Origin of the sequence: Halorubrum saccharovorum DSM 1137 (genome assembly GCF_000337915.1) — an archaeon.
GTDB lineage: Archaea > Halobacteriota > Halobacteria > Halobacteriales > Haloferacaceae > Halorubrum > Halorubrum saccharovorum.
On the sequence record NZ_AOJE01000013.1, the window covers coordinates 1 to 43,791 of the forward strand.

A 43,791-nucleotide genomic window follows, 5' to 3' on the forward strand; every position below is an offset into this window, starting at 1 on the left:
GGCGACCACGGGGTGATGCCGCTCGGCTCGCAGGAGCCGGAATTTTTCGACGACACCGCGGTACAGCTGGCGCGGGTGCTCGGCGCGAACGTCACCGTCGCGCTCGATCACGCGCAGCGAACGGCCCAGCTCCGCGACCGCGACGCGGAGCTCCAGCGGGAGATCGACCGGTTAGAGAAGTTCGCCGGGCTCGTCTCGCACGACCTCCGGAACCCCCTCAACGTCGCGGCCGGCCGGCTCGAACTCGCGCGAACGACGGTGGACGACGGCGACACGCTCGACGATCTCGATCGGATCGCCGACGCTCACGACCGGATGGAGGAGCTCATCGACGACCTGCTCGCACTGGCGCGACAGGGGCGGACGGTCGACGAGCTGGTGTCCGTCTCGCTCGCCGACGCGGCCGCACGGGCGTGGCGGACGGTCAACACGGCGGACGCGACGCTGGATCTCCCCGAGAAGTCGCTCGCGGTCGACGCCGACCCGGAGCGGCTGCGCACCCTGCTGGAGAACCTGTTCACGAATAGCGTGGAACACGGTTCCACGAACAGCCGGACAGGGTCCGGCGACAGCGTGGCACATGCCGCCGACTCGACGGCGGACGCCGACGGCGTCACGGTCACCGTCGGCGCGCTCACGAACGGCTTCTACGTCGCGGACGACGGCGTCGGCTTCGAGATCGATCCCGACGAGGCGACGGAGTACGGGACGTCGAGCGACCCCACCGGAACGGGGTTCGGGCTCGCGATCGTCCACGAGATCGCGGCCGCGCACGGTTGGACGCTCGACGTGGTCGACGAGGACGGCGCGCGGTTCGAGTTCCGGACCGACGGCTGAGCGGGACCGGGCGACGCGAAGCAGGCGGTATATAAAACGGTCGTGGACGTGCGAGGGTGGCGCACACCCGAGCCACGGTTATGCCCGTTTCGACCGTACGATCCCGGTATGGACGAAGCCACCCGCGAGCTGCTCGAGCCGCTCCCGCCGAGCGCCAAACTGGTCTACTACGTCCTCGACGAGGAGGGCCGGTTCGACCAGACGGGGCTCGCCGAGGAGACCCGTCTCTCGACCCGAACCGTCCGGTTCGCGGTCGAGAAGCTCACCGAGGCCGGGCTCGTCGAGGAGGGGCTCTGCCCCAAGGACGCTCGCCGGTCCGTCTACGCGGCCGTCCCTCAGTCGGAGCGACCGACCGGCTCCGAGCCCGAGGCCGCCTCCGAGCCCGACGCGGAGGCGCCGACGGCGACCGCGGTCGCCGAGGACTGACGCCGACCGACGGGTTCCGTACCGATCCGTCGCGTTTTTGCCCGCGCGACCGGTAGTGAGCCCACTCGATGGCGACGTATCACATCGAAACCTACGGCTGTAGTTCCAACCGGGGCGAGAGCCGGGAGATCGAGCGGGCGCTGCGCGACGGCGGTCACCACCCGGCAGACGGTCCCGAAGACGCTGATGTCGCCATCCTCAACACCTGTACGGTCGTCGAGAAGACGGAGCGAAACATGCTCCGGCGCGCCGAGGAGCTGGAAGACGTGACCGCCGAGCTCGTCGTCACCGGCTGCATGGCGCTCGCGCAGGGCGAGATGTTCGAGGAGGCCGAGGTCGACGCCGAGATCCTCCACTGGGACGAGGTGCCCTCGTACGTGCTCAACGGCGAGTGCCCGACGGTCACCCCCGACGCCGAGCCCGTCTTAGACGGCGTCGTCGGCATCCTCCCCATCGCGCGCGGCTGTATGAGCAACTGCTCGTACTGCATCACGAAGTTCGCGACCGGGCGGGTCGACTCCCCGTCGGTCGAGGAGAACGTCGAGAAGGCCCGCGCGCTCGTCCACGCCGGCGCCAAGGAGATCCGCGTGACCGGACAGGACACCGGCGTCTACGGCTGGGACGACGGCGACCGGAAGCTCCCGGAGCTACTCGACCGGATCTGCGACATCGACGGCGAGTTCCGAGTCCGGCTCGGGATGGCGAACCCCGGCGGGATCCACGGCATCCACGAGGAACTGGCCGAGGTGTTCGCCGACAACGAGGAGCTGTACGACTTCATCCACGCGCCGGTCCAGTCGGGGTCCGACGAGGTGCTCGAAGACATGCGCCGACAGCACCGCGTCGAGAAGTTCCGAGAGATCGTCGACACCTTCGACGACCGGCTCGACCACTGGACGCTCTCGACCGACTTCATCGTCGGCTTCCCCACCGAGACCGACGACGACCACGAACGGTCGATGGACCTCCTCGCCGAGGTCCGCCCCGAGAAGATAAACGTCACCCGCTTCTCGAAGCGTCCCGGCACCGACGCCGCCGAGATGAAGGGGCTCGGCGGGACGATCAAGAAGGAGCGCTCGAAGGCGATGTCGGAGCTGAAGATGGAGGTCGTCGGCGAGGCGTACGAGTCGATGGTCGGCGAGACCTTCGAGGTGCTCGTCGTCGAGGAGGGCACCGGCGACTCCGTGAAGTGCCGCGACGGCGCCTACCGACAGATCATCGTCCAGAACGCCACCGAGCGCGGCGTGGACGTGGGCGACTTCCTCACCATCGAGGTGACCGGCCACAACACGGTCTACGCCTTCGGGGAACCGGTCGCGGCGGCGGATCGCGACTCGATCGACGGCGAGTCCGTCGAACGAGACGACCGCGGGGAATCGTCCGTCACGTCGGCCTGATCTTTCGGAGCGTCCGCGAGCTGTCGCGTCGCCTCGCGTCCCTCAGCTCTCGTCGCCGAAGCCGCCGACCGCCGGGTCGGCGGGCGACTCGGCGCGAGCAGGGAGCGTGATCCTGACGATCGTCCCCCGCGGATCGTTGTCCGCGAACTCGACCGCGCCGCCGGAGCGAGTCACCGCCCAGTATATCAGCCACAGGCCAAGTCCCTCAGTGTGTTCGAGCGGCGTCTCCGCGGCGTTTTCGAGCGCATTTCGCTCGCTCTGGGGAATCCCTCGTCCGGTGTCCGCGATGACGACGCCCGTCGTGCCGTCGTCGCGTCGCCGCACGTCGACGGTGATCTCCACGTCGGAGGGGTTGTGTTCGACCGCGTTCCGGAGCGCCTCGCGCAACGCGAGCGAGAACGCCGGATGCGTCCGCACGAGGCAACTGTCGGGCAAGTCCGTACGGACCGTCGCATCGGGGGCCTCCGTCAGCAGATCGGCCACCTCCTCGTCGACGGCGTCGACGAGGTCGAACGTTTCGAGCCCCTCCGTCCGCCAGATCGACACGATTCGCCGGGTTCGGTCGCTCGTCTCGACGAGCCCCTCCAAGTGGTCCCGCACGATACGCGTCCGCTCCGAGATGTCGGGCGTTTCGGCGGCGTTCCCGCTCGTCGCTCCCGGCGGTTCGATCCCCTCCCGTGCGTCCTCGAACCTCGCTCCCGCGTCTTCGATCTCCTCCAGATGGCCGAGCGCGATAGCGAGCTCGTTTCGGATGTTGTGACGCAGCACGCGGTCGTTGATCGACAGCAACGCGGCGAGCTCCTTTGCCTCGGTGAGCTGCTCGTCTGCCTGCACCGCGTACAGGCTGCCCCGAGAACCGACCGCCGACCCGAGGCTGGTGGCGAACGAGATCAGAAACGAGAGTTCGAACGCGTGGTGTTCGAGCAGCCAGATGAGCCAGACGACGCCGGCGAGCGCAACGAACGATACCGCCGTCCCGACGCTGATCCGCAGGGCGCGCCGCTGGCCGGCAAGAGAAACGTCCCACCGCGGGAGGTCGTACACCGTGTAGAAGACGATGCCGGAGAGGCAAAACACGAGGGCGGCCTCCAGCACCGTCCCAACGACCTCCCCTTCGAGCAGCAAATGTTGACCGCCGAGCCCGGCACAGAGAACACCCAGCGCGGCGAATCCGTTCCGGGGAGCGGTCCAAAAGACCATTGACGGACCTACTCCGTCACGATATATATTGGTTTCCAGATAGTTCACCGCGCCGGTCGTTTTCCTGCTACTCGACGTCGTAGATCAGTTCGACCTCGTCGGCGAAGCGGTCCAGGATGTTGCGCCGCTTCTTCTTCATCGTCGGCGTGAGCAGGTCGTTCTCCTCGGTGAACTCCTCGTCGACGATCCGGAACTGCTTGATCCGCTCGTACGGTTCGAACTCCTCGTTGACGCGGTCGACCTCCTCTTGGATCCGCTCGCGAACTCGGTCGTCGCGACAGATCTCCTTGCGGTCGTCGGGGAGGTCGATCCCCCGCGCGTCGGCCCACGCGTCCACCTTCTCAAAGTTCGGGACGATCAGCGCGGAGACGAACTTCCGGCCGTCGCCGAGCACGACGCACTGCTCGACAAACTCGTTGGCCGCGAACCGGTCCTCGATCGGTCCCGGCGCGACGTTCTTCCCGGTCGAGAGGACGAGCAGCTGCTTGGCGCGCTCGCGGAAGGCGACGTACCCGTCCGGCCTGAGCTGGACGATGTCACCGGTGTGGAACCAAGGCTCGTCCGGGTCGCCGTCGCGTTCGTCGGGGGGTGTGCCGGCGACGACGGCGTCCTCCGGGAGCCGGTCCGGATCGGTGAACGCCTCCGCGGTCGCGTCCGGGCGGTTCCAGTAGCCGTCGGTCACCTGCGGGCCGCGAACGAGCAGCTCGCCGACGTCGCCGGCCAGGTCCGCAGCCTCCTCGCCGACGACGGCGCCGTCGATCGCGACCTCGGTGTCGACCACCGGCGGGCCGATGGTGCCGACCTTCGGTTCCTCCGGCGGGTTGACGCAGATCACCGGGGAGGTCTCCGTGAGCCCGTACCCCTCTAAGATCGGGAGGTCCATCGCGTGGTACAGCGCGCACAGCTCCGCCGACAGCGACCCGCCGCCGGAGATGAAGAAGTCGACGTTGCCGCCGATCGCCTCCCGGACCGACGAGAACACCAGCTTGTCGGCGATCGCGCGCTTGGCGTCGAGCAGGGCGCCCGGCCTGTCGGCCTCGTGGTGGGCACGTCCCACCCCGACTGCCCACTCGAAGATGCGCTCTTTCACGGGCGATTCGCTCGCCTGCTCGCGGATCGCGTCGTACAGCTTCTCGTAGACGCGCGGGACGCTCGTGGTCGTCGTCGGGCGGACGAGCCCGAAGTCCTCGCGGAGGGTGTCGGGGCTCTCGGCGTAGCCGACCGTCGCGCCCGCCGCGAACATCATGTAGTGACCCGCGAGCCGCTCGAAGACGTGCGCGAGGGGGAGGAAGGAGAGCGTCGTCGACTCGGCGCTGATCCCCGGCACGTCGCCGTCGCGGTCCGGGCGGTCCGCGAAGCGCCGGTAACACTGGTTGACGTTCTCCCGGAAGTTCGCGTGGGTGAGCCGGACGCCCTTCGGCTGGCCCGTGGTCCCGGAGGTGTAGATGAGGCTCGCGAGGTCACCCACGTCGATCGCGTCGATCCACGACTGGTAGGCGTCCTCGTCGAACGCGTCGTCGCCGAGGGCGTGGACCTCGCCGAGGGTGTACACGTCGTCGACTGAGAGCCCGGTGTCGCCGTCGGCTCCGCCGCCACCGCCGATATCCGCGTCGAGGTCGGCCGTGTCCACGTCGTCGAACGTCACGAGCGCGTCGAGTTCGTGGTCGAGGGCGTCGGCGACCCCGAGCACCTCGTCGAGCAGTTCGCGGTTCTCCGCGACAACGACGGTCGCGCCGGGGTCCTCGATCAGGTAGCGGACCTGGTTCGGCGAGGAGGAGGCGTACACGGTCGTGACGGTCGCGCCCGCGGCCAGGGCCGCGAAGTCGGTCTGGGCCCACTCCATCCGGGTCTGCGCGTAGAGGGCCACGCGGGTGTCGCCGTCGACGCCGAGTTCGCGGAACCCGGTCGCGAGCCGCCGGACGATCGCGCGCATCTCGGCGTAGGTCACGTCGGCGTACTCGCCCGCCGAAGCGGGGGGGAGCACGCCGCTGGAGACCAGCGAGCGATCGTAGACATCGCCCTTGTACCGCTGGGCGAGCCGGTCCGCGTTGCGCTCGGCGGACCGTTCGAACGTGCGCGGGAGCGTCTCGCGGGCGACGACGTCGTCCGCGAACTCCCGTTCCGCCTCTCGCCAGTTCATACCACGACCTCTCGCCGACCCTCCATAAACAATGCGGTAGTTTCCTGTTTATTTCGGGCGAGAAGTCGCGGTTCCGGGTGAGAGAACCGATCGGCGACGGGCGAGGCGACAGGCAACCGAGGCGACGACAAGCGAGGCGACAGGCAACCGAGGCGACGACAAGCGAGGCGACAGGCAACCGAGGCGACGACAAGCGAGGCGACGGCAAGCGAGGGTTTAATTCCGAGAGCGCGCCAGGGGAAGTCGTGGACCCCGATCGGATCCCCGCCGAATTCCCCGCCCCGAGCTTCCGCGGGGCACAGGAGCGGGCGCTCGCGGACATCCGCGACGCGTTCGCCGCCGGTAACGACGTGGTCTTGGTGCGCGCGCCGACCGGCAGCGGCAAGTCCCTCCTCGCGCGGGCAATCATGGGCGCGTCGGCCACCGTCGACGAGACGGCCCCCAGCGAGGCGACCGGCGCCTACTACACCACCCCGCAGGTGTCGCAGATCGACGACGTGGAGGCCGACGACCTGCTCGACGACCTGGCGGTGATCCGGGGGAAATCGAACTACGACTGCATCCTCCCCGGCGAGCACGACACGCCGGTCAACCGCGCGCCCTGCGTCCGCCAGCAGGGGTTCGACTGCTCCGTGAAACACCGGTGCCCGTACTTCTCCGACCGCGCCATCGCCTCCGGGAACCGCTACGCGGCGATGACCCTCGCCTACTTCATGCGGACCGCCGGCTCGGAGGTGTTCCGCAAGCGCGACGCCGTCGTGATCGACGAGGCGCACGGGCTCGCGGAATGGGCGGAGATGTACGCGACGATCGAGCTCTCGCCCGACCGCGTCCCGGTGTGGGACGACGTGAGCGTCCCGGACGTGGAGGCCGACGCGGGCCCGGAGGAGGACGCGCTCGACCGCACCGCCCGCTTCGTCGCCTCCCTCCGCGATGTCGCGAAGCGCGCGAAAGACGAGCTGACCGGGCGGCCCGAACTCGACCGCGAGGAGGTGGCGCGTCGCGACCGCCTACAGGAACTCATCAGCGAGCTCGGCTGGTTCCTGGAGGACTACCGAGACCCGGAGTCGCCGACGACGTGGGTCGTCGACCAGCCCGACGGCGAGGGGTCGGCGCTCGCGATCAAACCCCTCGATCCGGCCCGCTACCTCCGGCACACCGTGTGGGATCGCGGGAACAAGTTCGCGCTGCTGTCCGCCACCATCCTCTCGAAGGAGGCGTTCTGCCGCGGGGTCGGCCTCGACCCCGCGAACGTCGCCCTCGTCGACGTCGAGCACACCTTCCCGCTCTCGAACCGGCCCCTGTACGACGTGACGCAGGGGTCGATGACCTACGAGCACCGCGACGAGACGGTGCCGAAGATCGCCCGGCTGATCGTCCGCCTGATGGCCGAACACCCGGACGAGAAGGGGCTCATCCACGCGCACTCGTACGACATCGCCGGGCGGCTCACCGAGCTGCTGGGCGAGTTCGGCGTCGCCGCACGGGTCCGGCGACACGACCGCGCGAACCGGGACGCGGAGCTGTCGGCGTGGAAGGCCAGCGACGACCCGGAGGTGTTCGTCTCCGTGAAGATGGAGGAGGCGCTCGACCTGAAAGGCGACCTCTGCCGGTGGCAGGTGGTGTGTAAGGCCCCGTACCGCAACACCAACGACTCGCGGGTCGCCCGCCGGCTCGCCGACGACCAGTGGGCGTGGTACCACCGGACCGCGCTCCGGACCGTCATCCAGGCGTGCGGCCGGGTCGTCCGCGCGCCCGACGACCGCGGCGCGACGTACCTCGCGGACGACTCGCTGCTCGACCTCTTCGACCGCGCGAAGGCCGACACGCCGCCGTGGTTCCGCGATCAGATCGACGCGATGACGACGCCGACGCTGCCCGACTTCGACCCCGACGCCGCGCTCGCCGGGATCGACGCCGATCCGTCCGGCCCGTCGCGGGCGACCCGGCGCGGGGGAACGACTCTCGGCGGGGAGGCGAGCGGAGGAGAGAGCGGAGGCGGGAGCCGCAAAGGCGGCCCGCGAGCGAACGGCTCGGGAGGGTCCGGCGGGACGGAAACGGGAGCGACCGACGGGACGGGCGGTAAAGGCGAAACGACGCGCACGCGCTCGGAGGCGGACGCGGAGCGCCGGGAGGATCACCCCCTTTCCGACGTCTGGGGCGACGGCTGAGGGTCGCCGATAGAAGGCCGGTAGCGGTATCGATCCGACTCGGACCGCGGTCGCGAGACCGGTTGCGTTCGACGCTACAGGAGCGAGACGCCCCACGCGGCCATGGAACTGACCATGAGGAACGCGAAGAACAGCGCGATCAACTGTTGTCTGTCCATGCACCGGCTACGGCCGCAGAGCGTGATAACTCCTGCGGGCGCGGGCCGCCGGACGGGTCAGCGCCGCCGACTCCGGACAGCGCCGGCCGGTCGGGGCGACCCGGAACGTATTATATTACCACGGACTGATCAATCGTCAATATATATCATATAAGGTGTATCAGGAACCTCAGTCAATTAGTAACCTTCATAAACCTTCACGCTACTACCTTAGGTATGGCAACGAAGGGGCTGGCGACCGCGCTGACGCTGTACGGGGCGCGAACACTGACACTCTCTCAGGCCGCCGCGCAGGCCGGGGTCAGCGAGGCTGAGTTCGTCGAGCAGTTGGAGCGCCGCGGGATCGACGTGACGGAATCGGAGCGCGCCGCCGCCCTCGGAGAGGAGCAGACCGCCCGCGCGGACTGATCGGAAGCGACACGCGGATCTACCGGTACTTTTCAGAGCCCGAGAGCGGTGCGGGTGCGACGCCCGCGACGCGTATCGACGCCCGAGAATCCGACCCGACGCCCGAGAATCCGACCCGACGCCCGCGACGGCCTACTCCTCGGGGACGAGGTGGACCTCGCCGCCGTGCTCGAACGCGAGCACCGTGTCGGCGTCGCCGTCGACGAAGTCGGGGTTCGGGACCGTCTTCGCCTCGTAGGTGACCGGGTCGAGCACCTGGATGGCGTTCTCGTCTTCCACGGTCACTACCGTCGTCTCCGCGGCGTCGTCGCGCCGCCCGAGCCGGGTCGCGTCCGGGGCCGCCGCGTCCTCGAACTCGGAGGTGTACTCCGCGCCGGTAGCGAGGCGAACGCCCCGAAGCCGACCGGAGACGCTCGTGACGAGCACGGGCCCGTCGCCGTCCTCGGGGTCGATTATCTCGCCCGCGGCGTAGCGGGGGAGGCGGACCGCGAACGTAACCCGGTACACCTCGTTGCCGTCGCCGTCCTCGGTGACGAGCGTCGGGTACGACTCGAAGCTCCCGCCGAGCGCCTCCGTGATCCGCGTCGCGACGTTCTGCGCGAGCCGGTTCGAGGAGAGCTTGACGTCCGGCCCGTCGTCGGTCTCTTTCACCTCCGTGATGAACGCCTCGCGGTCGCCGTCGGCCTCCTGATCGGCGACGTACGACTCGGCGATGTCGAGCGCCTCGGCGCGCTCCGCGGGCGTCAGGTCGCGCTCGTCCGCGCGGACCTGCACGATCCCGGCGTAGTAGCCGCCGGCGATCCGGCCGCAGCGGTCGCAGGTTCCCCGCGAGATCTTGACCGGGACGGTGACCTCCGCCGAGCGGAGCGTCCCGCGGACCACGCCGGAGAACCGGCAGTGCATCCGGACGTTGTTCTCGTCGACCTGCTCGGGCTCGACGCCCCACTCGACCTCTTCGGCGTCGACGTGGACGCCGAGCGCCTCCGCGACCTCGTCGACGGCGACGTCGGTGTAGTCGCGCGCGCCCACGTCCCGCCACGACTCGCCGCGGCGGACCGCGCCGCAGCCGGAACAGACCAGCACCTCGATCCGGTCGGGCGCGTCGACCAGCTCGAAGTCCTCGAAGTAGCAGTCGTCACACAGCAGCGCGTCCCGCCCTCGGGGGTCGCCGGGAAGCGGCTCGCGCCGCTCCGGGACGGCGTCGCCACACCGGGGACAGAACTCCCGCGACTCGCTCATTACCGGCGGCTACGCCGAGGAGGCGTTTAAGCGGCGCGGACCGCGCTCGATCGGCGCCACCGAACCGGCGTCTCGGGGCCGATCCCTCCGAAATCGTTTTTCGCGCGGACCGAGAACGGGTGGGTATGAGCGAGAACCCCGACGACGAACGGCTCGAAGAGCTGCGAGAGAAGAAGATGGAAGAGCTCCGCGAGCGCCAGCAGGGCGGCGGCGCCGACGCCGAGGCCCAACAGCAGGCGCAGGAGCGCGCCGAGGCCCAACAGGAGGCCGTGCTCAAGCAGTACCTCACGGACGGCGCGCGCCAGCGGCTCAACGCGGTCGCGATGTCGAAACCGGAGTTCGGCGACAAGGTGAAACAGCAGGTCGCGGCGCTCGCGCAGAGCGGCCGGATCCAGGGACAGATCGACGAAGACCAGATGCGCGACCTCCTGAAGGAACTCCAGCCCGACCAGCAGAGCTTCGACATCCAGCGGCGATAGATGGAGCTCGCGCTCCTGTACAGCGGGGGGAAAGACTCCTCGCTCGCCGCTCACCTGCTCGACCGGTTCTACGACGTGCGCTGCGTCACCGGGAGCTTCGGGCTCACGGACGACTGGAAGCACGCCGAGCGCGCGGCCGGCGAGCTCGGCTTCCCCTTCGAGCGCGTCGAACTCGACCGCGAGGTCGCCGAGGAGGCGGCCCGGACGATGATCGACGACGGCTATCCGCGAAACGGGATCCAACGGGTCCACGAACACGCCTTAGAGACGATCGCGAGCCGCGAGGTCGACGCCATCGCCGACGGGACGCGCCGCGACGACCGCGTTCCCACGGTGTCGCGCGCGCAGGCGCAGAGCCTGGAGGACCGCCACGGCAGCGACTACATCTCCCCGCTCTCCGGGTTCGGCCGCCACGCCGTCGACCGGCTCGTCGAAGAGACGTTCGACGTCCAACAGGGGCCGAGCGAGGAGGTCCCCAAGGCCGACTACGAAGACGAACTCCGGACGCTCATCGCCGACGAACACGGCCAGGAGACCGTCGGCGAGGTGTTCCCGGACCACGACCAGACGTACGTTCACGGACGGAGCGACTGAGCGGCTCGGTCGGCGAGAGCACGTGCCGTGCCACCCCGTTTCGATCTCTGTCGCCCCGTCTCGATCCCTGCCGCTCCGTTTCTCGGCGCTCGCGAGCCCCGAGCGGCGACCACAGGTCACCTAAACGGTTCTTTTGACACAGTGTAACGCGTTCTCCCGCCTCCCGAGTATCAATCGCCCGCACCCGATTATTCATCTCGATAACCGGGGGGTGGGGGTTAAAAATCGGAGCTGATTCCGGACGCGTGTGTGTCGTAACAGACCGATACAGGAACGCAACCGTCGCGAGCTGTTGGCCGCGGCGTCGGGGGGCGCCGTGCTCGGGCTCGGCGGCTGCCTCGGATCGAACGCCGAACGCACCGAAGACCGTCGAACGCCCCTCTCGGAGCGCACCCTCCGGTACGGCGGCGTGATGGCCCTCTCGGGCGGACTGGAGTCCGTCGGGACACCGATCGCCGACGCGGTCGAACTCCCGGGAAAACAGCTCGACGCCTCGGCCGTCGAGGCCGACGTCCAGTGGCGGATCGAGGACTCGAAGACGACTGCGCGCGGCGGCATCGACGCGATGCGGACGCTCGTCGACGCCGGGTTCCCGGCGGTCGCCGGGCCGCTCGGCTCCGACGTGACCCTACAGGCGGTCCAGCAGGCCTCCATTCCCGCGGAGGTGGTCAACTGCTCGCCCGCGAGCACGACTCCGACGCTCTCGATCCTCAACGACCGCGGGTTCAGTTTCCGAACCGCGCCGGACGACTCCCTGCAGGCCGTCGTCGCCGCGGGGCTTGCCGCCGACGAGCACGGCGCGTCGTCCGCGGCGACGCTGCACATCGCGGGCGACTACGGCCGGCAGCTCTCCGGCGCCTTCGCCACGTCGTTCGACGGCGAGATACAGCGACAGGTCTCCTTCTCGGACGAGTACGAGGAGCCGCTCGCGACCGCGCTCTCCGGCGATCCCGACCTGCTCTTCGTGATCGGCTACCCGGAGGACGGCGTCGAGATCTTCGGCCACTACTACGACGGCCACGCCGGCGGCGAGACCGTGTTCACCACCGACGGGATGATGGACCCGTCGCTCCCGGAGCAGGTGGGCGAGCCGATGGGGAACGTCTACGGGACGGCGCCGTCCTCGAACGGCCCCGGCTACGACGCGTTCGCGGAGCGCTACGAGTCCGAGTACGGGAGCGCCCCGGGTATCTTCACCGCGAACGGGTACGACGCCGCGGCGGTGCTCCTCCTCGCGAACGCCGCCGCGGGCGAGAACGACGGGGGCGCGATCCGCGAGCAGATGCGGGACGTCGTCTCTGAGGGCGGTACCGAAGTCACGCCGGACTCCCTCGCAGAGGGCGTGCGCCGCGCGGCCGCCGGCGACCCGGTCGAGTATCGGGGCGCGTCGAGCGAGGTCGTCTTCGACGAGAACGGCGACGTCTCCGGGATCGACTACGAGTACTTCCGGTACGACGCCGACGGGATCAGCGTCATCGAGGAGGTCGCTCCGGAGGTGGGGGCGTGAGCGGAACCGACTCCAGCGGAAACGACGACGCCGACGACTCGGTCGTCGGTCGGGTCGCGAGGCGGCTCACGCCGGGCGTGATCCGGCGTAACTACCGGGCGAAGTTCGTCATCTCCATCCTCCTCGTCGTGGTCGTCCTCGCGGCCGTCGGCGGCGTGAACTACGGGAGCGCCGAGGCCACGGTCGAGCGGGACGCCGAACAGCAGCTCACGTCGACGGTGGACATGCACGCCGACTCGATCAACGAGTGGGCGGTCTCGATGGAGACCCACACCCGGTCCGTCTCGTCGACGCAGGCGCTCGCGGGGGCGGACGCCGGGACCGCCGAGGGAGAGCTGATCCAGAAGCAGGCGCAGCTCCCGGTCGACGTGCGGGCGATCCACCTCGTCGACACCGCCGAGGGGAGCGTCGTCACGAGCACGTCGCCCGCGCTCCGCGGCGAGTCCGTCGACGGGATCGCGGCACCGTGGACCGACGTCGAGCCCGGCGTCGACCTCACCTCGTCGAACGACGTATGGAACTCGCCGACCGCCTACGAGTCGAGCGCCATGGGCGACCAGGTCATGGCGTTCGCCAGCCCCGTCGCGGGCGACGAGTCGCGCGTCGTCGTGCTGGTCGGCACGCTGGAGTACCGGGTCGACAACCTCCGGAAGCTCCACGCCGACCAGGAGACGACGATCGTCGGCGCCGACGGCGAGACCATCCTCTCCGGCGGCAACGCCACGCTGAACGCCGACGGCGACATCGTCGCCGAGCTCGGCGCGTCCCGCGACGGGACCGCCTTCGACCGCGGCGACGACGAGGTGGCGGCGTACGCCTCGACCGGCGACAAGGAGTGGGTCGCCGTCACCACCGTCCCGACCGCGCAGGCCTTCGCCGCGAGCGACGCGGTCGGCACCAGCGTCTTGACCGTGATCGGCGCCGGACTGCTCGCGCTCGTCGTCGTCGGGATCGCGTTGAGCCGGCAGACCGTCGGCCCGCTGCGCGACCTCCGCGACCGCGCGGAGCGCATGGAGGCCGGCGACCTCTCGGTCGATCTGGAGACGAACCGGATCGACGAGATCGGTCGGCTGTACGGGTCGTTCGGGGCGATGCGCGACTCCCTCAGCGACAAGATCGACGAGGCGGAGACCGCACAGGAGGCCGCCGAGGCCGAGCGCGAGCGGATGGCGCGGCGCAACGAGCAACTGCAGGCGACCGCCGACGACTACGGCGAGACGATGCGGGAGGCCGCCGACGGCGACCTCACCGCGCGGATGCGGACCGACGCCGACGACGAGGCGATGGCGGCGATCGCCGAGGAGTTCAACGGAATGATCGCGGAGATCGAGCGGACGTACGCCCGGCTCTCCGCGTTCGCGGACGAGGTCGCCTCGGCGTCCGAGCAGGCGACGGCCTCCGCCGAGGAGGTGGCCGAGACGGCCTCCGAGGTCGCGGGCTCGGTCGACGAGATATCGCAGGGAGCCGCCGATCAGAGCGAGTCGCTGACGGAGGTGAGCGACGAGATGAGCGACCTCTCCGCGACGATCGAGGAGGTCGCCTCGTCGTCCGACCAGGTCGCCGATGCCGCCGCGCGGACGGCGGAGGCCGGCGACAGCGGACAGGAGGCCGCCATGGACGCCATCGACGAGATGGAGGCGACCGAGGAGACCGTCGAGGAGGCGGTGGCGGCGATCCACGCGCTCGACGACGAGGTGAGCGAGGTGGACCAGCTCATCGACCGGATCTCGGAGATTGCGGAGCAGACGAACATCCTCGCGCTGAACGCCAACATCGAGGCCGCCCGCTCCGGCGGCGAGGCCGGCCAGGGCTTCGAGGTGGTCGCGGAGGAGATCAAGGCGCTGTCCGACGAGGTGAAGGACGCCGCGGAGAGTGCGGAGTCCCGCATCGACGCCATCCGCGAGCGGATGGACCGGTCGACGGCCGAGGTCGAGTCGACGAGCGAGCAGATCGACGACGCCGCGGAGCGCGTCGAGGCCGCCGTCGACGACCTCGAACACATCGCCGACCTCGCGGACGAGACCAACGACGGGGTCCAGGAGATCTCCGACGTGACCGAAGAGCAGGCCGCCTCCACCGAGGAGGTCGTCTCCATGGCCGACGAGGTGGCGACGATCAGCGAGGAGACCGCCTCCGAGGCGGACACCGTCGCCGCGGCCGCCGAGGAACAGACCACCTCGCTCACGGAGGTCTCGGAGTCCGTCTCCTCGCTCTCCGAGCGCGCCGCCCGGCTCTCGGAGACGCTCGACCGGTTCGAGACCGGCGTGGACGCCGCCTCGGCGGGCGGCGAGGAGGGCTCCCTCGGGGGGCCCGCGTCCGATCCCGGAGCCGCCGACCCCGCCCCGACGGGCGAGGCGAACTCGGACTGACCGGCTCGGGGCGAGTCCGGACCGAGCCGGCGGTCGCCCCCGAAAGGATGCTTTCAAGCGGGCGCTCGCCGAACCGACGCCCATGTACGATGGCCTCAAGGGATTCCGCGACTTCTACCCCGGCGAGCAGTCGGCCCGCCGCGAGGTGACGGACGCGATCGAGGACGCCGCGAGCCGGTACGGCTTCCGCGAGATCGCCACCCCCGCCCTGGAGCGGACGGAGATGTACGTCGACAAGTCCGGCGAGGAGATCGTCGAGGAGCTGTACGCCTTCGACGACAAAGGCGGCCGCGGCGTCTCGATGACGCCCGAACTCACGCCGACCGTCGCCCGGATGGTGGTCGCGAAGGGCCAGGAGCTCTCGAAGCCGATCAAGTGGGTGTCCACCCGGCCGTTCTGGCGCTACGAACAGGTCCAGCAGGGTCGGTTCCGCGAGTTCTACCAGACGAACATCGACGTGTTCGGCTCCTCGGCGCCCGAGGCCGACGCCGAGGTGCTCGCGGTCGCCGCCGACGCGCTCACGAGCCTGGGCCTCACCGGCGACGACTTCGAGTTCCGGGTCTCCCACCGCGACATCCTCGGCGGGCTCGTCCGGGCGCTCGCCGACGACCCGGACGCGGTCGACGCCGAGGCCGCGATCCGCGCGGTCGACAAGCGCGCGAAGGTCGACGACGGCGAGTACCTCGGGCTCCTCTCGGACGCCGGGCTCGACCGCGCGACCGCCCGCGAGTTCGACGACCTCATCACGGGCGTCGACGCCCCCGAGGACCTCGAAGACGTGGCCGAGGCCGGCGGCGAGGAGGTCGAGGCCGCCGTCGAGAACCTCCGGAACGTGCTCGCCGCGGCCGACGACTTCGGTGCGGGCGAGTTCTGCGAGGTGTCGCTGACGACCGCCCGCGGGCTCGACTACTACACCGGCGTCGTCTTCGAGTGCTTCGACTCTACCGGCGAGGTGTCCCGCTCCGTCTTCGGCGGCGGGCGCTACGACGACCTCATCGAGAGCTTCGGCGGCCAGCCCACTCCCGCGGTCGGCGTCGCGCCCGGCCACGCCACGCTCAAGCTCCTCTGTCAGCGCGCCGGCGTCTGGCCCGACGAGGAGCTGACGACCGACTACTACGTGCTCAGCGTCGGCGACACGCGGAGCGAGGCGGCCGCGCTCGCCCGCGACCTCCGCGCGCTCGGCGACGACGTGGTCGTCGAGCAGGACGTCTCCGACCGGTCGTTCGGCGCGCAGCTCGGCTACGCCGACTCGGTCAACGCCGAGACGGTCGTGGTCGTCGGCGAGCGCGACTTGGAGAACGGGGAGTACACCGTGAAAGACATGGCGAGCGGCGACGAGACGACCGTACCGGTCGACGACTTCCCGCCCGAGAACGGGCTGCCGACGTACGAGGACTACGAGTAAGTCCTCACCGACCGACGAAGGAGGAGCTTCCCTCAATGCTTTTCAACTGCGCGCCGGGACCGTGGGGACGATGATCCCCCTTGCGACAGCGATGCCGCCCGGCGAGATCGGCCTCCGCGTGGCGGCCGGCCTCGCCCTCATCCTGATCAACGCGTACTTCGTGGCGATCGAGTTCGGGCTGACCCGCCTGCGGCAGTACCCCGAATCGGAGATGGACACTCCCGGACTGCGGCGCGCGTGGGAGATGACCGATGACCTGGAGTTCTACCTCACCACCTGCCAAGTGTGGATCTCCGGGACGAGCATCGCACTCGGTATCGTCGCGGAGCCGGGGCTCGCCGCGCTGTTCGCGCCGCTGTTCGAGAACACGGCACTCGCGTCCGCCGGCGCGGGGTCGCTGCTGGGCTTTTTCATCATCAACATGGTCCACCTCACCCACGGCGAACAGACACCGACGTACCTCGGCGTCGAGCGCTCGAAGCAGGTCGCCGAGTACGGCGCGCGGCCGCTGTACTGGTTCGCGTGGCTCATCTCGCCGCTGATCAAGGTGGGCGACTGGGTCGCGAAGGCCACCCTCGGGCTGTTCGGCGTCGAGATGACCGGGTCGTGGACCGAGGCCGAAGAGGAGGTGCTGGAGACGCGCGCGCAGCTCCGCAACCGCCTCGGGTCGATGATGGAGGAGGTCGAACTCCCCGAGGAGCGGCGCGAGGAGGTGCTCAACGCCCTCGCCGTCGACGAGGTCGAGGTGACCGAGATCATGACGCCGGTCGGCGAGATCGTCACGCTGTCGACGACCGCGTCGGTCGCGGAGAACTTCGATCGCATTCGGGACACGCCGCACAGCCGCTTCCCGCTGGTGGGCGCGGAGCCGGAGGCGTTCGAGGGGACCGTGTACGCGCCCTCGATCGTCTCCAACTTCGAGGCCCTACAGCGGGGTGACGTGACCTTCGCGGAGATCGCGGCCCCGCCGATGACGGTCTCGGCCGACGCCAACGCGAGCGACGCCTACGACCGGTTCCAGGCGGAGAACCAGGAGCTCGCACTCGTGGTACGGGGCGGCGAGGTCGTCGGACTGCTCACCGCGACCGACGCGCTGGAGGCGGTGATGGGACAGCTCGAAGACCCGCTCGACGAGGGGAATTTATAAGACGGGGAGAACTGGCCGACGCGAGTGTGTCACGTGTATCGGTTCCAGTAGTCGATCGACCGATACGCGAGGAACAGGACGGCGTTGAGCAGCCCCGCCAATGCGACGAGCGCTCCGATTTGCGGACCGAGCGTCTTGAAGAGGCTCCCGGGACCGCCGATCTCGCTCACACCGTACGTGAAAAACGCCGCGATAACGCCCCAAACGAGCAGTATCGCGGCGATACGAGCGCCGTCGGCGATGTATTCTGATATCGAGTGTGTCGATGGGATGGAGGGCGGTGTCGGCACGGGTCCCCGTTTTCCCAACCGATTATTAAAATCCCCGATATGTGACCTACTCGTCTCGACTGATCCGATCTGATCGAATATAGGGAGAATTCTGCGCGGTATCCACATCTCGTACTCACCACGTCCGCCGGAATATGTCAGTACCACGAATGATCCACGGGGCCGATCACCGACGGAGGCGGGTCGATACCCTCACTTGAACGCCTCCCGCAGGAACACCAGCGCCCCGCCCAGCATCGCGAGGTTCCCGAAGAAGGCGAGTCGCTCGCCGCTCTTGTCACCCTCGTCGGCGTTCCAGAAGTCGTGCATCGTCGCCGTCACGACCGTGAGGAAGGCGACGGCGGCGCCGGTCGCGACCCGCGGAAGCCGCCAGAGCGCGATGCCGATCCCGGCGGTGACCATCATCCCGGACGCGAACGGGGCGGCGATGTCGGGGGCGGGCACCCCCGCGGACTCGGCGTACTCGATCGTGTCCTCCATGTCGCGGAAGTCCTCGGAGGCCTGCGCGGCGAGGCCGAGCCCGAGCAGGACGCGGCCGAGCCGCGAGGGCCCATCGCGGTCGCTCCCGTCCGTCTCTGTGGCTTCGTCGTCGGTCATAGCTGGACGAACGGTAGCATCCCACATAAAGAACCGTGCAGCGGGAGCGGGCGTGAGAAAGCGAACGGTCGACGGGAGCACGGTCGGGAGCGCCCTCATACGCGGCGCCGTCGATCGCGTGCTCCGACCGATCGACGGCGAGCCGTTCGGAGACGGACTCGGTTCAACGGATTTGTGGGACCTCACGTATGTCCCATTAGTTAGGTATTTAATATCCCTATATGAGGGTGAATAGACGAATTTGTCTCGATAGTAGGGAATAGTATATATTATATATGTCATAGCGGCGCCTCTCACGAAACAGGGAGAAATCATGTCACAAGACCTCAGCAGGCGGAAGATGGTTGCGGCACTCGGGATCGGAGCGGTCGGCGCCGTCGCGGGCTGTATCGGCGCGCCGGTGAACGCCGAGACGCCGCCGGAGGACGAGACCGAGCGGATCGCCCCCGAACTTGATCCCGCACGCGACGTCGGTGTCGACCGGATCGCGGCCGACCCGACCGACGTGCCGGCGCCGGTGGACTGGGACGAGCCGCGCGAGCACGACGTCACCCTTCGCACGAAGGAGGTCGTCGCGGAGGTCGAGCCCGGAGTCACGTTCAAGTACATGACCTTCGAGGGGCAGGTCCCTGGGCCGATGATCCGCGTCCGCCGGGGCGACACCGTGAACCTCCGGTTCGAGGTGCCGAACGACGACAACAGCGACATCCACAACGTGGACTTCCACGCCGTGTACGGCCCCGGCGGCGGCGCCGTGGACACGACGCTCGTGCCCGGCGACGACGCCGCGGAACTGAGCTTCCGCGCCGAGTTCCCCGGCCTGTTCACCTACCACTGCGCGGTGCCGGCGATGGACCACCACGTCAGCTCGGGGATGTTCGGCGCGATCCTCGTCGAGCCCGAGGCGGGGCTGCCGGCGGTGGACCGCGAGGTCTACCTCGGCCAGCACGAGCTCTACACGACGGGCGACCTCGGCGAGAAGGGCCACCACGCGTTCGACCACGGCGCGATGCTCGCCGAGGACCCGACGTACGTCGTGTTCAACGGCGAACACCACGGCTTCACGAAGGGTCGGCGCGGCGCGATCGGCGCCCGAGTCGGCGAGACCGTCCGCGTGTTCTTCGTGAACGGCGGCCCGAACCAGTCCAGCTCGTGGCACCCGATCGGGAACGTCTGGTCGCGACTGTACCGCGACGGCGACCTCGTCTCCGACCCCGCCCGATACGTCGAGACGACGCCGGTCGCGCCCGGGACGGCGACCGTGGGCGAAATGGAGCTGCCGGTGCCGGGACCGATCAAGGTCGTCGACCACGCGCTCTCGCGGGCCGGACGCCGCGGCGCGCTCGCGGTCGTGAACGTCGACGGCGAACCGAACCCGGACGTGTACGAACCGGGTACCGAACAGTCGGCCTGAACGGCGGCCGACACCGCGAATTCTTTATGAAAAGGCGTTCAGACGCCGCGGCCCTGCAGCTTCTCCTCGTCGGCCATGTCCTCGTTCGACTGCCCCTTCATCCCCTTGCCGATGCCGGAGGCGATGTCGGCGAGCTCGTCGGGGTCGTCCCAGTTGTTGACCGCCTCGACGATCGCGTTCCCCATCTCGACGGGGTCCTCCGCTCCGAAGATACCGGACCCGACGAAGATGCCGTCGCAGCCGTGATACATCATCAGCGCGGCGTCGGCGGGCGTCGCGATGCCGCCGGCCGCGAAGTTGACGACCGGGAGCCGCCCGGCCTCGGCGGTCTCGTGGACCAGGTCGCGGGGCGCGCCGTGCTCGCGGGCCCACTTCTCGCGCTCCTCGTAGTTGAGTCCGGTGAGCGTCCGGATCTGGTTTTTGATCGTGCGCTGGTGCTGGACGGCCTGGTTCACGTCGCCGGTGCCGGCCTCGCCCTTCGTCCGGATCATGGCCGCGCCCTCGCGGATCCGCCGGAGCGCCTCGGGGAGGTTCCGGGCGCCGCAGACGAACGGCGACGCGAAGTCGCGCTTGTCGGTGTGGTACTCGTCGTCGGCGGGCGTGAGCACCTCCGACTCGTCGATCATGTCGACGCCGAGCGACTCCAGTATCTCCGCCTCCTTGCGGTGGCCGATCCGCGATTTCCCCATCACCGGGATCGACACCTCGTCGATGATCTCGGTGACGTTCTGCGGGTCGGGCATCCGGGCGACGCCGCCGCGCTTGCGGATGTCGGCCGGGACGGCCTCCAGCGCCATCACCGCGACCGCGCCGGCGTCCTCCGCGATCCGCGCCTGCTCGCGGGTGACGACGTCCATGATCACGCCGCCCTTCTGCATCCGCGCGAAGCCGCGCTTGACCAGGTCGGTCCCCCGCTTCAGCTCCTCCAGATCCGTGGCCTCTGCCATAGCGGAATGGTGGGTCGCCGGCCACTTAACGGGTCGCTTTGCCGGAAGTTGGGACGCCGATACTGACCCGGACGAGGCGCCCCGACGACGACCGCTTCCCCGGCCGACCGCTTCCCCGGCCGACCGCTTCCCCGGCCGACCGCTTCCCCGGCCGACCGCTTCCCCGGCCGACCGCTTCCCCGACCGACCGCAACCGCGAAGTCCCTCGAGAGAGAGGAGCGACCCGTGACAACCGGAGCCATCCTGGCCGGAGGACGCTCGACGCGCTTCGGCGACCGCGACAAGGCCGTCACGCCGCTCGCAGGCGTGCCGATGATCCGGCGCGTCGCGGACCGACTCGCCGGCGACGGCGACCCCGTCCCGCCGGGCGCCGACCGCGCCGCCGGCGGCGACCCCGTCGTCGACGAGCTCGTGATCAACTGCCGGCCCGATCAGCGAGAGGCGATCGCGGGCGCGCTCGACGGCCTCCCGATTCCCTTCCGCTGGGCGGTCGACGACGAGCCCGATCTGGGGCCGGTCGCGGGCATCCGAAACGCCTGCCGAGTCGCCCCCGACGAGTACGTCGCCGTCGTCGCCTGCGACATGCCGTTCGTCGACCCGTCGTTTCTCGACGGACTCACCGACGACGCGGCCGGGTACGAGGCCGCGCTCCCCCGGCTCAACGACCGCTGGCTCCAGACGACGCAGGCAGTGTACCACGCCGGCGCGATGGCGACCGCCTGCGAGCGCGCCCTCGCCCGCGGCGATCGGAAGGTGCTGGCGCCGATCGACGACCTCGATCGCGTCGTCGTCGGCGACGCGGAGATCCGCGAACGCACCGCGCCGCAGACGTTCACCAACGTCAACACGCAGGCGGAGCTCGCAGAGGCGGAGGCCGCGATCGAGGAGGCGCTCGCCGGGATCGACCGCGACGCTCGGTGATCGGAGCGACGGGAGTGGAGCGAAAAGCCGCGGTTACTTTTTCAACAGCTCGTACGCCTCGTTCAGCTCCTTGAACGCCGCCTCGTCGCCGTCCTCCCCGTCCGGGTGGACCCGCTTCGCCCGCTCCCGGTAGGCCGACCGGATCGCCTCGCCGTCGGCGGTCCGATCGAGCCCGAGCGTCGCGTAGGCCTCGCGTTCGGACATCCCGCTCGTCGATGGGGCACGGTCGCGGGGGTCACCGGCCCCCGTCGCGTCCCGACCGCCGCCACCGCGGGCGCTCCCCGCGGCGCCGCGGCCGAACCCGCCGTCCGTCGCGCCGGCCGAGCGGTACGCCGATCGACGGTGTTCGGCGGCTCTCGCGCGCTGTCGGGCCCGTGCGCGCTCCCCGGGGCCCGCCCGCGCGGCCTCGCGCCGGACGCGGTCGCGGAGCCGACCGCTGGCGTGGTACCAGAGGAAGTACGCGACGGCGGCGAACGGAACGGCGACCGGTAACAGGACCGGAGAGACGACGATCCCGGCGACGAGCAGGAGGGCCGTCAGTCCGATGAACGTCGCTGCCATGCCGACGACGATCGCGCGGTTCGTCACAGGCACTCTCGGGGCTCCAGCGTTGTAAGCGCTCGGGCGAGAGCCGAGCGCTCCCGTCGGATATCGGGCGACAGAGCGTTCGATCGGATGTGTGGCGTTCGGTCAGGCGAGCACGTCGTTCCCCCCGGACCCGCTCCCGGAGTGACGAGCGTACTGGACCGCGATCCCGGCGACGAACACCGCGGCGAACGCGGCGTTCGAGAGGCTCGCCTGCTCGACGAACGCCACGGGCTCGCCCGCGACGACCGCCTGCCAGACGGGGACGGTCGTCGCCACGAGTCCGGCGCCGAGGGCGACGAGCGAGAGCGTGATGATGTAGTCGTAGTGCCGCATCGCCAGGAGTCCGGCGACCGCGCCGACGAGGACCGCGACGAGGAGGAACTGCTGGAACTCGGGCTGGGAGAGCAGCGACGACTCGACCGCCGCGTCGACCGCCACCGCGTCGAGCCCCGACGCCTCGGGATCGTGGAACCGTCGCAGGAGCGACTCGCCGGCGGTCAACACCAACACGGCGAGGGTCGCGAAGACGAACGCCGCGATCGACACCGCGAACCGCGCCGCCAGCGGGATCAGAACGCGGCCGAGCACGGTGCCGACCAACACGGCCGCCCCGGCGAGGACCAACCGTTGGCCGGCGGCCGGGGTGGTCGCGATGAACTCTGGGAGCACCACCCAGCCGACGAACCCGCCGACGATCGCGCCGCCGAGCCAACTGATCCACCCGAGGACGCGGTCTTTGAGGTCGTACGCGCTGACGACCAGTACGGCGCCGACGAGGGTGTTCACCGCGAGCACCGCCAGAGATATCGGATCGGAGGTAATTGACATGCGTTGACAGAAATTACGGGTCGACTTAGTTCTCCGGATTCGGGCGAGTTCGCTTCCGGCCGACGGGCCGGTTCCCTCCGCCCGCCTCCGCACGGTTTATGCACGCGGACGACCGGATCCGTGGTATGCCGACTGCGGACCGCGAGACGGTAACCGGGCTCCCGCCGGGGATCGCCGACGCCCGCGAGGAGCTGACGCCGATGCTCTCGCAGTACGCCGACCTGTGTGCGGCCCACGAGGACGCCCTCGTGCTGTTCCAGGTCGGCGACTTCTACGAGGCGTTCTGCGAGGCGGCCGCGGCGGTCGCCCGCGTCTGTGAAGTGACGCTGACGGAGCGCTCCGACTCGACCGGCGACTACCCGATGGCGGGGATCCCCATCGACAACGCCGCGCCCTACCTCGAGTCGCTGCTCGACGCGGGCTACCGCGTCGCGATTGGCGACCAGGTCGAGGACGCCGAGCAGGCGTCCGGCCTCGTCGACCGGGCCGTCACCGAGGTTATCACCCCCGGAACCGTCGTCGAGGACGAGCTGTTGGAGGCCGGGACGACGAACTACGTGGCGGCGGTGGCGGCCGGGGGCGACGGGAGCGACGGGGGCAGCGGTGAGGGCGCCGACCGCGCCGCCGATCGGACCGTCGGCCTCGCCGCCGTCGACGTCTCCACGGGCGAGTGCCTCGTCACGTCGGGCGACCGCGACGCGGTCGCCGAGGAGCTCGACCGGATCGCGCCCGCGGAGCTGATCGCGGGCCCCGACGCGCCCGACTTCGAGCCGTCGGACGCCGAGCGCGGCTGGGCGACCCACGCGTACGACCCCGACGCCTTCGGGCGCCGGGCCGCGGTCGAGCGGCTGGAGCCGTACCTCCCCGCTCCCGACCGCCGGTTCGACGGCGACGCCGAACTGCGGGCGGCGGGCGCGGTGCTCGCGTACGCCGAGTACACGCAGGGCGACGACGGCCCGCTCTCGTACGTCACTCGGCTCCGTCGGTACGACCCGCGCGACCGGCTCCGGCTCGACGCGGCCGCCCAGCGCAGCCTCGAACTGTTCGAGAACCGCGGACTCGGCGCGAGCGACACCCTGTTCGACGCGCTCGACGAGACGAGCTGCGCGCTCGGCCGCCGGTGTCTGGAGCGCTGGCTCCGGCGCCCCCTCGTCGACGCCGACGCGATCCGGAGCCGTCACGACGCGGTCGGCGAACTGGCCGACCGCACTCTCGTTCGCGAGGGAGTCGCCGACGCGCTCGGGACCGCCTACGACTTGGAACGCCTCGTCGGGCGGATCTCCCGGGGGCGGGCCGACGCGCGCGACCTTCGCTCGCTGCACGCGACGCTCGCGGTCGTGCCGGAGCTGAAGGCGACGCTGGCTGGGACGAACGGCGCGGGAGAGCCGGAAAGCGGCGGCGACGCGGACGCCGACGCGGACGCCGACGCGGACGCCAACTTCCCCCGCACCGACCACCTCCGCGACCTCCGCGACCGCCTCGACGAGCTCACCGAGGTCCGCGAGCTGATCGACGATGCGATCGCCGCGAACCCCCCGCCGGAGATCACCGAGGGCGGCGTGATACGCGAGGGGTTCGACGGCGACCTCGACGACCTCCGCGCCACCGAGCGCGAGGGGCGCGAGTGGGTGGCAGAGCTGGAGGCGAGCGAGCGCGAGCGCACCGGGATCGACTCGCTGTCGGTCGGCCACAACCAGGTCCACGGCTACTACATCGAGGTGACCGACGCCAACCTCGACCGGGTCCCCGACGACTACCGCCGGCGACAGACGCTGAAGAACAGCGAGCGCTACTACACGCCCGAACTCAAGGAGCGCGAGGAGGAGATCGTCGGCGCCGCGGAGCGCGCCGACGCCCTGGAGTACGAGCTGTTCGTCGACGTGCGCGACCGCGTCGCGAGCGAGACGGAGCGGATCCAGGGGCTCGCGGACGCGCTCGCGGAGCTCGACGCGCTCCGCTCGCTGGCGACCGTCGCCGTCGAGGGCGACTACGTCCGCCCGGAGATCGTCGCCGACCCCGCTGCCGCTCCCGAGGCCGGCGTCGAGATCGAGGGCGGACGCCACCCGGTGGTCGAGCGCGCCGAGGAGTCGTTCGTCCCGAACGACGCGGACCTCCCGCGCGGGTCGATCGCGGTGATCACGGGCCCGAACATGAGCGGGAAGTCGACGTACATGCGGTCGGTCGCGCTCGCGGTCGTGCTCGCGCAGACCGGCTCGTTCGTCCCCGCACAGGCCGCCTCGCTGCCCGTCTTCGACCGCCTGTTCACCCGCGTCGGCGCTTCGGACGACATCGCGGGCGGCCAGTCGACGTTCATGCGCGAGATGAGCGAGCTGACCGAGATCCTCCACGACGCGGGGCCGGACTCGCTCGTCCTCCTCGACGAGGTGGGCCGCGGCACCGCCACGACCGACGGGCGCGCCATCGCCCGCGCCGCAGCCGAGTTCATCCACGACGAGCTGGGCGCGACGGCCCTGTTCGCCACCCACTACCACGACCTGACCGATCTCGCGGAGGAGCGCGAGCGCGCCTTCAACCTCCACTTCACGGCGACCCGCGAGGACGGCGACGTGACGTTCCTCCACCGGGTCGTCCCGGGCGCCTCCTCCTCGTCGTACGGGGTCGAGGTCGCCGAGCTCGCGGGGGTTCCGGCGCCCGTCGTGGAGCGATCCCGCGACCTGGTGGCCGCGGAGACGGACGACGCGGAGGCCGTCGGCGCCGAAGGGACCGACACCGAGACGAACGGCGCCGATCCCGCGGCCGACGGCGACGGGAGCGACGACGCCGACGCCTCGCTGCGGGAGTTCCTCGCCGAAGAGGAGGGGACGGAGGGAGGGAGAGAAGACGAGGGCGACGGAGCGTCCTCTCCCGACGCGCCCGACCGCGACGCCCGGACCGACCGGTCGGCCGGTTCCGAGACCGATCTGACCGCCGCCCTCGGCGACCTCGACCTCGCCCGAATGACGCCGATAGAGGCGCTGAACGCCCTCCACGACCTCCAGTCGCGAGTCGACGATGACGGGTGAGGAGCGCGCTCCCGGCGAGCCCGACGCGGGCGAGGCGTCGGCGGGGACGGCCCGCGTCCGCCGGCTCGACCCCGACACCGTCGATCGGATCGCCGCCGGCGAGGTGGTGACCCGCCCCGCTCGGGTCGTCGGCGAGCTGATCGACAACGCGCTCGACGCCGGCGCCTCGCGCGTCGAGGTCGCGGTCGACGGCGACGGCACCGACCGGGTCCGGGTGGCCGACGACGGGCGCGGAATGGGTCGCGAGGACGCCCGGCTCGCCGTCGAGCGCCACGCGACGAGCAAGCTCGCGCCCGACGGCGACCCGGTCGGCGTCGACTCGCTCGGCTTCCGGGGCGAGGCGCTGGCCGCGGTCGCCGAGGCCGCGCGGCTCGAACTCGTCACCAGCGACGGCGACGCGATCGGGACGCGAGTGGTCGTCGACGGGACGGCGTCGGGCGGGGGATCGGGCCGCGAGGGCGATCCGGGCGACTCGACCGTCACCGACGCCGGGCGCGCCCGCGGCACCACCGTCGTCGTCGAGGACCTCTTCGCGACCCGGCCCGCGCGCCGGGAGTCGCTGGCGGGGCCGGCGGCCGAGTTCGCGCGAGTCTCCGCGCTGGTCGCCGACTACGCGCTGGCGAATCCCGATGTCGCGTTCACGCTGGAGCACGACGGATCGCGGACGCTGTCGACGCCCGGCTCCGGGATCACGGAGGCGCTCCTGGGCGTGTACGACCGCGAGACCGCGAGCCGCTCGACCGAGGTCGCGGCGAGCGCCGAGGTCGCGACGGGAGGGGGCGACTCCGTCTCGACGGACATCGCCGGCGCCCTCGCGTACCCCTCGGTGACGCGTTCCTCCCGCGACCACGTCCGGGTCTCGGTGAACGGGCGTCCGGTCCGGAACGACCGGCTGGCGGCCGCGGTCAGGGCCGGATACGGTCGCCTGCTCCCCGACGGCCGCGAGCCGGTGGCGGCCGTGGACGTGTCGCTGCCGCCCGCCCGCGTGGACCCGAACGTCCACCCGGCGAAGCGGGAGGTCGGGCTGCGCGACGCCGACGCGGTCGCGAACGCGGTCGAATCGGCCGTCGCCGACGCGCTCACCGGCGCCGACCTCCGGCGGAAGGCCGAGGTCGAGACGGGGCTCGACGGGGCGCTCGACTCGGTCGGCGGCGACGAGGGGGAGCGCCCGGCGGCGTTCGCGGACGCGGATCCGATCGGGACGTTCCGCGACCTCTACCTCCTCGTCGAGACCGGCGACGAGCTGCTCGTGATCGACGGCCACGCCGCTCACGAGCGCGTGAACTACGAGCGGCTCGCTCGGGCGTTCGACGGCGAGGAAGTGCCGACCGCCCCGCTCGATCCGCCCGCGACCGCGTCGCTGTCGGCCGACGAGGCGGCTGCCGCGGAGGCGCACGCCGACGCCCTCGCCGCGCTCGGATTCGAGACGGAGCCGTTCGGCGGCGGGACCGTCAGGCTCCGGAGCGTCCCGGCGCCGTTCGGGCGGGCGGCAGACGCGGACGCGTTCCGGGACGCGCTCGCGTCCCTCTCGGACGGGGAATCGCCGCGGGATGCGCGGGAGATCCTGCTCGCGGACCTGGCGTGTCACCCGTCGCTGAAGCGCGGCGAGATCGGCGACTTGGGGCCGGCGGAGCAGCGGGCGCTGCTCGACCGGCTCGGCGAGTGCGAGCGCCCGTACGCGTGTCCGCACGGGCGGCCGACAGTGCTCTCAGTGGACGCGGCGACCTTCGCGGCGGGGTTCGGTCGGGACCGGTGAGGGGCGGACCGGTGAGGGGCGGACCGGTGAGGGGCGGACCGGTCGGCGGACGGGTCGCCGCTACGCGGGGCGGTCGCTCGCCCGCCCGTCGCCGCTCCCCTCCGAGCGCCCGTCGTCGTCGAGGCGCTCTACGCGCTCGACGGTCTCGGCCGCCTCCGTCGTCTCCGGCGGGTACGACACGGTCCGCTGCGGGTACGGGATGGAGATCCCGGCGTCCGCGAAGCGGTCCTGAATCAGCTCGACGGCGGTCGCCTTCGAGCGCCACCGCGCCTGCGGGGTGGGCGGCTCGATCCAGAACCGGAGGTCGAGGAGGATCGCGGAGTCGCCGAAGCCGGAGGGGATCACGTACGGCTTCGGGTTGTTGGCGATGGTGTCGATCTCGGTCAGGACCGCCTCGGCGATCTCGCTGGCCTCGTCGGGGTCGTCGTCGTAGCCGATCCCGACCTCCATGTGGATCCGGAGCCGGCCCTCGCGGCTCCGGTTCGTGATCGCCTGGTTGGTGACCAGGTCGTTTGGCACGACGACGTACTCGCCGTCGAAGTTCCGCATGTGGGTGTTCATGATCGTGATCTCGGTGACGAACCCCTCCTCGTTACCGATCTCCACCCAGTCGCCGATCTCGAAGGGGCGCGCGAACATCAGCACGAAGCCGGCGATCAGCGATCCGAGCGTCTGGCGGGCCGCCATCCCGAGCACGATCCCGAGGAAGCCGGCCCCGACGAGCAGGCCGCCGAGGTTCACGCCCCAGATCCCGAGGACGGTTATCCCCGCGATCACCAGCACGCCCACCTGCATGATCCGGCTGAGCAGCTGCTCCTGGTGTGCGGTGATGCGGTCGCTGTCGGCCGAGAGGTCCTCGACGTACTCCTCTAACACGTCGCTCGCGACGTAGGCGGCGCCGAGGAGCAGCAGGGAGAGGAACGCCTGCCCGCCGATCGCGAGCGCGTTCTCCGCGACGGGAAGCACCGCGACGACGACCGCGAACCGGCCCCACAGCGCCAGTATCGCGACGGCGGCGAGCGCGAACAGCGCGAGCTGGAGGACCCCGACGAGGAGCCGCAGCGCGAACGAGACCGGGACGGCCTCTCGCATCGTCTCGATCGAGTTCTCGCCGCGTCCGTCGAGGAACCGTTCCAGCCAGCGCGTCGTGACCCGCTCCGCGGCCCGGACGGCGCGCGGGAGAAGGAGCCAGCCGACGGCGAGCGTCGCGAGCAGGATCCCGGCCGTCACCGCGACGCGGGCCTCCGTGGTGGCGACGCTCCCCATCAGCGCGTCGAGTCGCGTTCCCAGTTGTGCGGTCACTGTTGGACGCTTCTCCCTCGCAGGTAAAAGTGGTCCCCTGTGGTTATCGACCGAGGGAACGGGCTAGGAAGCCGGGGCTGCCGGGTCCGGAGTCAGCGGCCGCGGCGGAGCTCCTCGATCAGCTGTTCGATGAGCGCGGACTGCCTGTCGAGCCGCTCTGACTGCTGTTCGACGGTGTGACGCAGCTCCGCCACCTCGGTCGCGAGATCCTCGCCCTCGACGCCGGCGCTTTCGAACGGCGACCCGTCGAAGGCGTCCTCCTCGGTCGGCTCGGCCGCCTGGGCGTGGTCGTCGGGGGCGGCCTGACCGGCGGGGTCGGCCGGATCGGTCTCGTCCGCCGCCTCGGTCCCCGCGATCTCCTCCGCCGTCGCCTCTCCCGCGGCGTCGCTCGCGAAGCCGGTCTCGGACCGCGCCGCCGAGTCGGCGTCGGCGACGGGGGACGGCTCCGAATTCCCGACCGGGTCGTCGGCGAGCGGATCGTCCGTCAACGGGTCGGTATCGACCGCGTGGCCGGCAATCGGTTCCTCGATGGACTCCGTGTTCGGAGCGTCCGCGGGATCGTCTACGACCGACGAGGTCGCCTCGCCGCCGCGGGTCGAACCCTCACCGGCCGTCGGATCCTCGCCGGGCGTCGACGCTCCGTCGGGCGACGCTTCGCCACCGGACGCCGGATCCGCTTCGGACGCCGGATCCGTTCCGGACGCCGGATCCGTTCCGGCACCCCCCGGTCCGGGTTCGGGCTCCGACGCGGACCCCGTTTCCGGCGTCCCCTCGGAACCCGGCTCCGCTTCCGCCTCCGCGTCGGCGACCGGCGAGGCCGACAGCGGGTCCGGTCCCTCGCCGAAGTCGGTGGTGCCGCCGGCGTCCCCCGCGGTGTCGGCCGCCGCGCCGTCGTCCTCGTCGGCGACGGTCACGCGGAACTCTTCGAGGCTGTCGACGCCGTAGTACGAGCAGACGGCGTCGACGAGCGTCTCCCGGACCGCCCGGGCGGACTCGTTGGGCGCTTTGAACCGCTCTGAGCGCCCGCCGTGGGTCAACACGACCGCGGTCGCGACGGTCCCCTCCTCGAAGTCGAGGTCGGTGATGTCGTCGTAGGCGAACTCCTCGAACTCCTCGTCCCAGACGGCGGAGCCGACGTGTTTGACGACCCGGTCGCTGGTGACGACGAGCGTGAGCTCGGAGAAGCGGAAGGTGCGGACGACGGACTCGCCGGGGTCGGTGACGCCCGTCGCGGAGAGGACGCCCGCAAGGATCGGGTGGAGCACGTCGTCGGCTCGCTTGGCCGGCACCGAGATCGTCTCGTCGCCGTCGAGGCCGTAGCCGAGGGTGAGTTTCGCCTTGCGGCGACCCGTCGAGACCGCGATGCGCTCGACGTCGTGGGAGTACTCCGCGACCGACTCGTCCGACAGCAGGCCGTCGCCGCGGTAGACGAGCGACCGCGTCGGCGTGACCGCGAGTCGGTCGGCTCCCCCGAGCGGGACCTCGGCCACGACCTCCTCGTCGCCGACGGTCCCAGCGAGCAGTTCGGGAAGGCTCATATCCCGGAGATCCGCCCCGTCGGCCATAAATCCGCGGGGTCCGCGCCGGTGATCGCCGCGGGGGACCGAACCGGGCGACCGCGCCGACTCTGTCACGGGTTCGCAACCTCCCGACGGATGGGAAGGTTAAAGGGTTTCATCGCGGTACGGAACAGTGAGGCCGGGTGGCTTAGCTGGACATAGCGCCGCACTCATAGGGTTCGGAGATTCGGTGCGGTGACGCCTTGGAAGCGTCCGCGTCCTTCCCGTGGCTCCGCCGAGCCTCGGACCTGGGACATGCGGAGATCGTGGGTTCGGAGCCCACCCCGGCCACTCAGTTCTACGCCCCGTTCTCCCGGCGAGCCTCGCGTCTCGTCGACGACCGCAGTTCCGCGTTTCCGCCCCTCCGAGCCCGGTCGAAACGCCTACCCATGAGCGACGCGACGGCGACCGTATGCAAGCGCGTGACCTGATGGAGTCCGACGTGAAGACGGTCGCCCCGGACGACGACGTGGCCGACGTGTTCAAGAAGTTCGCTCGGTACGAGTTCAGCGGGTTCCCGGTCGTCGACGAGGAGGACCGAGTGGTCGGCGTCGTCACCGAGTCGGACCTCGTCGACCTGTTCGAACCCGACGACGAGACGCTGTGGATCCCGATCGGGCTCCCGCCGTTCGTTGACACGCTCACCTATCAGGTGAAGCCGCCGTGGGGCGACCTCGATCTGGGCGTCGACATGCTCCGGAACGCCGACCGCCCGATCTCGGAGGTGATGAGCATCGACGTGGCGACGGTTTCCCCCGACACCGACGTGGACGTGGTGCTCGATCTGCTCTCCGGCGACGACCCGAACATCAACCGCGTCCCGGTCGTCGACGACGACGACCGGGTCGTCGGAATCATCGCTCGCCAGGACGTGATACGGGCGTTCCGAGACGAGCGACTGTAGCGAGCCGCGACGCGGTCGCCCGCCGCTACCCGCCGGTCCCGGTCGCCGGACTCACAGCGGAACGAGATGGAAGCCCACGGCCTCAACCGCGGGAGGACTCCGACTCGGTGCTCCGCCACGCGGCGTCCGCGTCGAGCGCTCGCGTCGCCGACCGCATCTCCGATCGGATCGCGCCGTAGAACCGCTCGCGCCCGACGGGCGTCCGCGCCCGCAACACGACCGTCTCGCTCGTCACGTCGAACACGGCGATCTCCCACTGACGGTCCCGGGCGCTCCAGTCGCCGACGAGCGACGCGTCCTCGCCCTCGACCGTCCGGGATCCGAGCTCCCAACTCAACCGAGTGAGGTGCGTCAGGTCGAACGGGACCACGTCGGGGAGCGTGACGGGTTCGCCCGGTCCGTCCGGTCCGCCTCCACACCGGTCGTCACGAGTCGCCATACCAAACCGATCCGGATCGTTCACTAAAAATGCGTCTATTTCGAGCGGGTCAGGGATCGACTCGGACCAGCCACGCCGCGGGGTCGTCGAGCTCGGCGCGCGTCGGGAGGTTCTCGGAGCGCTCCCAGACGGCTCCCGCCGCCTCGATCCCGCGGGCGTCGGCGACCTCTCGGAAGAAGGCGGCGCCCCGCTCGTACTGCCGGCGCTTCAGTCCCAGCCCGAGCAGCCGGCGCGCGAGCCGCCGGACCGGGCCGCCCCCGCCTCGGCGCTCGTCGAGCTTCCGGCGGAGGTCGGCGTACTCGCCGTCGAAGGCGCGGTCCATCAGCACCTCGGCGTACCCCTCGACCGCCGTCATCGCCGCCTGCAGCTCCGCGAACGGCTCGGTGTCGAGGGCGTCGACCGGGAGCCCGCCCGGAGTCAGTCCGCCGCCGGTGCGTCCCCCGCCGCCAGCGAGCCCCTCGATCCCGCGCTCGACCCGCGATTCGAGGTACTCGGGGAGCCACGGCGCCGCGCCGAACTCCGCCGCGTGCGTCACCTCGTGGAAGGCGATCCAGCGCCTGAACCGCGGGAAGTCGACGTCGAGCGACGCCGCGACAGCGACGATGTTCGGGTGGACGAAGTAGAGCCCGTGGTCGGCGTCGGGCTCGTCGGCCAACAGGAGCGGGTCGTACTGGCCGAGCACGTTGCGCGCTAAGAATCCGAGCGTGAACGCCATCGATCCGGTGTTGGCGATCCGCGAGAGGTCCCGCGCGAATCCCCGCGTGAGGTCGCCGGCCGGAGCGCCCACGGGCCCGCCGGCCGGCTCGACGATCCCGCCGGTCGGTTCGGCGACGCCGTCGAGCGACTCGTCGTCGGCCACGCCGGACGACCCCTCGTCGCGCCCGGTCGCGGCCGCCTCGATCGGCGCCATCACGTTCCGGAACGTGCCGACGCTGGCGTCGATCCAGTGGTGGCGGTTCTGCACCTCGATCGCGTCGGGCACGTCGAACTCGATCCCGGCAACCTCCCGGAGCCGGGAGCGCGCGTCGCGCACGTCGGTCGCGTACCCGGCCCGCTCCGCGTCGGTGAGCGCGAGCGATCCGGGGTCGGTGCTCGCCTTCGCGGCCGCCGCGGCCCGGTCCCAGTCGACGACGCCCGGTCCGCTGGCCTCGGAGACGGTCCGGAGGCTTCGGAGGATGTCCATACGAACCGGAGGAGAGCGCGCCTCAAGTCCCTTGTGTCGGCGACAGCGACCTCTCTCGCCCGGCTCCGCCGCCCGGTATCGGCGGTTTCTTGCCGACCGCCGGACAGCCACGCGTATGCGCGACTCACAGAGAGCGTTCCTCGACGACCTGCTCGCGACCGCCAGCCCCTCCGGGTTCGAGACGCCGAGCCAGCGCGTCTGGGCCGACTACGTCCGCGGTTTCGCGGACGAGGTCTCCGTCGACGCCTACGGCAACGCCGTCGCCGTCCACGAGGGCGACCCCGACGCCCCCACCATCGCCCTGACGGGCCACGCCGACGAGATCGGGTTCATCGTCCGCGACGTGCTCGACGAGGGCTTCCTCCGGATCGCCCGGATCGGCGGCTCCGACCGCACCGTCTCGAAGGGACAGCACGTCACCGTGCACGCCGACGAGCCCGTGCAGGGCGTGATCGGACAGACCGCGATCCACCTGCGCGACCCCTCGGAGGACGAGTACGAGGAGATCGCCGAGCAGTTCGTCGACATCGGCGCGACCGACGCCGAGGAGGCCCGCGAGCACGTCGAGATCGGTGACCCCGTCACGTTCTCGACCGAGGTGGAGGAGCTCGTCGGCGACCGGATCGCCGCCCGCGGGATCGACAACCGGACCGGCACGTGGGCGGCCGCGGAGGGGCTCCGCCGCGCGGCCGAGCGCGACGCCGACGCCACCGTCTACGCCGTCTCGACGGTACAGGAGGAGGTCGGGCTCCAGGGCGCTCGGATGGTCGGCGTCGACCTCGACGCGGTGGACGCGTTCGTGGCGGTCGACGTCACCCACGCCACCGACAACCCCGACGTCGACGGCGAGCACCGAGGCCCGATCGAACTCGGCGCCGGTCCCGTGATCGGTCGCGGCAGCGCGAACCACCCCGTCCTTGTCGACCTCGCGCGCGACGCCGCGGCGGACGACGACATCGACGTGCAGCTGCAGGCGGCGGGCTCCCGGACCGGTACCGACGCGGACGCGTTCTACACGGCCCGGGGCGGCGTCCCGTCGCTCAACGTCTCGATCCCGAACCGGTACATGCACACGCCGGTCGAGGTGGTCGACACCGGCGACCTCGACGCGGTCGCAGATCTCCTCGCCGCGATCGCCGACGGCGCGAGCGACGCCGCCCCGTTCGCGGTCGACGTGTGAAACCGAGCCTGGGGCCGACGCGAACGACGCGTTCCACCGGCGACATCGAGACGATCGGCCACGGTAAACCGGGACATGGCGGGGTCGAAACGGAACTGTTTTACAATATCCTGCCGTACCCGTAATTGCGTCGAACGGACGCGCTCTGGTGGTGTAGTCCGGCCAATCATATTGCCCTCTCACGGCAATGACCTGGGTTCGAATCCCAGCCGGAGCATCCTCATTCGACGCCTTCTCCCGATTTTCGCCGTCAGTAACCCACGACTGAAGTCGTGGGCTTCCTCCTCGTTCCTCTGTGACAGGTCGCTCACCCGAGACGGTAGTCGCGAACACGGTCTCGTGCGACGTACATCGAGACGATACCCACGAGACACGCGAAGACAGCCGAAACAAGCGTCCCACTGAGACCGATCGCGAGCCGGTTGACGCCGATGACCGAGGCGAGCGCGTGGCCGGCAATCCCAGAGTGAGCGATAACGGTCGGGAGCGAGACGACGAGCACGGCGACCGAGTAGACCGCGAATGCGAAGGCGCTGGGGACGATCGCTTTCGTGCTTCGAGAGACACTGACGGCCTCGAAACGCGGAAATACGACTCCGATCCCGGTCCCGATCGCTCCCGACGCGGCCGACAAGACGAGCGCTGACACGCCGAGGCTCGCAGCGACCGGCACCGAATGCGGACTCAGAATCCCGGCGATAACGGTCGCCGCGACGGTCACCGGCGCGATCAGGAGGGCTCCGGAGAGGACGTGTCCGATGACCAGCGACCGATCGGGAGCCTCCGAGAGCAGTGTAACGGGGAGCGCTGCGCCCTCCTGACCCACTACGTTGAGCGCGAACAACGACCCGGAAACCCACGTTCCACTGAGCAGAATCCACAACGGGAGCCCGGTTCCGATCTCCCCCGTTTGGACGGCCGTCACGCTCGGGCCGGCGAGGACGATCAGGGGATACAACGCGAACGACAGCGAGATCGGTGACCGGCGGGCACGTTTCCAGTCGACTGCAACGACACCGAAAACTGGCTGTGAGAGGACCTTCGAGAGCCCCTGAAACCGCGACGCTCCGTCGTCCGACCGCTCGGCTTCGTGGGTGATATGAACGCCATCGGCGTACCAGAGCCACGCTGCGAGTCGGTACAGGGACGCGATCGCTACAACGACGAACGCTCCCGTGAACCCCACCGCGCCGATCGCTCTGAGCGGTGACGCCCCGATACCGAGCCCCGACGCGGCGAGATCGCCGAACCAGTCGATCGGCGTCGGGGCGAGCACTCGATAGATCGGTTCCAACACCGACGCGAACGCGTTCGTGAAGATCAGCGCGAAGTATCCGATACCGAGCAGAAAAAGAAACAGCGTTCGGAGACGACTGAGTAGCCGTGATCGAACGCCGGCGTTTCGCACCCCCAGCGCGAGGATGAAGCCGGCCGGGATCCCGGTCGCAAGTAAGAGACACAACGTGAGCAAGAGGGCGGGGATCGTGAGCAGCGAGCCAGCACCGACGGCGAACGCAACCGTGGCGGCGCTTCCGACCGTGAGGAAGAACGCGGACCAGAGCACGAGCTCGGCCAGGACGAGGCCACCGATAACGTCCCGGTGAGAGACCGTCGTCAACAAGCCGTCGAGGTTGTCTGGGCGAAGGGCCACGGCGTACGCGCGATATCCACCGAACCCGACCACGAAGATCCACCCGTAGACGAACGCCATCCGGGCCCATTCGATGAGCGGCTCGGTCTCGCTTCCGGCGATGAACCCCCCAGCGAGGTACGCCCCGAACACTCCGCCAAGCGAGAACGGAAGCAGCATGACGCCAGCGAACGCGAGCGCCAACAGCTGCATCGTGTTCCCCTTCATCGTCCGCCAGCGACGCCGGAGTTCGGTCCGGGCGATGAGCCGCGGCCGTTTCGCTCGCCTCATCGGTCTGCAATCCGTTCGTCGTCCTCGGCTCGTCCGTCTCGTCGTGCCGTAGCGTCTCCGGCGTTCCCGGGAGCCGATTCGGAAGCTGTCGGTCCGCGTTCGGCAGTGACGGAAAGGAACACGTCCTCAAGGGTCGTCCCCTCCTCGGCTTCCATCCGCGCCGTCAGTTCCGCGGGTGAGCCCTCGGTAACGAGGTCGCCCTCGTAGAGGACGCCGACGACGTCCGCGAGTTCCTCGACGACCGAGAGGATGTGCGTCGAGAGGAACACCGTGTGGCCGTGGTCCGTCAGTTCCGCGATGACGTCGAGGACGGTCCGAGCCGCTCGCGGGTCGAGCCCGCTGGTCGGTTCGTCGAGGAAGACGACATCGGGCTCGTGTACCAGCGCCTGAATCAGCCCGATCTTCTGACGCATGCCCTTCGAGTAATCGTCGATCCGCTTGTCGGCGTCGTCGATGAGATCGAATCGGTCCAACCAGTCTTCGATCCGAGTCTCCATCTCGGTAGCGGGAAGGTCACGAAGCCGACCGAAGTACTCGAGCTGTTCGCGGCCGGTGAGTTCGTCGAAGACCGGCGGTTCCTCGGGGAGATAGCCGATCGACGTCCTGATCGAATCACGTTCCGAGACGGGGCGTCCGTCGATCCACGCCTCTCCGTCGGTGGGTCGCGTCAGCGACGTCAACATCCGCATCGTCGTCGTTTTCCCGGCCCCGTTCGGTCCGAGGAAGCCGTACACCGTGCCGTGGTCGACGGTGAGATCGAGTCCGTCGACGGCGATCTCTGTCCCGAACCGCTTCGTCAGTTCACGCGTCTCGATGGCGTTCGTGTCTCGTGTCATTGTGACGGATGGATGGTCAGGTTCGTACCGCAGTCGGTCATAGAGCGATGCCTCCGACTCCGACAGCGACGAACGCCAGCGCGATCACCGTCGGAAACACCGCCCGCCGGAGCCGTGCGAGCGCGAACCGTCTCGGGGACCGATCGGTGATGACGAGATCGCCCGCGAGGACGACCTCGTTCTGCTGGCGTTCCGTGACTCCGGCAATGAGATACTCCTCGCCTAGATCGATCCGCCGTTCGACGTAGCGCCGCGTCCCGAGTCCCGGGATGATCCGTGCCCATCTCGCAACGGGGTCGAGTTCGTCTCGCACGTCGACGAACCGTCGGATGCGCTCGGGCGGCGTTTCACTGGCACCGACGGTGATAACCGTCGAGTCCGTATCGAGCGCGAACCGTTTGGCGGACGGAGCGACGTCGAGAGTCCCGGCCGGACCGTCGAGGGTGAAGGGACGCGTCGCCACGCCGTCGTCGAGATAAGCCTGAAACCACGGGATCCCGATCCCGAACGGTTGCCGTTCGGTGACCACGAACTCGAAGCCGAGGCACCGTGATCCCGTGAACGGAGTCGTAAGGGTCTCGCCTGATTCATTCGCAATGCCGCGGCAGACGACGAATGATCCGACATCCGTCACCTCGCTTGGCTCTCGGACGGTGGTACGGAGGACACTCGGAACGACCGCGAGCGGCCGGGTCCCGTACCAACCGATCGCAAGACCGAGCGCGATGAAGCCGATTCCGACGACCGTGTACAGCATCAAGCGGAGGAGCGGGGAGTGTCGAGCTGATCGGCGGAGCAGTGACCCGGCGATGCGCCTGATCGGGACGGTCCTCCGTCCGTCCCGACGAGCGCTCGGTAGCAGATGACCGATGTCGCTACCAGTAGGGGCAGTTTCGATTGCTCACGGAGGAGGCGCGGGACTTCTCGGGGGGGATTGAGGAGGGCCACACTCTATCTGACAGCGAGACTCACATATAAAATGACGGTATGGTCCGATTCGGAATCGGCGAGAAATGTCGTCCCGCCTGTGCCACAAGCCGCTGTGATCTACCACCAGAAGGGCTAACTATTCGGTTTGACTATCTCCACTCATGCCCCTCCACGCAGTCGAAAACGTCGAGGAAGCGTTCGGCGTCACCCGGGAGTTTCTGACGCCGATCGAGGTACGCCGCTGGCTGAAGCTCGCGCTCGTCGTGTTCTTCGTCGGGAGCGGCGTGAGCTTCCCGACGGCACAGTTCAACACGTCGACGCCGCCCGGAGACGTCTCGACCGGTGAGTTCCCGTTCAGTCTCCCGGTCGACGTGGTCACGCTCGTCGTCGTGCTCGTCGCCGCCGGACTCCTCCTCGGGGGGCTGTTCGCGTTGATCGGCGCGATCATGGAGTTCGTGCTGATCGAATCGCTCCGCACCGGCGAGGTGTCGCTCCGACGGCACTGGCGGCGGCGCTGGCGGCAGGGGCTCCGCCTGTTCGGATTCCGGATCGCGATCGGGCTCCCGATGATCGCGCTGTTCGCCGGGTGGCTCGCACTGCTCATCGTTCCGATTCTGACCGGACGCGACCCCACGATCCCCGCCGCGGCGTTCATAATCGGGATCCCGGTGGTGTTTCTCATCGGCGTCCTGTACGCGTTGGTGTCGGGACTCACGACCGTATTCGTCGTGCCGCTCATGATTCAGGCAGACTCGGGGGTACTCGCGGCGTGGCGTCGCCTCTGGGGATCGATCAAGACCGCGTGGAAGCAGTATCTGGCGTACGTCGTGATCGCGTTCCTGTTGACGGTCGCGGCCGGGATCATCGCCTCGATCGTGGTCGGGATCGTCGCAATCGTGCTTCTCATCCCCGCTCTGATCATCGCCGCGATCGCGCACGTGACGGTCTCGTTGTCGTCGCCGGTCGGGATCGCCGTCCTCGTCTCACTCGCGCTCCTGTTCGGACTCTCGATGCTCGTCGTCTGGACGATCGCGCAGATCCCCGTCGTGACGTATCTTCGGTACTACGCGCTGCTCGTGCTCGGTGACATCGAGGAGACGTTCGACGTCTTATCCGTCCACCCGCCGGCGAGCGAAGAGTCTTGAGCGATTGACGCCCAATGAGGGCGTCCACCGCCCTCTGGCTTTCCCGAACGACTACTCTTCGAGAGAGCCGCGAATCGCCCGGATCTCGTCACGAATTTGCTGCCACTGCGTCAGATCTCCGGGGATACCGGATTCCCGTCGACCGTCGCCACCGAGACCATCGTCGGTCATTGCTGCTCGATCGACGAGCGCCCGGATGGCACGCGGGTCTTCGATCGCCCGGAACGAGAGGTCGTCTCCACCCGCGATTTCGAACGTCACTGAGCCGTACCCGAAGATCGATCCCGTGATGTCCTGCCCAAAGGAGCTGTTCTGGACGGTTTCGAGGTTCGCCTGTGTGACGGACCGGGTCAAAACGCCGCGTTTCACGTAGAGTGCTTCGTCCGTTATCACGTACTGCACGCCTTGGAGGGCGAAATACTTCCAGATCGGGAGCGCCACTCCGAGTGGAACGACCGCGAGGAAGAGCGGGGTTTCTCTAGCAACACTGCCCACGATCCCGGAGACGAGGAGGAAAACGCCGATCACGACTGCCGGAAGGATGGTAGTGATCCGCGGGCGGCCGGACCATTCGACCGATTCGGTGGTGTCGAGCGGGATCGCCGGGTCGATCGACTCCGTCATGGTTGGCTACCGTTCACCATCCGACTCTTCGTCGGCGGGAGAGCTCTCGGCTCTCGAGTTGCTGCTCACGGATCCAGTGTGGCTGGTGTCGCCCTCATCGGTCGATTGTTCATCCGCCGTGTTGGCGGTGGTGGGCGTCGAGGGCGATGTGGTTCCTGTCGTCTCCTGTCGTGCGTCGAGCGTTGAGCGGATCGCTCTGAGTTCGACGAGGATCTCGTCGAGTACGTCGCGCTTGGTTTCGCCCGATCCCGTCGTCGGTTCACCACGGCTGCCCTTCACACGTTTGTTGATGAGCTCCTGAACCTCGCGCGGGTCGGGGACCGACCGGAACTGCATCTCGATGCCGGAGCCGCCAGCGGTCGAGATATCGACGTTTCCGTAGCCGAATCGAGAGCCGAAGAATCCCTGGCTGTAGGAGGTGTTTTGGACCTTTCCGAAATCGATGCGCTGAACGTCACGCGAGAGGATTCCCGTCTTCTTGTACAGCCCATCGGTCGTCACAACGTACCGCGTATTCTCGCGTTGAAGATAGGTTCCGGCGATGATGAACAACCCAATGAGGACGAGTGAGAGAGGCAATCCGACGACAAGCGCTGGGATCAAGCTACTCTCGTGCGGTTTCCCGGACCAAACGATCTCTTCGTCCTCGTCGAGAGTTAGCCAGTCGGCAGTGTCAGGGTCGATAGCAGCGGTCTCGGACATACGAGGGGCTTTGCTAGATGGCCGCATTAAACTCCCGACGGACGATGGCGATCGTTGCTCGGTGAGACGTTCGAACCGTGATGAGTCCACTCCCCCGACGCCGACTCTTAACCTACTCCAGACCGAATGAGCACGTATGCTACGGCAGTTCCTCGGCGCGCTCGGCGTTTTCACGGCGCTCGTTCCGGACCGGATCGTGGACGTATTCGAGGCGATCGCGGTCGAGGGCCCCGGCGAAAACACCGTCCATTCGTGGTTCGGCCTGATGATTCGGGCGGAGGGAGTAGTTATCGCGCTCGCCGCGCTCCGTGACGGCCGCCTCTACGCGTGGCTGATGAACCTCACCGGAATCTTCGGTGCCGTCTTGTGTTTCGTCCCGCGGCTGTACGAGCAAATCGCGGGGCCGCTCGTGTATGAAGACCCGGAATCGGTGGAGTGGAACGAACACCTCACCGACGGCGTCCGCGTGATCGGCGCCGCGTACGTGCTACTCGCGCTTTTCGACCGCCGGCGTCGGAACGGGGAATGACCGACGATCTCTCCGACCGCACGGTCCTTCCCACCGGCGGAACGAGCGGATTCGGACGGGTGGCAGCGATTGACCTCGCAGAGCGAGGTGCGACCGTCGCAGTCGTCGGCCGCGACGAGTCGAAGGGAGCCGCCCTCGTGGAACGGTCCAGTGACCTTGCCGGAACGATCGCGTTCCATCAGGCCGACCTCGCCTCCCAATCGACCGTCCGATCCCTCGCAGCAACCGTGAAACGAGAATACGACCGGATCGACGTACCCGCTCACAACGCCGGACTCTCGGCCGGGTCGCGGCGCGAGAGTCCGGACGGAATCGAGATCACGTCGCGGTGAACCACTTGGCTCCCTACCTCCTAACGCACGAATTATTCGACCATCTCCGTGACGCGCCCGATCCGCGTGTCGTCGTCACCGCCTCGGACATCCATCGGCGGGCGACACTCGATCTGGACGACCTACAGCTGACGGACGGGTACGACTCACTCGACGCGTACGCCCGCTCGAAGCTGGCGAACATCGCGTTCACGGTCGAGCTTGACCACCGACCTTCGGACGACGCCGCGGTCACGGTCAACTGCGTGCATCCGGGGTTCGTTCCGTCGACGGGAACGTAGAATGAATTCGGCTGACAAACAGACCGTCATAACCAAAATAGATATTCCTGTCACTCAAACATATTGTCCACATGCAACGATCGCCGCCACCAACCGAGCCGGAGTCCGACTGGCCCCCGACCTTTCGCGCTGGCTGGTGGGCGGCAGTCGGACTGGTACTGGCGTTCGCTGGCTGGATACTCATCTCGGTAACCGTGTCTGGCTGGCTGTTCGGCGATGATCTCTCAACCATTGAAGAAGGGGTATGGACGATTCCATCCGGTATCGTCCAACTTGGTATCGCTGTGGGCATCCTTCGATACGAGCGTGTCGGCTACCGGGAACTCGGCTTGGCCCCACGGCTAGTGCGTCCGGCACTCGCTGCAACCGGCGTGGTCATTCTCGTGGCGAATGTCGCGGCTGCAGGATTGGGATTGGCCGCGGGTAACGATATCTCATTCGGATTGATGGCATTCTATCTCACACCTCCACCCGATTGGACCGTGCAGGGAGTCCTCATCAGTGCGGTCGCGCTGTATCTGTTCACCGGTCCGGTCGAGGAACTGGCGTTTCGGGGGTATCTCCAGAACAAGATCATTTCGAAAGTGACAGTCGGGTCAGCGACAGTTCAAACGACAATCGGAATACTCACCGCCGCGCTGGCGTTTGCGTTGCTGCATATCCCGGTGTACCTGATCGTCAGAGACGTGTCCACTGGGACGCTTATCGTGACTCTCGTTTTGCTGACGGCCACGGGCATCATGTACGGGGCCATCTACGCGGCCACGCGAAACCTATATCTCGTGATGTTCCTCCACGGTATCGGCAATCTCTGGCCGCTCGTCGTCGACCCCGGGACAGGCGTCTGGCCGAATTACGGCGTTCTGTTGGTGATGTACGTCTTCCTCACCTTGTTTTACCGGCAGTGGGCGACGGATTTGACACTCCCGATACTCGGCCAGAGTGCGACGAACTGACCGTTTGCGTATTCTGGGCGGGGGAGTATACGCTCTCGACCCGAGAGCATTAGTTCCACATCGAAGTGAGCTCTTCGCCGCTACCTTGACCTCGGCTGGGAAGAACCACGACATTTCGAACTCCTTCTCGACGAAACTACCTGGGGAAGCGCCGCCTCGAAGCGATCGTAGCATTCCTCCCCCGACGCCATCATCGGCCTTACATTCGTCGGCGTCTCCACCGCTCGGATAATCGTCAGGTGATGAGGACTAGGTCTCCGACGAGGCGACGGCCCGGACCCGTACCGTTCGTAGATGGAGAGTTTTGCCCTCGTGAACCCCTTCTCAAACACGTTCGACGCTCGTTCCACAGGCCCACCCTCAAGCGCGAGTCGTCAGGCGATCGGTAGGGCGGGGGAGTTCACTGACGGCGGATCGGGAACCGGTCGACAGTCGTCGCTTCGGCTCGCTGAGGCGGGGGGCGAAGCGACGACGCCACAGACGAGTCCAGTCGAACCAAGGGAGAGTCCCATCACGGGGCACGACGGATTGCCGATGCTGACGGTGGCCAGTTCACCCGTATCGACGCAACAGAGAGGGAACAGGTCGCTCTCTGAACGGACCAACAGAACGCTCACTCCGGCTCGGTGTACGCCCACCGCCACAGCAACCAGATCGGCCAGACGAGAAACGGTAGCAGGAAGATGATTTGCACGAGATCACTCGACGATCCCCACGGTCCGACGAGCCACGCGACCGCACCGACAGCGGCTGCGATTCCGGCACCGACCGCGACGGCGGCGGTTCGCCGGTCCATCGGCGGCAGGTCGGTGGATCGAATCGGGAGGTCGAACGCGGAGACGAGCGCCTCTCCGTCGGCGACCGGACCGACGAACCGCTCCGCCTCGTCGTCGCCGACGCCGACGGTCAGTTCGACGGTCCGCGCGCCGAACGCGCGGTCGGGGAGTCGGGTGGGTACCACGCTCGCGTTTCGAAGGCGGTCGACCGAAGCGGTCCACTGCGGCTCGTCGAGCCACGCGTCGTACGCGACCAGCCGATCGCCGTACCGCCGGTACTCGATCGGCGCGTACGTGAGCGCGAACCCCGCGGCGTTCACGGCGAGCGCACCGAGATACAGCGCGAGGGCG

At 69.1% G+C, this 43,791-nt stretch carries 37 protein-coding genes, 2 tRNA genes and 2 pseudogenes; 23 read left to right on the top strand and 18 right to left on the bottom strand.

Annotation, left to right across the window (positions count from 1 at the left end):
• From C471_RS05020 to C471_RS05030, 3 genes are all read left to right on the top strand, one after another.
• Positions 1-837 (top strand): sensor histidine kinase (locus C471_RS05020; RefSeq protein WP_004046962.1); only part of this gene is annotated, 837 nt, incomplete at its 5' end.
• A 108-nt stretch (positions 838-945) separates the two neighbouring features.
• A complete protein-coding gene (locus tag C471_RS05025) occupies positions 946-1,263 on the top strand; it encodes a winged helix-turn-helix transcriptional regulator (RefSeq protein WP_004046963.1) in 318 nt (105 codons plus the stop codon).
• A 68-nt stretch (positions 1,264-1,331) separates the two neighbouring features.
• The gene (locus C471_RS05030) at positions 1,332-2,660 is read left to right on the top strand and encodes a tRNA (N(6)-L-threonylcarbamoyladenosine(37)-C(2))-methylthiotransferase (RefSeq protein ID WP_004046964.1); all 1,329 of its coding nucleotides are present in this window, start codon (positions 1,332-1,334) and stop codon (positions 2,658-2,660) included.
• Positions 2,661-2,702: 42 nt separating this feature from the next.
• On the opposite strand, the gene C471_RS05035 is transcribed toward C471_RS05030, so the two are convergent.
• Both C471_RS05035 and C471_RS05040 read right to left on the bottom strand, forming a co-directional pair.
• A complete protein-coding gene (locus C471_RS05035) occupies positions 2,703-3,860 on the bottom strand; it encodes a sensor histidine kinase (RefSeq protein ID WP_080505534.1) in 1,158 nt (385 codons plus the stop codon).
• A gap of 67 nt (positions 3,861-3,927) precedes the next feature.
• Positions 3,928-6,000, bottom strand: a complete 2,073-nt coding sequence (locus C471_RS05040; protein ID WP_004046966.1) for an AMP-dependent synthetase/ligase — start codon at positions 5,998-6,000, stop codon at positions 3,928-3,930.
• Between the two features lie 245 nt (positions 6,001-6,245).
• Here C471_RS05040 and C471_RS05045 point away from each other — a divergent pair, with 245 nt between their 5' ends.
• Both C471_RS05045 and C471_RS05050 read left to right on the top strand, forming a co-directional pair.
• Positions 6,246-8,171, top strand: a complete 1,926-nt coding sequence (locus tag C471_RS05045) for a helicase C-terminal domain-containing protein (protein ID WP_004046967.1) — start codon at positions 6,246-6,248, stop codon at positions 8,169-8,171.
• Positions 8,172-8,545: 374 nt separating this feature from the next.
• Positions 8,546-8,737: a UPF0175 family protein gene (locus tag C471_RS05050; RefSeq protein ID WP_004046968.1), complete on the top strand. Its 192-nt coding sequence runs from the start codon at positions 8,546-8,548 to the stop codon at positions 8,735-8,737.
• A 132-nt stretch (positions 8,738-8,869) separates the two neighbouring features.
• Here C471_RS05050 and C471_RS05055 read toward each other — a convergent pair whose 3' ends face one another.
• Positions 8,870-9,976, bottom strand: a complete 1,107-nt coding sequence (locus C471_RS05055) for a 60S ribosomal export protein NMD3 (RefSeq protein ID WP_004046969.1) — start codon at positions 9,974-9,976, stop codon at positions 8,870-8,872.
• 125 nt (positions 9,977-10,101) lie between these two features.
• On the opposite strand from C471_RS05055, the gene C471_RS05060 reads away from it, so the two are divergent.
• The 6 genes from C471_RS05060 to C471_RS05085 all read left to right on the top strand — a co-directional run bounded on the left by C471_RS05060 (position 10,102) and on the right by C471_RS05085 (position 17,477).
• Positions 10,102-10,455, top strand: a complete 354-nt coding sequence (locus C471_RS05060; RefSeq protein WP_004046970.1) for a DNA-binding protein — start codon at positions 10,102-10,104, stop codon at positions 10,453-10,455.
• On the top strand, positions 10,456-11,049 hold the full coding sequence (locus C471_RS05065) for a DUF7411 family protein (protein WP_004046971.1): 594 nt from the start codon (positions 10,456-10,458) through the stop codon (positions 11,047-11,049).
• Positions 11,050-11,296: 247 nt separating this feature from the next.
• Positions 11,297-12,556 (top strand): ABC transporter substrate-binding protein, encoded by a 1,260-nt coding sequence (locus C471_RS05070; RefSeq protein ID WP_080505535.1) that lies wholly within the window; start codon positions 11,297-11,299, stop codon positions 12,554-12,556.
• Positions 12,553-14,925: a methyl-accepting chemotaxis protein gene (locus tag C471_RS05075; protein ID WP_004046973.1), complete on the top strand. Its 2,373-nt coding sequence runs from the start codon at positions 12,553-12,555 to the stop codon at positions 14,923-14,925. Before C471_RS05070 ends, C471_RS05075 begins: the two co-directional genes overlap by 4 nt.
• 82 nt (positions 14,926-15,007) lie before the next feature.
• On the top strand, positions 15,008-16,330 hold the full coding sequence (gene hisS / locus C471_RS05080) for a histidine--tRNA ligase (RefSeq protein WP_004046974.1): 1,323 nt from the start codon (positions 15,008-15,010) through the stop codon (positions 16,328-16,330).
• A 70-nt stretch (positions 16,331-16,400) separates the two neighbouring features.
• Entirely contained in the window at positions 16,401-17,477 is a 1,077-nt protein-coding gene (locus tag C471_RS05085) for a CNNM domain-containing protein (RefSeq protein WP_049908974.1), read from the top strand.
• A 29-nt stretch (positions 17,478-17,506) separates the two neighbouring features.
• Here C471_RS05085 and C471_RS17900 read toward each other — a convergent pair whose 3' ends face one another.
• Both C471_RS17900 and C471_RS05095 read right to left on the bottom strand, forming a co-directional pair.
• A complete protein-coding gene (locus tag C471_RS17900; RefSeq protein ID WP_204365926.1) occupies positions 17,507-17,647 on the bottom strand; it encodes a hypothetical protein in 141 nt (46 codons plus the stop codon).
• Between the two features lie 312 nt (positions 17,648-17,959).
• Complete coding sequence (locus C471_RS05095) at positions 17,960-18,364, bottom strand: DoxX family protein (RefSeq protein WP_004046976.1); 405 nt, start codon at positions 18,362-18,364, stop codon at positions 17,960-17,962.
• Between the two features lie 313 nt (positions 18,365-18,677).
• On the opposite strand from C471_RS05095, the gene nirK reads away from it, so the two are divergent.
• On the top strand, positions 18,678-19,778 hold the full coding sequence (gene nirK, locus C471_RS05100; protein ID WP_049908977.1) for a copper-containing nitrite reductase: 1,101 nt from the start codon (positions 18,678-18,680) through the stop codon (positions 19,776-19,778).
• 38 nt (positions 19,779-19,816) lie between these two features.
• Here nirK and pdxS read toward each other — a convergent pair whose 3' ends face one another.
• Positions 19,817-20,725 (bottom strand): pyridoxal 5'-phosphate synthase lyase subunit PdxS, encoded by a 909-nt coding sequence (gene pdxS, locus C471_RS05105; RefSeq protein ID WP_004046978.1) that lies wholly within the window; start codon positions 20,723-20,725, stop codon positions 19,817-19,819.
• Positions 20,726-20,950: 225 nt separating this feature from the next.
• Here pdxS and mobA point away from each other — a divergent pair, with 225 nt between their 5' ends.
• Positions 20,951-21,646: a molybdenum cofactor guanylyltransferase gene (gene mobA, locus C471_RS05110; RefSeq protein WP_004046979.1), complete on the top strand. Its 696-nt coding sequence runs from the start codon at positions 20,951-20,953 to the stop codon at positions 21,644-21,646.
• 33 nt (positions 21,647-21,679) lie between these two features.
• Here the strand turns inward: mobA and C471_RS05115 are convergent, their stop codons facing one another.
• The gene (locus C471_RS05115; RefSeq protein ID WP_004046980.1) at positions 21,680-22,234 is read right to left on the bottom strand and encodes a J domain-containing protein; all 555 of its coding nucleotides are present in this window, start codon (positions 22,232-22,234) and stop codon (positions 21,680-21,682) included.
• A gap of 102 nt (positions 22,235-22,336) precedes the next feature.
• The gene (locus C471_RS05120; RefSeq protein WP_239638618.1) at positions 22,337-23,062 is read right to left on the bottom strand and encodes a hypothetical protein; all 726 of its coding nucleotides are present in this window, start codon (positions 23,060-23,062) and stop codon (positions 22,337-22,339) included.
• Positions 23,063-23,187: 125 nt separating this feature from the next.
• Between C471_RS05120 and mutS the strand changes: the two genes are divergently transcribed.
• Both mutS and mutL read left to right on the top strand, forming a co-directional pair.
• A complete protein-coding gene (gene mutS, locus C471_RS05125; protein ID WP_004046982.1) occupies positions 23,188-26,085 on the top strand; it encodes a DNA mismatch repair protein MutS in 2,898 nt (965 codons plus the stop codon).
• A complete protein-coding gene (mutL, locus tag C471_RS05130; RefSeq protein WP_004046983.1) occupies positions 26,075-27,841 on the top strand; it encodes a DNA mismatch repair endonuclease MutL in 1,767 nt (588 codons plus the stop codon). Before mutS ends, mutL begins: the two co-directional genes overlap by 11 nt.
• Positions 27,842-27,901: 60 nt before the next feature.
• Here mutL and C471_RS05135 read toward each other — a convergent pair whose 3' ends face one another.
• Complete coding sequence (locus C471_RS05135) at positions 27,902-29,107, bottom strand: mechanosensitive ion channel family protein (RefSeq protein ID WP_004046984.1); 1,206 nt, start codon at positions 29,105-29,107, stop codon at positions 27,902-27,904.
• 128 nt (positions 29,108-29,235) lie between these two features.
• Positions 29,236-30,681 (bottom strand): DUF7115 domain-containing protein, encoded by a 1,446-nt coding sequence (locus C471_RS05140; RefSeq protein WP_169332422.1) that lies wholly within the window; start codon positions 30,679-30,681, stop codon positions 29,236-29,238.
• Between the two features lie 158 nt (positions 30,682-30,839).
• Here C471_RS05140 and C471_RS05145 point away from each other — a divergent pair.
• Positions 30,840-30,993 (top strand) — tRNA-Met (locus tag C471_RS05145).
• 121 nt (positions 30,994-31,114) lie between these two features.
• Positions 31,115-31,606, top strand: coding sequence for a CBS domain-containing protein (locus tag C471_RS05150; protein WP_049908980.1), 492 nt, complete (start codon positions 31,115-31,117; stop codon positions 31,604-31,606).
• Positions 31,607-31,688: 82 nt separating this feature from the next.
• Here the strand turns inward: C471_RS05150 and C471_RS05155 are convergent, their stop codons facing one another.
• On the bottom strand, positions 31,689-32,045 hold the full coding sequence (locus tag C471_RS05155) for a hypothetical protein (protein ID WP_004046987.1): 357 nt from the start codon (positions 32,043-32,045) through the stop codon (positions 31,689-31,691).
• Between the two features lie 49 nt (positions 32,046-32,094).
• Positions 32,095-33,228 (bottom strand): zinc-dependent metalloprotease, encoded by a 1,134-nt coding sequence (locus tag C471_RS05160; RefSeq protein ID WP_004046988.1) that lies wholly within the window; start codon positions 33,226-33,228, stop codon positions 32,095-32,097.
• 115 nt (positions 33,229-33,343) lie between these two features.
• Here C471_RS05160 and C471_RS05165 point away from each other — a divergent pair, with 115 nt between their 5' ends.
• Positions 33,344-34,408: a M20/M25/M40 family metallo-hydrolase gene (locus C471_RS05165; protein WP_004046989.1), complete on the top strand. Its 1,065-nt coding sequence runs from the start codon at positions 33,344-33,346 to the stop codon at positions 34,406-34,408.
• A gap of 142 nt (positions 34,409-34,550) precedes the next feature.
• Positions 34,551-34,625: transfer RNA gene (locus tag C471_RS05170), tRNA-Glu, on the top strand.
• A 90-nt stretch (positions 34,626-34,715) separates the two neighbouring features.
• Here the strand turns inward: C471_RS05170 and C471_RS05175 are convergent.
• Genes C471_RS05175 through C471_RS05185 form a run of 3 tightly spaced genes read right to left on the bottom strand, consistent with a single transcriptional unit; the run spans position 34,716 to position 37,922 of the window.
• On the bottom strand, positions 34,716-36,266 hold the full coding sequence (locus C471_RS05175; protein WP_239638619.1) for a hypothetical protein: 1,551 nt from the start codon (positions 36,264-36,266) through the stop codon (positions 34,716-34,718).
• 59 nt (positions 36,267-36,325) lie between these two features.
• Positions 36,326-37,165, bottom strand: coding sequence for an ABC transporter ATP-binding protein (locus tag C471_RS05180; RefSeq protein WP_004046991.1), 840 nt, complete (start codon positions 37,163-37,165; stop codon positions 36,326-36,328).
• 37 nt (positions 37,166-37,202) lie between these two features.
• Positions 37,203-37,922: a hypothetical protein gene (locus C471_RS05185; RefSeq protein ID WP_004046992.1), complete on the bottom strand. Its 720-nt coding sequence runs from the start codon at positions 37,920-37,922 to the stop codon at positions 37,203-37,205.
• A 334-nt stretch (positions 37,923-38,256) separates the two neighbouring features.
• On the opposite strand from C471_RS05185, the gene C471_RS05190 reads away from it, so the two are divergent.
• Positions 38,257-39,240: a DUF7544 domain-containing protein gene (locus tag C471_RS05190; RefSeq protein ID WP_004046993.1), complete on the top strand. Its 984-nt coding sequence runs from the start codon at positions 38,257-38,259 to the stop codon at positions 39,238-39,240.
• Positions 39,241-39,291: 51 nt separating this feature from the next.
• On the opposite strand, the gene C471_RS05195 is transcribed toward C471_RS05190, so the two are convergent.
• Together C471_RS05195 and C471_RS05200 are read right to left on the bottom strand one after the other, a co-directional pair.
• Positions 39,292-39,864 (bottom strand): PH domain-containing protein, encoded by a 573-nt coding sequence (locus tag C471_RS05195; RefSeq protein ID WP_004046994.1) that lies wholly within the window; start codon positions 39,862-39,864, stop codon positions 39,292-39,294.
• 6 nt (positions 39,865-39,870) lie between these two features.
• Entirely contained in the window at positions 39,871-40,566 is a 696-nt protein-coding gene (locus C471_RS05200) for a PH domain-containing protein (RefSeq protein ID WP_004046995.1), read from the bottom strand.
• Between the two features lie 136 nt (positions 40,567-40,702).
• On the opposite strand from C471_RS05200, the gene C471_RS05205 reads away from it, so the two are divergent.
• From C471_RS05205 to C471_RS16220, 3 genes and pseudogenes are all read left to right on the top strand, one after another.
• Positions 40,703-41,095 (top strand): hypothetical protein, encoded by a 393-nt coding sequence (locus C471_RS05205; protein WP_004046996.1) that lies wholly within the window; start codon positions 40,703-40,705, stop codon positions 41,093-41,095.
• Positions 41,092-41,699 (top strand): annotated as a pseudogene (locus tag C471_RS05210) (SDR family NAD(P)-dependent oxidoreductase); the annotation flags it as partial. The gene C471_RS05205 and the pseudogene C471_RS05210, both read left to right, overlap by 4 nt.
• An 80-nt stretch (positions 41,700-41,779) precedes the next feature.
• On the top strand, positions 41,780-42,664 hold the full coding sequence (locus tag C471_RS16220) for a CPBP family intramembrane glutamic endopeptidase (RefSeq protein WP_080505536.1): 885 nt from the start codon (positions 41,780-41,782) through the stop codon (positions 42,662-42,664).
• Positions 42,665-43,277: 613 nt separating this feature from the next.
• Here C471_RS16220 and C471_RS05220 read toward each other — a convergent pair.
• Positions 43,278-43,791, bottom strand: a pseudogene (locus tag C471_RS05220) (DUF6498-containing protein); the annotation flags it as partial.

What these genes read in the sequence shown, in the direction of transcription:
- C471_RS05025 (WP_004046963.1), top strand. Translation starts at nt 946, where the DNA reads ATGGACGAAGCCACCCGCGAGCTGCTCGAGCCGCTCCCGCCGAGCGCC.
- C471_RS05030 (WP_004046964.1), top strand. Translation starts at nt 1,332, where the DNA reads ATGGCGACGTATCACATCGAAACCTACGGCTGTAGTTCCAACCGGGGC.
- C471_RS05035 (WP_080505534.1), bottom strand. Translation starts at nt 3,860, where the DNA reads ATGGTCTTTTGGACCGCTCCCCGGAACGGATTCGCCGCGCTGGGTGTT.
- C471_RS05040 (WP_004046966.1), bottom strand. Translation starts at nt 6,000, where the DNA reads ATGAACTGGCGAGAGGCGGAACGGGAGTTCGCGGACGACGTCGTCGCC.
- C471_RS05050 (WP_004046968.1), top strand. Translation starts at nt 8,546, where the DNA reads ATGGCAACGAAGGGGCTGGCGACCGCGCTGACGCTGTACGGGGCGCGA.
- C471_RS05055 (WP_004046969.1), bottom strand. Translation starts at nt 9,976, where the DNA reads ATGAGCGAGTCGCGGGAGTTCTGTCCCCGGTGTGGCGACGCCGTCCCG.
- C471_RS05060 (WP_004046970.1), top strand. Translation starts at nt 10,102, where the DNA reads ATGAGCGAGAACCCCGACGACGAACGGCTCGAAGAGCTGCGAGAGAAG.
- C471_RS05065 (WP_004046971.1), top strand. Translation starts at nt 10,456, where the DNA reads ATGGAGCTCGCGCTCCTGTACAGCGGGGGGAAAGACTCCTCGCTCGCC.
- hisS (WP_004046974.1), top strand. Translation starts at nt 15,008, where the DNA reads ATGTACGATGGCCTCAAGGGATTCCGCGACTTCTACCCCGGCGAGCAG.
- C471_RS05085 (WP_049908974.1), top strand. Translation starts at nt 16,401, where the DNA reads ATGATCCCCCTTGCGACAGCGATGCCGCCCGGCGAGATCGGCCTCCGC.
- C471_RS05095 (WP_004046976.1), bottom strand. Translation starts at nt 18,364, where the DNA reads ATGACCGACGACGAAGCCACAGAGACGGACGGGAGCGACCGCGATGGG.
- nirK (WP_049908977.1), top strand. Translation starts at nt 18,678, where the DNA reads ATGTCACAAGACCTCAGCAGGCGGAAGATGGTTGCGGCACTCGGGATC.
- pdxS (WP_004046978.1), bottom strand. Translation starts at nt 20,725, where the DNA reads ATGGCAGAGGCCACGGATCTGGAGGAGCTGAAGCGGGGGACCGACCTG.
- C471_RS05120 (WP_239638618.1), bottom strand. Translation starts at nt 23,062, where the DNA reads ATGTCAATTACCTCCGATCCGATATCTCTGGCGGTGCTCGCGGTGAAC.
- mutS (WP_004046982.1), top strand. Translation starts at nt 23,188, where the DNA reads ATGCCGACTGCGGACCGCGAGACGGTAACCGGGCTCCCGCCGGGGATC.
- mutL (WP_004046983.1), top strand. Translation starts at nt 26,075, where the DNA reads ATGACGGGTGAGGAGCGCGCTCCCGGCGAGCCCGACGCGGGCGAGGCG.
- C471_RS05135 (WP_004046984.1), bottom strand. Translation starts at nt 29,107, where the DNA reads ATGGGGAGCGTCGCCACCACGGAGGCCCGCGTCGCGGTGACGGCCGGG.
- C471_RS05140 (WP_169332422.1), bottom strand. Translation starts at nt 30,681, where the DNA reads ATGAGCCTTCCCGAACTGCTCGCTGGGACCGTCGGCGACGAGGAGGTC.
- C471_RS05150 (WP_049908980.1), top strand. Translation starts at nt 31,115, where the DNA reads ATGCAAGCGCGTGACCTGATGGAGTCCGACGTGAAGACGGTCGCCCCG.
- C471_RS05155 (WP_004046987.1), bottom strand. Translation starts at nt 32,045, where the DNA reads ATGGCGACTCGTGACGACCGGTGTGGAGGCGGACCGGACGGACCGGGC.
- C471_RS05160 (WP_004046988.1), bottom strand. Translation starts at nt 33,228, where the DNA reads ATGGACATCCTCCGAAGCCTCCGGACCGTCTCCGAGGCCAGCGGACCG.
- C471_RS05165 (WP_004046989.1), top strand. Translation starts at nt 33,344, where the DNA reads ATGCGCGACTCACAGAGAGCGTTCCTCGACGACCTGCTCGCGACCGCC.
- C471_RS05175 (WP_239638619.1), bottom strand. Translation starts at nt 36,266, where the DNA reads ATGAAGGGGAACACGATGCAGCTGTTGGCGCTCGCGTTCGCTGGCGTC.
- C471_RS05180 (WP_004046991.1), bottom strand. Translation starts at nt 37,165, where the DNA reads ATGACACGAGACACGAACGCCATCGAGACGCGTGAACTGACGAAGCGG.
- C471_RS05185 (WP_004046992.1), bottom strand. Translation starts at nt 37,922, where the DNA reads ATGCTGTACACGGTCGTCGGAATCGGCTTCATCGCGCTCGGTCTTGCG.
- C471_RS05190 (WP_004046993.1), top strand. Translation starts at nt 38,257, where the DNA reads ATGCCCCTCCACGCAGTCGAAAACGTCGAGGAAGCGTTCGGCGTCACC.
- C471_RS05195 (WP_004046994.1), bottom strand. Translation starts at nt 39,864, where the DNA reads ATGACGGAGTCGATCGACCCGGCGATCCCGCTCGACACCACCGAATCG.
- C471_RS05200 (WP_004046995.1), bottom strand. Translation starts at nt 40,566, where the DNA reads ATGTCCGAGACCGCTGCTATCGACCCTGACACTGCCGACTGGCTAACT.
- C471_RS05205 (WP_004046996.1), top strand. Translation starts at nt 40,703, where the DNA reads ATGCTACGGCAGTTCCTCGGCGCGCTCGGCGTTTTCACGGCGCTCGTT.
- C471_RS16220 (WP_080505536.1), top strand. Translation starts at nt 41,780, where the DNA reads ATGCAACGATCGCCGCCACCAACCGAGCCGGAGTCCGACTGGCCCCCG.